At 51.9% G+C, this 55,575-nt stretch carries 60 protein-coding genes and 1 tRNA gene (1 of these 61 cut by a window edge); 43 read left to right on the forward strand and 18 right to left on the reverse strand.

Annotated elements, in window-relative coordinates:
- Window position 1: 1 nt before the first annotated feature.
- The 3 genes from QWI17_RS14040 (at window position 2) to QWI17_RS14050 (ending at window position 2,223) form a co-directional block, all read left to right on the forward strand.
- Window positions 2-910 (forward strand): porin, encoded by a 909-nt coding sequence (locus QWI17_RS14040; RefSeq protein ID WP_302723150.1) that lies wholly within the window; start codon window positions 2-4, stop codon window positions 908-910.
- Window positions 910-1,344 (forward strand): hypothetical protein, encoded by a 435-nt coding sequence (locus QWI17_RS14045; protein WP_302723151.1) that lies wholly within the window; start codon window positions 910-912, stop codon window positions 1,342-1,344. Before QWI17_RS14040 ends, QWI17_RS14045 begins: the two co-directional genes overlap by 1 nt.
- Before the next feature lie 165 nt (window positions 1,345-1,509).
- Window positions 1,510-2,223 carry an MlaA family lipoprotein gene (locus tag QWI17_RS14050; protein ID WP_302723152.1) on the forward strand — a complete coding sequence of 238 codons (714 nt, stop codon included), beginning with the start codon at window positions 1,510-1,512 and terminating at the stop codon, window positions 2,221-2,223.
- A 54-nt stretch (window positions 2,224-2,277) separates the two neighbouring features.
- On the opposite strand, the gene QWI17_RS14055 is transcribed toward QWI17_RS14050, so the two are convergent.
- Complete coding sequence (locus QWI17_RS14055; protein WP_302723153.1) at window positions 2,278-2,583, reverse strand: PilZ domain-containing protein; 306 nt, start codon at window positions 2,581-2,583, stop codon at window positions 2,278-2,280.
- 466 nt (window positions 2,584-3,049) lie between these two features.
- On the opposite strand from QWI17_RS14055, the gene QWI17_RS14060 reads away from it, so the two are divergent.
- Complete coding sequence (locus QWI17_RS14060; protein ID WP_302723154.1) at window positions 3,050-4,225, forward strand: SpoIIE family protein phosphatase; 1,176 nt, start codon at window positions 3,050-3,052, stop codon at window positions 4,223-4,225.
- 1 nt (window position 4,226) lies between these two features.
- Window positions 4,227-4,721 (forward strand): STAS domain-containing protein, encoded by a 495-nt coding sequence (locus QWI17_RS14065; RefSeq protein WP_302723155.1) that lies wholly within the window; start codon window positions 4,227-4,229, stop codon window positions 4,719-4,721.
- Between the two features lie 41 nt (window positions 4,722-4,762).
- Here QWI17_RS14065 and QWI17_RS14070 read toward each other — a convergent pair whose 3' ends face one another.
- From QWI17_RS14070 to dusA, 3 genes are all read right to left on the reverse strand, one after another.
- On the reverse strand, window positions 4,763-5,218 hold the full coding sequence (locus QWI17_RS14070) for a tellurite resistance TerB family protein (protein WP_302723156.1): 456 nt from the start codon (window positions 5,216-5,218) through the stop codon (window positions 4,763-4,765).
- Window positions 5,211-6,170, reverse strand: a complete 960-nt coding sequence (tal, locus tag QWI17_RS14075) for a transaldolase (RefSeq protein WP_302723157.1) — start codon at window positions 6,168-6,170, stop codon at window positions 5,211-5,213. Before tal ends, QWI17_RS14070 begins: the two co-directional genes overlap by 8 nt.
- A 250-nt stretch (window positions 6,171-6,420) precedes the next feature.
- A complete protein-coding gene (dusA, locus tag QWI17_RS14080) occupies window positions 6,421-7,413 on the reverse strand; it encodes a tRNA dihydrouridine(20/20a) synthase DusA (protein ID WP_302723158.1) in 993 nt (330 codons plus the stop codon).
- Window positions 7,414-7,595: 182 nt separating this feature from the next.
- Between dusA and QWI17_RS14085 the strand changes: the two genes are divergently transcribed.
- Window positions 7,596-8,378, forward strand: coding sequence for a DUF481 domain-containing protein (locus QWI17_RS14085; RefSeq protein ID WP_302723159.1), 783 nt, complete (start codon window positions 7,596-7,598; stop codon window positions 8,376-8,378).
- A gap of 48 nt (window positions 8,379-8,426) precedes the next feature.
- Here the strand turns inward: QWI17_RS14085 and QWI17_RS14090 are convergent, their stop codons facing one another.
- Window positions 8,427-9,101, reverse strand: a complete 675-nt coding sequence (locus QWI17_RS14090) for a glutathione S-transferase N-terminal domain-containing protein (RefSeq protein WP_302723160.1) — start codon at window positions 9,099-9,101, stop codon at window positions 8,427-8,429.
- 104 nt (window positions 9,102-9,205) lie between these two features.
- Here QWI17_RS14090 and moaC point away from each other — a divergent pair, with 104 nt between their 5' ends.
- Genes moaC through QWI17_RS14105 form a run of 3 tightly spaced genes read left to right on the forward strand, consistent with a single transcriptional unit; the run spans window position 9,206 to window position 10,395 of the window.
- Window positions 9,206-9,691, forward strand: coding sequence for a cyclic pyranopterin monophosphate synthase MoaC (gene moaC, locus QWI17_RS14095; RefSeq protein ID WP_302723161.1), 486 nt, complete (start codon window positions 9,206-9,208; stop codon window positions 9,689-9,691).
- On the forward strand, window positions 9,691-9,939 hold the full coding sequence (locus QWI17_RS14100) for a MoaD/ThiS family protein (protein ID WP_302723162.1): 249 nt from the start codon (window positions 9,691-9,693) through the stop codon (window positions 9,937-9,939). Before moaC ends, QWI17_RS14100 begins: the two co-directional genes overlap by 1 nt.
- Window positions 9,940-10,395 carry a molybdenum cofactor biosynthesis protein MoaE gene (locus QWI17_RS14105; RefSeq protein ID WP_302723163.1) on the forward strand — a complete coding sequence of 152 codons (456 nt, stop codon included), beginning with the start codon at window positions 9,940-9,942 and terminating at the stop codon, window positions 10,393-10,395. It begins immediately after the preceding gene.
- A 25-nt stretch (window positions 10,396-10,420) separates the two neighbouring features.
- Here QWI17_RS14105 and QWI17_RS14110 read toward each other — a convergent pair whose 3' ends face one another.
- Window positions 10,421-10,729: a hypothetical protein gene (locus QWI17_RS14110; RefSeq protein ID WP_302723164.1), complete on the reverse strand. Its 309-nt coding sequence runs from the start codon at window positions 10,727-10,729 to the stop codon at window positions 10,421-10,423.
- 177 nt (window positions 10,730-10,906) lie between these two features.
- Between QWI17_RS14110 and QWI17_RS14115 the strand changes: the two genes are divergently transcribed.
- Window positions 10,907-11,107 carry a DUF2788 domain-containing protein gene (locus QWI17_RS14115; protein WP_302723165.1) on the forward strand — a complete coding sequence of 67 codons (201 nt, stop codon included), beginning with the start codon at window positions 10,907-10,909 and terminating at the stop codon, window positions 11,105-11,107.
- A 27-nt stretch (window positions 11,108-11,134) separates the two neighbouring features.
- Window positions 11,135-13,372 (forward strand): response regulator, encoded by a 2,238-nt coding sequence (locus QWI17_RS14120; protein WP_302723166.1) that lies wholly within the window; start codon window positions 11,135-11,137, stop codon window positions 13,370-13,372.
- A gap of 8 nt (window positions 13,373-13,380) precedes the next feature.
- Here the strand turns inward: QWI17_RS14120 and xthA are convergent, their stop codons facing one another.
- From xthA to QWI17_RS14145, 5 genes are all read right to left on the reverse strand, one after another.
- Window positions 13,381-14,196 (reverse strand): exodeoxyribonuclease III, encoded by an 816-nt coding sequence (xthA, locus tag QWI17_RS14125; protein ID WP_302723167.1) that lies wholly within the window; start codon window positions 14,194-14,196, stop codon window positions 13,381-13,383.
- Between the two features lie 53 nt (window positions 14,197-14,249).
- Window positions 14,250-16,397: a carboxy terminal-processing peptidase gene (locus QWI17_RS14130; RefSeq protein ID WP_302723168.1), complete on the reverse strand. Its 2,148-nt coding sequence runs from the start codon at window positions 16,395-16,397 to the stop codon at window positions 14,250-14,252.
- A 133-nt stretch (window positions 16,398-16,530) separates the two neighbouring features.
- Window positions 16,531-16,758, reverse strand: a complete 228-nt coding sequence (locus tag QWI17_RS14135) for a zf-HC2 domain-containing protein (protein ID WP_302723169.1) — start codon at window positions 16,756-16,758, stop codon at window positions 16,531-16,533.
- Window positions 16,752-17,462 (reverse strand): RNA polymerase sigma factor, encoded by a 711-nt coding sequence (locus tag QWI17_RS14140; RefSeq protein ID WP_302723170.1) that lies wholly within the window; start codon window positions 17,460-17,462, stop codon window positions 16,752-16,754. The genes QWI17_RS14135 and QWI17_RS14140 overlap by 7 nt, the downstream gene beginning before the upstream one ends.
- Window positions 17,463-17,472: 10 nt before the next feature.
- A complete protein-coding gene (locus QWI17_RS14145; protein ID WP_302723171.1) occupies window positions 17,473-18,093 on the reverse strand; it encodes an HvfX family Cu-binding RiPP maturation protein in 621 nt (206 codons plus the stop codon).
- A gap of 166 nt (window positions 18,094-18,259) precedes the next feature.
- On the opposite strand from QWI17_RS14145, the gene thrS reads away from it, so the two are divergent.
- The 10 genes from thrS to QWI17_RS14195 all read left to right on the forward strand — a co-directional run bounded on the left by thrS (window position 18,260) and on the right by QWI17_RS14195 (window position 26,832).
- Window positions 18,260-20,200 (forward strand): threonine--tRNA ligase, encoded by a 1,941-nt coding sequence (thrS, locus tag QWI17_RS14150; protein ID WP_302723172.1) that lies wholly within the window; start codon window positions 18,260-18,262, stop codon window positions 20,198-20,200.
- Between the two features lie 20 nt (window positions 20,201-20,220).
- The gene (infC, locus tag QWI17_RS14155) at window positions 20,221-20,760 is read left to right on the forward strand and encodes a translation initiation factor IF-3 (RefSeq protein ID WP_302723298.1); all 540 of its coding nucleotides are present in this window, start codon (window positions 20,221-20,223) and stop codon (window positions 20,758-20,760) included.
- Between the two features lie 61 nt (window positions 20,761-20,821).
- The gene (gene rpmI, locus QWI17_RS14160; protein WP_302723173.1) at window positions 20,822-21,019 is read left to right on the forward strand and encodes a 50S ribosomal protein L35; all 198 of its coding nucleotides are present in this window, start codon (window positions 20,822-20,824) and stop codon (window positions 21,017-21,019) included.
- Window positions 21,020-21,053: 34 nt separating this feature from the next.
- Window positions 21,054-21,413: a 50S ribosomal protein L20 gene (gene rplT / locus QWI17_RS14165; RefSeq protein WP_302723174.1), complete on the forward strand. Its 360-nt coding sequence runs from the start codon at window positions 21,054-21,056 to the stop codon at window positions 21,411-21,413.
- 113 nt (window positions 21,414-21,526) lie between these two features.
- A complete protein-coding gene (pheS, locus tag QWI17_RS14170; protein ID WP_302723175.1) occupies window positions 21,527-22,564 on the forward strand; it encodes a phenylalanine--tRNA ligase subunit alpha in 1,038 nt (345 codons plus the stop codon).
- Between the two features lie 61 nt (window positions 22,565-22,625).
- Entirely contained in the window at window positions 22,626-25,004 is a 2,379-nt protein-coding gene (pheT, locus tag QWI17_RS14175; protein WP_302723176.1) for a phenylalanine--tRNA ligase subunit beta, read from the forward strand.
- Window positions 25,005-25,016: 12 nt separating this feature from the next.
- Window positions 25,017-25,325: an integration host factor subunit alpha gene (ihfA, locus tag QWI17_RS14180; protein WP_302723177.1), complete on the forward strand. Its 309-nt coding sequence runs from the start codon at window positions 25,017-25,019 to the stop codon at window positions 25,323-25,325.
- Window positions 25,306-25,674: a MerR family transcriptional regulator gene (locus tag QWI17_RS14185; RefSeq protein WP_302723178.1), complete on the forward strand. Its 369-nt coding sequence runs from the start codon at window positions 25,306-25,308 to the stop codon at window positions 25,672-25,674. Before ihfA ends, QWI17_RS14185 begins: the two co-directional genes overlap by 20 nt.
- A gap of 116 nt (window positions 25,675-25,790) precedes the next feature.
- Window positions 25,791-25,867 (forward strand) — tRNA-Pro (locus QWI17_RS14190).
- Window positions 25,868-26,079: 212 nt separating this feature from the next.
- Window positions 26,080-26,832, forward strand: coding sequence for a SapC family protein (locus tag QWI17_RS14195; RefSeq protein ID WP_370661380.1), 753 nt, complete (start codon window positions 26,080-26,082; stop codon window positions 26,830-26,832).
- Window positions 26,833-26,895: 63 nt separating this feature from the next.
- Here the strand turns inward: QWI17_RS14195 and QWI17_RS14200 are convergent, their stop codons facing one another.
- A complete protein-coding gene (locus QWI17_RS14200) occupies window positions 26,896-27,327 on the reverse strand; it encodes a universal stress protein (protein WP_302723180.1) in 432 nt (143 codons plus the stop codon).
- A 110-nt stretch (window positions 27,328-27,437) separates the two neighbouring features.
- Here QWI17_RS14200 and QWI17_RS14205 point away from each other — a divergent pair, with 110 nt between their 5' ends.
- The 3 genes from QWI17_RS14205 (at window position 27,438) to QWI17_RS14215 (ending at window position 29,692) form a co-directional block, all read left to right on the forward strand.
- Window positions 27,438-28,364, forward strand: coding sequence for a TIGR01777 family oxidoreductase (locus QWI17_RS14205; RefSeq protein WP_302723181.1), 927 nt, complete (start codon window positions 27,438-27,440; stop codon window positions 28,362-28,364).
- Between the two features lie 138 nt (window positions 28,365-28,502).
- Window positions 28,503-28,982, forward strand: a complete 480-nt coding sequence (locus QWI17_RS14210; protein WP_302723182.1) for an Hsp20 family protein — start codon at window positions 28,503-28,505, stop codon at window positions 28,980-28,982.
- A 59-nt stretch (window positions 28,983-29,041) separates the two neighbouring features.
- Entirely contained in the window at window positions 29,042-29,692 is a 651-nt protein-coding gene (locus QWI17_RS14215; RefSeq protein WP_302723183.1) for a class I SAM-dependent methyltransferase, read from the forward strand.
- Here QWI17_RS14215 and QWI17_RS14220 read toward each other — a convergent pair whose 3' ends face one another.
- Window positions 29,693-30,694 carry a GlxA family transcriptional regulator gene (locus QWI17_RS14220; RefSeq protein ID WP_302723184.1) on the reverse strand — a complete coding sequence of 334 codons (1,002 nt, stop codon included), beginning with the start codon at window positions 30,692-30,694 and terminating at the stop codon, window positions 29,693-29,695. It lies immediately after the preceding gene.
- A 143-nt stretch (window positions 30,695-30,837) separates the two neighbouring features.
- Between QWI17_RS14220 and QWI17_RS14225 the strand changes: the two genes are divergently transcribed.
- The 10 genes from QWI17_RS14225 to recJ all read left to right on the forward strand — a co-directional run bounded on the left by QWI17_RS14225 (window position 30,838) and on the right by recJ (window position 41,569).
- Window positions 30,838-32,736: a beta-ketoacyl synthase gene (locus tag QWI17_RS14225; RefSeq protein ID WP_302723185.1), complete on the forward strand. Its 1,899-nt coding sequence runs from the start codon at window positions 30,838-30,840 to the stop codon at window positions 32,734-32,736.
- A 232-nt stretch (window positions 32,737-32,968) separates the two neighbouring features.
- Window positions 32,969-33,208, forward strand: a complete 240-nt coding sequence (gene rpsP, locus QWI17_RS14230) for a 30S ribosomal protein S16 (RefSeq protein ID WP_302723186.1) — start codon at window positions 32,969-32,971, stop codon at window positions 33,206-33,208.
- Between the two features lie 14 nt (window positions 33,209-33,222).
- Window positions 33,223-33,762: a ribosome maturation factor RimM gene (rimM, locus tag QWI17_RS14235; protein ID WP_302723187.1), complete on the forward strand. Its 540-nt coding sequence runs from the start codon at window positions 33,223-33,225 to the stop codon at window positions 33,760-33,762.
- Between the two features lie 39 nt (window positions 33,763-33,801).
- A complete protein-coding gene (trmD, locus tag QWI17_RS14240) occupies window positions 33,802-34,551 on the forward strand; it encodes a tRNA (guanosine(37)-N1)-methyltransferase TrmD (RefSeq protein ID WP_302723299.1) in 750 nt (249 codons plus the stop codon).
- A gap of 32 nt (window positions 34,552-34,583) precedes the next feature.
- Window positions 34,584-34,937 (forward strand): 50S ribosomal protein L19, encoded by a 354-nt coding sequence (rplS, locus tag QWI17_RS14245; protein ID WP_302723188.1) that lies wholly within the window; start codon window positions 34,584-34,586, stop codon window positions 34,935-34,937.
- Window positions 34,938-35,093: 156 nt separating this feature from the next.
- Window positions 35,094-36,005 (forward strand): site-specific tyrosine recombinase XerD, encoded by a 912-nt coding sequence (gene xerD, locus QWI17_RS14250; protein ID WP_302723300.1) that lies wholly within the window; start codon window positions 35,094-35,096, stop codon window positions 36,003-36,005.
- An 83-nt stretch (window positions 36,006-36,088) separates the two neighbouring features.
- Window positions 36,089-36,874 carry a thioredoxin fold domain-containing protein gene (locus tag QWI17_RS14255; RefSeq protein ID WP_302723189.1) on the forward strand — a complete coding sequence of 262 codons (786 nt, stop codon included), beginning with the start codon at window positions 36,089-36,091 and terminating at the stop codon, window positions 36,872-36,874.
- A gap of 94 nt (window positions 36,875-36,968) precedes the next feature.
- A complete protein-coding gene (locus QWI17_RS14260; protein ID WP_302723190.1) occupies window positions 36,969-38,279 on the forward strand; it encodes a homoserine dehydrogenase in 1,311 nt (436 codons plus the stop codon).
- Window positions 38,280-38,320: 41 nt separating this feature from the next.
- Window positions 38,321-39,718: a threonine synthase gene (gene thrC, locus QWI17_RS14265; protein WP_302723191.1), complete on the forward strand. Its 1,398-nt coding sequence runs from the start codon at window positions 38,321-38,323 to the stop codon at window positions 39,716-39,718.
- Between the two features lie 120 nt (window positions 39,719-39,838).
- Window positions 39,839-41,569 (forward strand): single-stranded-DNA-specific exonuclease RecJ, encoded by a 1,731-nt coding sequence (recJ, locus tag QWI17_RS14270; RefSeq protein ID WP_302723192.1) that lies wholly within the window; start codon window positions 39,839-39,841, stop codon window positions 41,567-41,569.
- 24 nt (window positions 41,570-41,593) lie between these two features.
- On the opposite strand, the gene QWI17_RS14275 is transcribed toward recJ, so the two are convergent.
- Window positions 41,594-42,220 carry an arylesterase gene (locus tag QWI17_RS14275; RefSeq protein ID WP_302723193.1) on the reverse strand — a complete coding sequence of 209 codons (627 nt, stop codon included), beginning with the start codon at window positions 42,218-42,220 and terminating at the stop codon, window positions 41,594-41,596.
- 69 nt (window positions 42,221-42,289) lie between these two features.
- Between QWI17_RS14275 and QWI17_RS14280 the strand changes: the two genes are divergently transcribed.
- The 3 genes from QWI17_RS14280 to QWI17_RS14290 all read left to right on the forward strand — a co-directional run bounded on the left by QWI17_RS14280 (window position 42,290) and on the right by QWI17_RS14290 (window position 46,893).
- A complete protein-coding gene (locus tag QWI17_RS14280; protein WP_441294592.1) occupies window positions 42,290-42,970 on the forward strand; it encodes an ABC transporter ATP-binding protein in 681 nt (226 codons plus the stop codon).
- A gap of 9 nt (window positions 42,971-42,979) precedes the next feature.
- Window positions 42,980-45,448 (forward strand): ABC transporter permease, encoded by a 2,469-nt coding sequence (locus QWI17_RS14285; RefSeq protein WP_302723195.1) that lies wholly within the window; start codon window positions 42,980-42,982, stop codon window positions 45,446-45,448.
- A gap of 119 nt (window positions 45,449-45,567) precedes the next feature.
- The gene (locus QWI17_RS14290; protein ID WP_302723196.1) at window positions 45,568-46,893 is read left to right on the forward strand and encodes a rhomboid family intramembrane serine protease; all 1,326 of its coding nucleotides are present in this window, start codon (window positions 45,568-45,570) and stop codon (window positions 46,891-46,893) included.
- Window positions 46,894-46,913: 20 nt separating this feature from the next.
- Here QWI17_RS14290 and QWI17_RS14295 read toward each other — a convergent pair whose 3' ends face one another.
- From QWI17_RS14295 to QWI17_RS14305, 3 genes are all read right to left on the reverse strand, one after another.
- Entirely contained in the window at window positions 46,914-48,356 is a 1,443-nt protein-coding gene (locus tag QWI17_RS14295; protein ID WP_302723197.1) for a DUF4013 domain-containing protein, read from the reverse strand.
- Window positions 48,357-48,526: 170 nt separating this feature from the next.
- Complete coding sequence (locus QWI17_RS14300; RefSeq protein WP_302723198.1) at window positions 48,527-49,483, reverse strand: glycosyltransferase family 2 protein; 957 nt, start codon at window positions 49,481-49,483, stop codon at window positions 48,527-48,529.
- A gap of 4 nt (window positions 49,484-49,487) precedes the next feature.
- A complete protein-coding gene (locus QWI17_RS14305; RefSeq protein ID WP_302723199.1) occupies window positions 49,488-49,913 on the reverse strand; it encodes a GtrA family protein in 426 nt (141 codons plus the stop codon).
- 116 nt (window positions 49,914-50,029) lie between these two features.
- Between QWI17_RS14305 and QWI17_RS14310 the strand changes: the two genes are divergently transcribed.
- Entirely contained in the window at window positions 50,030-50,284 is a 255-nt protein-coding gene (locus tag QWI17_RS14310) for a DUF4404 family protein (RefSeq protein WP_302723200.1), read from the forward strand.
- Window positions 50,285-50,298: 14 nt separating this feature from the next.
- Here QWI17_RS14310 and QWI17_RS14315 read toward each other — a convergent pair whose 3' ends face one another.
- Window positions 50,299-50,538 (reverse strand): 4-diphosphocytidyl-2C-methyl-D-erythritol kinase, encoded by a 240-nt coding sequence (locus tag QWI17_RS14315; protein WP_302723201.1) that lies wholly within the window; start codon window positions 50,536-50,538, stop codon window positions 50,299-50,301.
- Window positions 50,539-50,825: 287 nt separating this feature from the next.
- On the opposite strand from QWI17_RS14315, the gene cueR reads away from it, so the two are divergent.
- From cueR to QWI17_RS14340, 5 genes are all read left to right on the forward strand, one after another.
- The gene (gene cueR, locus QWI17_RS14320) at window positions 50,826-51,254 is read left to right on the forward strand and encodes a Cu(I)-responsive transcriptional regulator (RefSeq protein ID WP_302723202.1); all 429 of its coding nucleotides are present in this window, start codon (window positions 50,826-50,828) and stop codon (window positions 51,252-51,254) included.
- Window positions 51,247-52,341 (forward strand): permease, encoded by a 1,095-nt coding sequence (locus tag QWI17_RS14325; protein ID WP_302723203.1) that lies wholly within the window; start codon window positions 51,247-51,249, stop codon window positions 52,339-52,341. The genes cueR and QWI17_RS14325 overlap by 8 nt, the downstream gene beginning before the upstream one ends.
- A 121-nt stretch (window positions 52,342-52,462) precedes the next feature.
- Window positions 52,463-53,558 (forward strand): peptide chain release factor 2 gene (gene prfB, locus QWI17_RS14330; RefSeq protein ID WP_302723204.1). Its coding sequence is split into 2 segments (ribosomal slippage): window positions 52,463-52,534 and window positions 52,536-53,558, totalling 1,095 coding nucleotides; the frame shifts between segments, so codons are not numbered across the junction.
- Window positions 53,559-53,575: 17 nt separating this feature from the next.
- The gene (lysS, locus tag QWI17_RS14335; RefSeq protein WP_302723205.1) at window positions 53,576-55,060 is read left to right on the forward strand and encodes a lysine--tRNA ligase; all 1,485 of its coding nucleotides are present in this window, start codon (window positions 53,576-53,578) and stop codon (window positions 55,058-55,060) included.
- Window positions 55,061-55,063: 3 nt separating this feature from the next.
- Window positions 55,064-55,575: the 5' portion of a YaeQ family protein gene (locus QWI17_RS14340; protein WP_302723206.1), read on the forward strand. It continues 25 nt past the right edge of the window; the window shows 512 of its 537 coding nt (coding positions 1-512); its start codon is at window positions 55,064-55,066; the stop codon falls past the right edge of the window.

A 55,575-nucleotide genomic window follows, 5' to 3' on the forward strand; every position in this document is an offset into this window, starting at 1 on the left:
TATGAAACGTCAATTGTTAGGTCTTAGTGTGTTGGCTGCGGTTATGGCGCAGCCAGTGTCTGCGGTAACGCTATACGGTAAAGCGAATGTTTCCTTGCAGCATGCGGATGAGGCGGGTAACCGTGAAATTGAATTGCAAAGTAACTCTTCGCGAATTGGTTTGATGGGGAGCGAGAGCATTTCCGACTCATTTGAGGTTGTTTATCGCCTCGAATACGAAACCAGTGTTGACGATGGCGACAAAGATGGTCAAACCCTTACTCAGCGAAATATCTATCTGGGGTTGCAAACAGACTACGGGACTGTGCTTGGCGGTGTTTTCGATACGCCACTCAAGACATCGGCATCTGGCATTGACCTGTTTAACGACTTAGAGGGTGACATTAAGAACATTTTTGCTGGCGAAATTCGCTCCAAAAACATCGTACAGTATGTCACTCCTAAGTCGTTTGGGCCGGTAACAGCTAAAGTCGCCTACATCACCAAGGAAATTGATGGTATCGACGGCGTTTCGAGTTCTGTTGCCTATAAGACCGAAGATTTGTATCTGGCTCTGGCTTTCGATAACGATGTAGAAGAAAGTGGTTCCAATACAGATACTTATCGAATTATAGGTGCTTTTAATATTGGCCCGGTTCAACTTGGCGGCGCCTATGAATCCTATGAGCGCGAGGCCGATGATGGCGATGGTTACTTCGGCTCAGTAAAGTGGAAGATAACCGATAAGTGGATATTCAAGACCCAATATGGCCAGAGCGACATCAAGGTCAACGGTCGAGAAAGTTTCAGTATTGGCGGTGATTATAAGTTCAGCAAGATCACCAAGGCTTACGCCTACTTTACTCAAAACGATGATGACGCTGGCCGCGATGATGATTACTTGGGCGTTGGCATGGAGATTAAGTTCTAATGTGGCGCAATGCCTCACTACTGTTTGTCTTAGGCCTGCTTGCCGTACCCCCTGCCTGGGCGCAGGGGGACGATGACTGTGAGCCCGCGGTGGATATGATTGAATCTAATGATGCTATTAATCGAATTAGTGAATGCGATTACAGTGATCAGGGCTTGAGCGGGTGGCTGTCGGGTGTTGGCCGCTCGCAAAGCGACGCTGCCGAAAGCCCAGCGATGGATGTCAAGCCCGTGGCAGCCCCTGAACCTCAACTTTCCCTTTCTGTTAAGGGTATTGGCGATGGTTTGCAGTATGTGCAGCAGCGCTTCACCTTGTTGCAGGAAGCGGCGCAACGCTGTGCGCCACAACAAGCGTTAATAGCGCGGGAACTTGTGAGTCAGCAGGGTGAGTCGTTGACGTTGTATTTGCAGTTTTCGTGTTATTCATCCCCGTAAAGTTCGAATACTGTGCCGCGTAGTCTTAGGGGGCGTTTTACTGGCTTTACTTTACCGGCTATGGACACTTTCGCACTGAATTCGCTAGAATGTGAATAATCGTTCAATTGGCAGGACGGCCAATTTTCTATTCAGCTTTTTACTGCGGATCTAAAGGATCAACCCGTGAAATCTCTTCGATTACTGTCGGCTTGGCTGGTGCTTATGATTACTGCGCCCATCGCTCTGGCTTCCGATGCAAAAGACCCTTGGGAAGGCTTCAATCGAGCCGTGTTCGCATTTAACGACGCGGCCGATACCTACGTTATTCGCCCGGTGGCGGTTGGCTACCAAAAAGTGACACCCGGGCCGCTGCGCAGGGGAGTTAGCAATGTCTTTGCTAACTTGTTGGAGGTGCCCAACGCCTTTAATGACATTTTGCAGGGTAAGTTCGGTGAGGCAGGCAAAGATACGGGTCGTTTTGTTATTAATTCGACGCTGGGTGTCGTCGGCTTATTCGATGTCGCTTCTCACATGGGGTTGGAGCGCAGCGATGGGGAAGATTTTGGCCAGACTCTGGCGAGCTGGGGCGTGCCCGACGGGCCCTATCTGGTGTTGCCCGTGTTAGGCCCTCGCACTTTGCGTGATGCAGCCGGTATGCCGGTTGATTGGGTGACAGACCCCAAGACGTATATAGGTCATGCCAGAACCAGCTACGAGGTGAAAGCCCTCGATTTGCTGGACCAACGCGAAGGCCTACTTTCTTTGGAGCAAAATATAGGTTCGGATAAATATACGCTTTACAGGGATATTTATTTGCAGCGTAGAGAGTTTTTAATCAACGACGGCGAAGTCGAAGACGACTTTGGCGGTGATCTCGACGACTTCGACGATTTTTAGAGTCGAGATATTCCGCCGAACGCTGGCTGGGCGTCTGTCAGGCGCCCGCCGCTACTAATCTAAAACGCTGAGAATCTGTAGGCCAATGGCGTATTGATCCCCCTCCGGCAGAACTCTAACAACCTGCACCCTCGCTCGTAATTGTGGGCTGTGGCCATGGTTGGATACAACATTGAGCTCCCATTCACTATCTTCAGGCAAGGCGGCGTCCATCAGCACCTGCACGCCACCGCCGCTTAGCTCGCGGCATACACCCGCGTGACTAGCCGACTCACCCGATAGGGTTGCATCGAGTGGAGCTTCGATTTTCATCCTTATAAAATCTCGTTTTTCGTCGAAGATCTTGTTGGTTAAACTCATACTAATTTCCTCTGGGGTGCAACAGGAGAATTATTATATTGGTGCGCGAATGCAAGGCCTCCCAAGTGGTGATTGTAGGCTCTACCAAGTACCGGGCTTGCGTCCGACACTGAGAGCGCATTCATTGTGCACCTGCCAAGATTAACAGCGAATCTCACGCAAAACCATAGTCGAAAGGGGGGCATGAATCGGTTATTTCCAAAGAGCCTAAGATTACGTCAAGTCCCTACTTATGGGTATAAAGATAGCACTTGCCACAACATGTAGTAGTTGCGACCATATTGATCATTAAGCAAGGCCGAAGTATCGCTGTGCAAGCAAGCAAGCTTGTTTGTCGACTCCTGTCGGGGTGATGTTCAGATCCGGCCGCCGGGCTTTAGCTTGCGCGGGCAAGGCGAACGGAGTAGTGTTATGCGCCTTTGCCCGAGCCACCGAAACTACAACTAACGAACAGTCTATCTATCCTATGCGAAAGCTTTTGATCATCGACGACGAAAAGCCTGTTAGGCAAAGTATTGCGACCTTTTTAGAGGACAGCGGTTACAGTGTCGTCGAGGCTGAAAATGGCCCGCATGGCCTATCCCGTTTCGGCAAGGGCGATATAGATCTCGTTATTACCGATTTACGTATGCCCGGGATGGATGGCGTTAGCGTGTTGCGCAATCTGCGTGAAAGCTCGACAGATACCCCCGTTATTGTCATTTCTGGCGCCGGTGTCATGAGTGATGTGGTGACTGCGCTGCGCTTAGGCGCCAGTGATTACCTTATTAAGCCTATTGTGGATATGGAAGTATTGGAGCATTCGATCGAAAAGGCTCTGGAGCGCAAAGACTTGGTTGCGCAGAATAAAAAGTATCGCGACAAGCTTGAAAGTGCGAACAAAGGGTTACGGGAAAATTTGCGCGTACTTGAGCGCGATCAAGTGGCCGGGCGTCAGGTCCAGCGGCGTTTGTTGCCTCACCCGCAAACGACAGCGGAAGGTTATAGCGTGGCGCACCACATTGCCCCCTCGCTGTATCTAAGTGGCGACTTTGTCGATTACGCTCATATTAGTAAGCGCTATTTAGCTTTTTATCTGGCCGATGTTTCGGGCCACGGAGCCTCGTCGGCGTTTGTAACAATATGGCTGAAACATTTGGTCAGTCGTATGGTCCGGGAAGAGGGGTTATTTGCCGACCATGAGTCGTTTGAGCATGGCACCAATAATATGCTCGAATACGTTAATCATGAGCTCAATGAGATCAGTCTCAATCATCACCTGACATTTTTCGTGGGGGTTATAGATACTCATACCCACGATATGCGTTACGTAGTGGCCGGCCATTTACCTATGCCCATACTCGTTAAGGACGGAAAGGCTGAATACTTGTCTGGCCAGGGAAAACCCGTCGGTATTTTTAAGGATGTAAGCTGGCAGGTGCATTCTATGCAGCTACCTGAGCAGTTTTCGTTAGTATGTTTCTCCGATGGCGTGCTTGAAATACTTCCGGATGGGGCGCTACAGAAAAAAGAAGCGCATTTACTGGAATTAATGACGCAAAAGGCTCAGAATCTAGAGACAGTGTGCGATGCGCTTGCCATCAAGGACGTAAGCGAAACACCGGATGACATCGCGATATTGACCATTACCCGAGGTTTTTGAGATGCGACCTGGTCAAATATTGGTTGCCGATCACAATGGCGTTTATGTAATTAAGATGGTGGGTGATGTTCGCCTTACTCTATGCATGTCATTCGATCAATTTATCGACAACATGTTTGCCGATAAGGCCTTTTGTGAGGTGCTTTTTGATCTGTCAGAAGCCGAGGCGATCGACAGTACAACCTTAGGCCTTATGGCGAAAATATCCATTCTTGGTGAAGAGAGAGTAGGGGCTCGCCCGTTGATCTTCTCCCCCAATGAAAGTATCAATCGGATTCTCGATACCATGGGGTTCGCTGATATTTTTATTATTGTGAATGAGTTGGAAAAGCCTATTGGCGTCACACAGGCACTGGCGAGTGCGGGTGAGCAGGCGGTCGACGAGGCGCAGGTCAAAACTAAGGTAATAGAGGCCCATAAAATGCTTATGTGCCTAAATAAGGACAACGAAAAAATCTTTACCGACCTCGTTAACATGCTTGAGGCCGAGCAATAGTTCGGGAGCCGCTGGATACTTAATCAGAGGTCCCTTAGGTTTTATTCGCCCCGTGCCGCATTGCGAGCGACTAAAAAATCAGTGTGTGATAGGTAAATAAGCTCCGCAACCCGACGAATAATGTGCTCTTCGTATTTGTCGAGCTCGCCGTCGGCCAAGGCTACTTGCCACATGGATTTAATCAAATTGAACTTTTCTTCGCGCGAGCACTGATCGTTTACTACCTGCGTAAACTGGTAAAGTGATGTCGCATTTTCCTGACGTGATCCAGCCCGTGCCTGAAGTTCATCAACTTCTTGCGCGCTGAGCTTGTAAACATTTTGCAGTTCTTGCTTAAAAGCACCTAGTTCGGCCGGTTCAAAAACCGAATCGGCCGCTGCCACCTCCATTAGGAGCGCAGCGGCGGCCAATTGCTTATCGTCTTCCGATAGACTGCTGGTCGAGCCGTCATCTTTATTCAGACGGCTCTCCAGAAAACGGGCAACCCTACTAAGCATTCGCCACGTCTTTTAGCAGGTTTTCCAGTTTCACCTGATCTGCGGCGAAGTTACGAATACCTTCGGCAAGCTTCTCGGTGGCCATAGCATCATCGTTCATGCCAAAGCGGAAAGAGCTTTCGGTATCGATTAACTTGTCGATAGACTCGCCCGTGTTGGCTGGAGAAAGTACACGCTCCAGGGAACCGGTGTCTTCATCCAGTTCTTTCAGCAGCTGTGGGCTAATGGTCAGGCGGTCACAGCCAGCCAGAGCTTCGATTTCACCGGTGTTACGGAAGCTAGCACCCATTACCACTGTCTCGTAGTTGTGCTGCTTGTAGTAGTTGTAGATGCGACGCACAGACAGTACGCCTGGATCCGTTTCAGCGGTGTAGTCTTCGCCGGTGGATTTTTTGTACCAGTCCAGAATACGGCCTACGAAAGGTGAAATCAGAAAAACGCCGGCGTCTGCACAGGCCGCGGCTTGATTGAAGCCAAACAGCAGTGTCAGATTACAGTTGATGCCTTCTTTTTCAAGCGTTTCTGCGGCGCGAATACCTTCCCAGGTGGACGCAAGCTTGATCAGGACGCGTGATTTTTCGATGCCATTTTGCTGATACAAATCAATCAAATGATGTGCTTTGTCGATGCTGGCGTTGGTGTCAAAGCTCAGGCGGGCATCCACCTCGGTAGATATGCGGCCAGGCACCAGTTTCAGGATTTCACAGCCAATGGCCACCGCCAGGTGGTCGCAGGCTGACTTAATCTGTTGGTCGTTGCTGCCGCCTTCTTGTTGGGCTGCGGCAATACACTTATCAAGCAGAGGCTTGTAAGCTGGAATTTGTGCGGCTTTCAGCAGCAAAGAAGGGTTGGTGGTGGCATCTTGGGGCTTGTAGAGCTTGATGGCCTCAATGTCGCCGGTATCGGCAACCACGTCTGTCATCTGCTTCAGCTGTTCGAGTTTGGTACTCACAATTTGGCTCCTAAACGTATAGTAAATATGCGATTTTTGACGCTAGCGGCACCCCGGCTGCTCTCTGGTCGGAGCTTTTTGATATACGCCCACAGGTAAGGCTGTGGGCCAGTACAGGGTGCGTGAGCGACCGGTGAAATAAGCGGTCTCTCTCCTTTCTACCCGGTGGACGTTAGTGGCCACTGGGCGGTAAACCTCAGGCCCGCTATTGTAAACGCTAAAGGCAGTGGGGCAAAGCGTTGCCGTCGGTTTAGACTCCGCTTTCTACCTCTTGCAGTGCCTGCCAGATCACATCGACTCCGGCACCTGACTTGTGTGCATTCTCACTAATGACGCGGCGAAAGCGTCGGGCTCCGGGGAGACCTTGATACAGCCCCAGCGTGTGTCGCGTCATACTGCTAAGCTTCACTCCCTTGGACAGCTCTTCCTCGCAGTAATTCACAAACTCGCGCATTACCTCTAATCGGCTCGGTGGCGGCGTCGTAGCACCGTAAATAATTTTATCCACGTCAGCCATTAAGTAGGGGTTGGCATAGATTTCGCGGCCCAGCATTACGCCATCGAGGCCGGTCAGTAGCTCCTGACATTGGTTTAAAGTCTTAATGCCGCCGTTAACAATGATCTCCAGGTTTGGCCGCTCTTGTTTTAGACGGGCGACGAGCTCGTAATCCAGCGGCGGAATATCGCGATTCTCCTTGGGGCTAAGCCCTTGCAGCCAGGCTTTGCGCGCGTGCACAATAAAGGTGGTACAGCCGCTGCGGGCGACGGTGTCCACGAAATTGAGTAGCCCCGCGTAATCTTCCATATCGTCAATACCGATACGGTGCTTAATGCTAACGGGGATGCCCACTCGCTCCATCATCGCGCTCATGCATTCACGCACGAGCTCGGGCTCGGCCATAAGGCAGGCGCCGATGCGCCCACTTTGTACCCGGTCAGAGGGGCAGCCGCAATTTAAGTTAACCTCACTGTAGCCCCATTGTTCGGCATAGGCTGCGCATTGCGCCAGTGCCTCGGGGTCTGAGCCGCCCAGTTGCAATGCTACCGGCGCCTCCTCGGCGTTAAACCGCAAAAACCGCTCCCGGTCACCGTAAATCAGCGCTCCGGTTGTGACCATTTCGGTGTAGAGAACCGCGTGTTTGCTTAAGAGGCGCCAAAAATAACGACAGTGTCGGTCACTCCAGTCCATCATCGGGGCGCAGGTGAAACGTCGGTTAATTGTGGGCGTTGTGTTGCTTGGCACGGGGAAGGCGGATCTCGTGGGTTATCGAAGGGGGCATTTTACCCCTTTTGGCGTTCGTTCGACAAAACTTGGTGATTTTCATTTTCCCGAACTTTACGATTCGTGGCAGCATAGGGCCTTATATCGGGGTTTAGCCCATGTATAATGTCGTTATTTAAAGAATTATCTCTCAAGGAGTTGTTATGAAGGGTTGTGTGGCTGGTGTGGCTGGTGTTGCTGTGGCAGCGCTGATGGGCAGTTCAGTATTTGTCATCGCGGAAGAGGCCGAAGCGCCTCCCGAGTGGGAAGTGTCTGCCGAGTTGGGCGCACTCAATACGACGGGTAATACCGAGACAATGTCATTAAATGGAAAGATTGATGTGACGCAAAATTTAGAGCATTGGCGCAATAATTTTATTGCCAGTGCTCTGTACAAAGAAGATGTTCCTGACGATGATGACAGTGCAACCGATGAGCGGGAAAAAACGGCAGAAAAGTATTTTGTCTCGGCCAAAAGCGCCTATTTGCTAATGGGTGAGCACGGTAACCTGTTTGGTTATTTGTCTCATACTCACGATGAGTTTGGTTCCTATCGCAAGTACTCAACCGCTGCCATTGGTTATGGTAACCGGCTCATTCATACCGATAGTGTAACACTCGATGCAGAGGTAGGCCCTGGCCACTATTGGGGCGATAAAGTCGTCGATGAAGATAATAATATCATCGTTAAGGAAGATGGTTTTATGGTGCGGGTGGCGGGAGACCTCAAATGGGTTATCTCGGAAAACGCCACTTTTACTCAAGAGCTGTCAGGTGAATTTGGCGACGAGAATACACGGTATCAAAGCGACACGGCGATCAGTACGAAGATAAACGGCAGTTTACAGATGAAGGCGGGCTACACTGTGAGCCATGATACCGAAGTTGCCGATGATAAAGAAAAGACAGATACCACTACCTATATTAATTTAGTGTACAGTTTTTAACTGCGCGGGGGCTGACTGTCGCGCCTAATATTGAAGGCGCACGCGGTATTACGGGCACACCCGGCTGGCGCGAGAGAACGCCGGGCGTTGGCTGACAGTGCGTCGCCAGCGCTCCAGGGCGCTGAAGTCTTGTGTTTTGCAGGGGGCATATTCTTGCCCAGTGGCCAAATGTGCCACCCAGGGGGCTATGGCCATATCGGCAATGCTGTAACTTTCCCCCAGCATATAAGTGTGACGAGACAAGTGTTGATCGAGTACCGATAACCCGCGTTTAATTTCTGCGAGTAAGTCGGTCAGCATGTCACTGGCTGGGTCGAGGTGTTGGCACCTGCTGTAGAGGTGGCAGCACGGCGCAATATGAGCGCTTTGAAAGAATAGCCACTGGTCACATGCACTTTTCCCCGCGCGATCGAAAGGAATAAATTCACCGGTTTTATCCGCCAAATAGCGCAGTATTGCCCCTGACTCCATTAGGCTAATAATGTGTCCATCGGGGCCGTCGGGGTCAATCAGGGCGGGTATCCGGCCGTTGGGGTTGATAATATGAAATGCGTCGCTGTGTTGGTCTCCGGCTTGTAAATCAATTGCGTGCGCTTCATAGCTCAGGTGCATCTCCTCTAAAGCCAAGGCCACCTTGATACCGTTTGGGGTGTTTTTGGAGTAGAGTTGAATTAGGCTCGGGTGCTGCGCGGGCCAGCGTTGCATTACCTGATGCAGGTGCATATGCGCCTCCTGAAGCGACGCTGAGGCCGTGAATGGCTCAGCGCGTTTGGGGTGATACCTTTTAGATAATAGTAGAGTAATTGCAATAATTTTAGAGAATTTCTATGGCATTGACACACTGCGACTCCACAGGCAAGGCCAGTATGGTGGATGTTTCCGACAAATCGTCCACTCAGCGTGAGGCTCGCGCGCAAGCTTATGTCAATATGAGCGCTGATACTTTGCTGGCGGTGACGGATAACCGTATGAAAAAAGGTGATGTGCTTGCAACGGCGCGTATTGCCGGCATTCAGGCGGCCAAAAAGTGCAGCGACCTGATTCCGCTTTGTCACCCTCTGGCTTTGAGCAAGGTCGATGTAAACTTTGAGCTGCAATCAGAGCAGCAGCGTATTTATGTAGAAAGCTACTGCAAGCTGGTAGGGCAGACCGGTGTCGAAATGGAAGCTCTGACCGCCGCAAGTGTTGCTGCCCTTACCATTGTCGATATGTGTAAGGCTATGGATATGGCCATGGTGGTGACGGATGTGTGTGTTCTGGAGAAATCTGGTGGACGCCGCGGTCACTACACGCGTGCTAGTGAGAAAACCTGATGATTCGCGTTCTGTTTTTTGCCAGTTTGCGCGAGCGCCTGGGCTGCGATGCTTTGGAGCTGGCATGTTCACCGGGTATGTGCGTCAGTGACGCTATTGTCGAGCTTGAGAGTCGGGGGCCGCAGTGGCGGGAAGTTTTTGCCGAAACTCAATGTTTGGCCGCCGCGAATCAAACAATGGTGCCGCTAAGTCATCCGCTTAACGATGGCGACGAGCTGGCACTCTTTCCGCCAGTTACAGGTGGCTAAATGAACAAGGTTAGGGTGCAGCATAAGGCGTTTTGCGCTGCCCAGGAGTACCAAGCTGTAGTTGATGATGGCGGTGCTAATGGTGCGATAGTGATGTTTACCGGGCGTGTTCGCGCCGACGGTGCTAGCAATCCCGTCACCGCACTTGAGCTCGAACACTATCCGGGTATGACCGAGCAGGTTCTTGAGCGGTTGGTGCTTGAGGCCCGCGCCCGCTGGCAAATTACTGAGGTTCGGCTAATTCACCGAGTGGGTAAAATTGCCGTTGGCGAGGATATTGTATTGGTGCTGGTGAGCTCTGCGCATCGCCAACAGGCTTTTTCTGCCGCTGAGTTTTTAATGGATAAGTTGAAAACCACAGCCACCTTCTGGAAAAAAGAGCATCGACTGGATGGCAGCAGTAAATGGGTTGAGGCTAAGACATCGGATGACGCGGCCGCCAGTCGTTGGGACTGAGGGGCAGCCCGTTGGCCACAGCTATTTACTCAAGCGCTTTCTCGGCGCGATCGAGGGCTTCCTCGCTCGCTTTGGCCGCTTCATCAGTCAACTCTTTCGCGCTTTCAACCCCTTCACGCCCTGCGCTGAGCGCAGCGTCCGCCATTGCCCCGGCTTTTGTTTTCAGATCCTCAGCCTTAGCTCGGGCCTGCTCGGCCGCGATTTTGGCTGTTTCTGTGGCGCTTTCGAGCGTTTGCTTGGCCGAAATGGCTAATTCACTATCTTGCTCTTTAGGGCTGCAGGCAATTAGCCCTACAACAGCCAGAACGAGCATTGCTTTGGCACGGCCTGTCATGTGGTTACCTATTTCTATTTTTCGGGATCGTTAGTGTATGAGTGATTGGCATGCGGCGGCAAGTGCAAGGGTGCGAGTGGGTGTTAACTTAGTTACAATAGTCGTATAGTCCGGGTGCTGACTAATTTATCACCGCCTGCGACGCCCGCTGAATCTGATTTTCCGTAAAGTGACAAAATGAATTTTGAACAGTTTGAAACCTGGTCTCTATACATAGGTATAGGTGGCCTCATAGGGTTTATGATGTTTATTGTTTGGGATCTTGCCAAAGAGTCCAAGGCGGGAAAATTTGGTACCTTTATATTGTTTCTCGCACTTGGGCTGGGTCTTTTAGGCTTTGTAATAAAGACAGTACTGGTAGAAATCATTGATAAATAGTAACGCTGTACCAGCAAGGTAAGGTCTATGTTCGAATTATTTACACCAAGCTGTAAAGTGCAAAAAGATCGTCAGGTTATTCACGACACCGACGCCCGCGTGGCGAAGTACAGTCGTCGCGGTCTGATTCTTAATTTCCTTGTTTTCGCACTAAGCTTGGTGTTTGGTGGTTTTTTTGCGCGCGAGACCAATTTGGCTGTTGTCTTGGTGACGGGCCTGCTTTTGGTAACGCTGCTTCGAAGTTACTACCTATTTCGGTTTGAAATCCTATATTCCCGAGCTCCCAGACGCTGGCGTACGCAGTATTTTCTCGCGTCCTTTTTAGGGGCAATTTGGTGGAGTGTCATTCTGGTTAGTTTGACATGGGTTCTCGGTATGCGTGATGAGGCCCTAATTATGTGGCTTTATACCGTAGTGTTTTACTCATCGGTCGCCAACGTATTCTCTCCCTATATTCGTTTTCTGAAAATTTACCTGTTTATCGGTATGATTCCGGCCGCTGTTACGGCGCTAATGCTAGCGACAGTTGAGGGAGCTTTGTACGCATCTATCATGGTGATGTTTTATGTCATGCTGGTGCATCAGGCCAAGGTTACCGGCAGTGGGTATTGGGAGCGGCTAGAGGTAAATTTCATATTAGATGAGCGCGCTCGCGGACTTGAAAATGAACAGAAGAGTTCCCGGGCAGCCATTGATTTAAAAAATGAGTTCTTAGTTAATTTGGGGCATGAGTTTCGCGTGTCCCTCAATGATATTCTTGGCACCTTGTCTTTGGTCGATAATGCAGATCTTTCTGATCGTCAGCGTGATTTGCTCAGCATGGCGACCAAAGCTGGCGAGCGGCAGTTAGATTTGGTGAATAATGTGGTGGATTTTTCCAAAATCACAACCAAGTCATTAGAGCTGGATGAGTCTGTGTTCGATTTGCGTCGACTTGTGTCGAAGCTGGTGCGGGATTTCTCGCTCGAGGCTCACCAGCAAGGCGTCGAGCTGAACTATTTATTGGACGCCGAGCTGCCTGCCCGGGTCAAGGGCGATGCCGCCAGACTTAGGCAAATTACCGGTAGCTTGCTGAGCCACGCATTAAAGTTTTCGGTCACTGGCAATGTATTTGTGGAGGTGACCTTCGATAGCGCCGATGAAAATAAAGGCGAATTGCAGATTGTTATTAGCGACAGTCACTATCATCGCACTGACGAGGCCAAGGCTGAGGTGGATGAGTCGCGCCTGCAGGAGGCCGAGCAAACCGGTCGGGTTGGCATTGGTCTCGCTATCAGTAAAGGGTTGGCCGAGTGCATGGACGGCAGCGTCCACTTGCTGAAAACGCCTTCGGGTGGCAACCGAATTTTGATTAACGTAAACCTTGAGGCCATCAGCCATCAGGGCAAAACCCTGGGCGCCGATCAGCGTTTGCGGGGCAAGCGCTTACTGTTGGTGGATTTGCCCGACCGCGTTGCCATGGACCTGCTGGATGAACTCAGCAACTGGGGTGTCGAAGGGCAAACCGTTTACGGTTATGAGCAAGCCGTTGCAAAAGTTCAGACGTGCCGCAGTGACGGTGAGCCAATAGATTGTGTGATTATTTACAACCGGCTCAACAGCTTCAATGCGTTGGCGCTTTCTCGTGAGCTCGCTAAAGATGAGTCTACCGCTGCACTCAAGCAAATCATTGCAATGAGTGTTTTGCAGCGAGACACTGATGAAGTGCAGGAGCATCTGCAGGCACACAGGCAGGTTAGTTGTTTAGAAAAACCGATCATTTATAAGCAGCTCTATGAAGCATTGAGCCAGCGTCTGGTCTTGCAGGAAGAGCCAGAATCAGACTCTCCGGAACCTGTCGCGCCTATTGTTCCTGTCGCCGATGAGCCGGGCATTAAGCGGGTGTTAGTGGTAGAGGATCACCGGGTCAACCAAATGGTTGCGTCGGGCATGTTGAAGAAACTCGGCTGCTATGTGCAGCTGGTGAACAGTGGCCCCGAGGCTGTCGCCATTCTGGAGAAAGAGCGTTTTGACATGGTGCTGCTTGATAGCGAGTTGCCTGAGGATTCTGGCTTATCGGCCGTTATTAAGATTCGGGAGCAGGAAAAGACCAACAACAGCCGACGTCGTATTCCGGTGATTGCCATGATTCCGGACCTGAGCGAAGAGCAAATCAGTGAATTATTTTCAGCCGGGTTTGATGATCAGATTAACAAACCACTTCGTTATGAAGCTCTTGAGGGGCGAGTACAGCGCTGGCTCAATATAGACTCAGCCAGCGTGTAAGCTTTCTGCTACTCGGTGAAGGTTGCCCAAATTGGGCAGTGGTCCGAGGGTTTTTCCATCGCGCGAATATCGTAGTCAATACCCGCATCGGCGCAGCGTTTTGCCAGTGCTGCTGATGCTAAAATCAGATCGATACGCAAGCCACGCTTGGGGTCGCGCTCAAAACCGCGCGAGCGATAATCGAACCAGCTGTACAGTTCCTCGCTGGTGGGGAAGTGTTGGCGGTAAGTGTCAATCAGGCCCCAGCTTACTAAACGATCCAGCCATTCGCGCTCTTCAGGTAAAAAGCTGCACTTGCCGGTGCGCAGCCAGCGCTTGCGATTGTCTTCACCAATACCAATATCGATATCTTGATGCGATACATTCATATCGCCCATTAGAAGAATAGAATCTTCCGGCGAATGCCGGGTTTCCAGTAGCTGCTGTAAATCTGCGTAATATTTCTGCTTGGCGGGGAATTTGAGTGGGTGTTCTCGGCTTTCCCCTTGCGGGAAGTATCCGTTGTAAACGTGCACCAGTCCCAACTTGGGTACATCAAAACTACCGCCTACAAATCGGCGCTGTGAATCTTCGGTGTCATCCACAAACCCTTTGGTTGTAGTGGCAAAGGGGTGGCGTGACATGAGTGCGACGCCATAGTGGGCCTTTTGGCCGTGGAATGCGATGTGATACCCCATGGCCTCCACTTCGGCGAGCGGAAATTGTTCGTCTGCAACCTTAGTCTCTTGCAAGCCGATAAAGTCAGGTTGATGTGAGTCAATAATAGCTTGCAGTTGGTGTAAGCGTGAACGAATACTGTTGATATTAAATGAGATTGCTTTCATGGGGGCTGTAAACAAAAGGGCGACCAAATAACGGCCGCCGTCGTTGAAGGAAGTTAGAAGTTGGCGACTTTAGGTGAATCTTGGCTGCCACTGGCCTTAATAAAGTCGAGCAAGATATATCCCGCCTCCTTTAAGAAGGGGTCTTTTTCCGGGTCAATTTTATCGGGGCCCGCATCCAGTGCTTGTTGTTCTGGGTCGACTTCGTCATCAGTTGCGGGGCCGCTAATGTCTTCGTAGGTTTTATAGAGCTCAAGTCCCTTCGCTTTGCGTCGGGTATTTTCCAGCGCGAGCAACTGTTCTTCAAACTCTACTTTTTCTGCGAGGCGCGTTTTTTCTCGCAGTGATATGCGGTCCCGGTTGGCCATTTTGTCCACGACTTTTAACTCTTCGGTTAAAAAGACAAAGTCGGGATCGGTTTTGGTGCGCTTGCCGTGGTCTTGGATGATTTGCGGTAGCGCAGAATTTATATCGAAGTAACGGTCGTGTTTGACCGCGTGAATGCTGTCCCAGGGCAGGGCGTATTCGTAACTGCTTTCGCCGACCAGCTCCGGGTCTATCAAGGTAGGCAGTTCGATATCCGGTAGTACACCACGGTGTTGGGTGCTGTCACCGGATACCCGGTAAAATTTAGATTCCGTCACTTTGAGCTGCCCATACTTCAGCGGTTGTAAAGACTGTACTGAGCCCTTGCCAAATGACTGACTGCCCACGATGATGCCGCGGCCATAGTCTTGAATGGCGCCGGCAAAAATTTCCGAGGCCGATGCACTCAAACGGTTAATTAATACAACTATCGGCCCGCGATACATCGCTTTGGAATGCGAGCGGTAGTTGCGGGAAATCAGTTGGTTGGTTTGGCGGATCTGCACAACCGGGCCCTGATCAATAAATAGATCGGTCAGGGAAGTGGCTTCGTGTAAGGAGCCACCGCCGTTATTGCGTAGGTCGATAACAACCCCGTCAACATCCTTTGCCGCCAAATCGCTCAGCAGTTTAAATACGTCGCGTGTTGTGCTGCGATAATTAGGGTCGCGCTTGCGGTAAGCCTCAAAGTCCATGTAAAAGGTCGGAATATCGATTACGCCTACTTTATAGCTCTTTCCGCTCTCATCACTGAGCTCGAAAACCTCACTTTGCGCCGCTTGCTCTTCTAGCTTTACCTTGTCGCGTTTTATTTTAATGGTGTGGGTGCTGCTGCCGGCTGCGGCCTTGGCGGGCAGTATTTCCAGCCGAACGATACTGTCTTTTTTGCCGCGAATAAGATCGACGACCTCATCTAAACGCCAGCCGATAACGTCTACCATTTCACCCGCGGCGTCTTGCCCTACGGCGACAATTCGGTCTGCAGGCTTGAGCTGCCCTTGCTTATCGGCAGGGCCTGCAGGAATCAAGCGGACGACCTTGGTATACTCGTCTTCACTTTGCAGCATCGCGCCTATGCCTTCGAGAGACAGAGACATATTAATATTGAAGTTCTCCAGTGTGCGCGGTGAGAAGTAGTTGGTATGAGGGTCATACAGCATGGTAAAGGCGTTAATGACTGAGTTGAACGCATCCTCACCGGTTTGCTGGCTGATGCGTCGCATCTGGTTGGAGTAACGTTTTACAAGTACCTCGCGCGCCTCGGTAATCTCTTTGCCCGCCAACTTTAAATTCAGCATATCGGCCTTTATCCGCTTGCGCCAAAGCTCGTCAGCCGCAGCGGCGTCAGCAGGCCAGTTCGCCTGGTCCCTGTCCACCAGCAGTGATTCTTCCGCTTCAAAATCGAACTGATATTGTTCGTCTTCTAATAGCGCGATAGTCGTTTCAGAGCGTGCAATAAAACGTTGCAAGAACGTGCTGTAAATCTCAACCGCAGTGGTTAGTTCACCCTCTTTGAAGTCGTCATCGAACTTAGATTTATGTTTCATAAAACGATCGACGTCAGACTTTAGCAAGTAGCTTTTTCCGGGGTCGAGATTTTTTAAGTAGTTTTGCAAAAAGCGCTCGGATAATTCGTCATTAAGCGTTTGATCCCGATAGTGGTATTCGTGCAGGGAGCGAACGATTTCGGCGGTCGTTTTCTCTTGCTCGGCGGTGATCTCTAGCTTTTCGGGAGTTAGAGCCCAAGAATATCCGCTGCTCAGCAGGCTGGCGGCTAAGAAAATGGCACTGATGGCGCCTTTATGGAATACACGGCGTAGGGGCATTTTGTCTTGCATATACTTGATGGGACTCCAGGTGGAACTACTTCTTTAGCCCACAAGTGCGTGACAATAGGGCTGTGGCTCTTTCGTTCATTGTAGACAGCAACATAGCATTATTTGTTCACAGAGCCCAGTAAATAGGCCCTCTTCACGATTTGTTACGCAATTTTTGCACAATTTTACGACTCTGGGATTGCGAGCAGGATTCAACGTCCCCGACTTTCGAGGCCAGGTCACGGGTTAGTGCAAGGTGGCGCACAAACCGTCTGCAGTTGCTGCACATGGCCAAATGAAGGCGCATTTGCCATTTAAGCGGGCGGTCTGCGCCGTCCAGGTACTCGCTGGCACGTTGAGAGACGTCTTTGCATTTCAGCATTGGCCCGTCTCCTGATAGTGATCAATGACATCCAGCAGGGTGAGTCGGGCGCGGTGGACAAGAACGCGGGCATTGGCCGCTGAAACGCCCAGCCACTGACTGATGTCCTCAAATGTGGCTTGTTCAATATCGCGCAAACGAAACGCTGCCCTTTGTTGAGGTGGCAGTAACAATAGGGTTTTATTGATGCAGCGGTGCAGATCCACCTCTTCCATTAGCGCGTCGGGAGTGTCCAGGTGCCACTGGGACGGCTTTCGTGCCCAGTGGCCATTGCCAGAAAATCGTTCATCGTCGAGGTAACTCGAATCGCTCGGTGAGCAATCGAGTGCAATATGCCGGGACTCGCGTTTAGCGCGAGTGATGGCTTCATTGCTCACGATGCGCAACAGCCAGGTTTTGAGGCTCGCTCTGCGCTCGAACTTTGTGAGTGCCCGATGTGCTGAGAACCAGGCGTCTTGCGCGACATCTTCGGCCAATGAAGGCCCGACAATTGCGGCTGCGACAGCGACCATAAGCGAATGGTAGCGCTCCACCATGATTGTGTAGGCCTCATCACTGCCGGCAATAGCGGCATCTAGTAATGCGTGTTCATCTGCATTCAAAAGTGTTGAGGCGCTCAAATTAAAGCCTTTTTTAGTCGCTGCCCATCCGCTGACGGTGGCTAAGCCGGGCGAGGCGAAAGCATTGAGTGCGTAATATAGCATTTTTGCCAGATTATTCTCGCAGCGCTTTGCTCGCGTGTTTGCGCACAGCCATGGCCAGATAATAGTCGAGGCTGAAGTAGCGCCCCGGGCCCCATGCGAGCAGTGCCAGCAGCATTATTAAATACGTGGCGGCGAATTCGATACCGTTGTTGAGTACCACAAACTTGCCGCTCGAGGTGAGCCACTCGTAGTGGCCGTGCTCACGTAAAATACTATTAGCGCGTTCAAGTTTAGCGGCCGCCTCGGTAACCCTGTCGGTGGCAAACGGGGCGTTGACGTCAGCAATGGCTTGCCAGCCGTAATCCCAGTGTACGGTCACTATGGCCACGACCATGGTGACAATAAGCGGTACAGCGATGAGGCGGGTAAAAAGTCCGAGCGCCAACAGCACCGCGCCCACCAGCTCAGTCGCAGTGGCGAGAAATGCCATCAGCCAGGGGAGCGGCAGTCCAAGCCCCCAGTCTGGGTTGCCAAACCAGGCGACGGTGTCATTAAAGTGGGCGAGCTTGCTGGTGCCAGCCATCCAGAAAATGGGAGCCAGATAAAGCCTGAGTGCGAGTCCGGCGAGAGAGTCGACTTTGCTGATGCTGTTGACTAAGGACAGGTGCCACCTTGCTGCAGTATCGATCATTAACATTATCCTCAAAACAGAAGTTGTATGCACTGTAGACGAGTGTTTTTCGTATTCGTTACAAACCGGCGGTAGCAGTTGGCCGTCGCTTTTACTATACTGGCCGGCTTTTAAAATTCACAAGTGGCCTTTGGTAGGGGTCACCACTGACCAGTAAGGAATGAACATGCCTGTAATTACTCTCCCCGACGGTTCCAAACGCGAATTCGATCAGCCGGTAACTCTGATGCAAGTGGCCGAAGACATAGGCCCGGGTCTGGCTAAGGCCACCGTGTGCGGTACTATTAACGGCGACCTGGTCGACGCCTGTGAGCTGATTGAGGAGGACGCCGAGATTACCTTGATTACCGGCCGGGATGAAGATGGCATTGAGGTCATTCGTCACTCGTTTGCGCATTTGATTGGCCACGCCATCAAACAGCTTTACCCAGAGGCGAAAATGGCCATTGGTCCGGTGATTGACGATGGTTTCTACTACGACATCGAATACGAGCGCCCGCTGACCCCGGAAGATTTGGATGCTATCGAGCAGCGTATCAAGGAGCTGGTTAAGAAAGATTACGACGTTGTGAAGGAAATGACGCCGATCGACAAGGCGCGTGATGTGTTTGCCGGTCGCGGTGAGGACTATAAAGTCGAGCTGGTGGATGGATTGATCGCGGCGGGCGAGCAAGCGGTAGGGCTCTATCACCACGAAGAGTATGTTGATATGTGTCGTGGTCCGCACGTGCCCAATACACGTGTTATGCGCTACTTCAAGCTGATGCGCGTCTCCGGTGCTTACTGGCGCGGCGACGCCAACAACACGCAGTTGCAGCGCATTTACGGTACGGCCTGGAACGATAAAAAGGCGTTGAAGGCCTACTTGCATCGCCTGGAGGAGGCCGAAAAACGAGATCACCGTAAGCTGGCCAAAAAATACAACCTTTTCCATATGCAGGAAGAGGCGCCGGGCATGGTGTTTTGGCACCCCAAAGGTTGGTCCGTCTATACCGAGATTGAGCAGTATATGCGCCGTGTGCAACGCGATAACGGTTATCAGGAAATCAAAACCCCTCAGGTGGTTGATTTAAGCTTGTGGAAGAAGTCTGGCCACGCCGATAAATTTGGCGACGATATGTTTATGCTTAAATCTGAAGATCGTGAGTTTGCGGTCAAGCCCATGAACTGCCCCTGCCACGTGCAGGTCTTTAACCAAGGGCTGCGCAGCTACCGCGACTTGCCCCTGCGTCTGGCGGAGTTTGGCTCCTGTCATCGCAACGAAGCGTCAGGTTCACTGCACGGCATCATGCGGGTGCGCGGCTTCACGCAGGACGATGCGCATATTTTTTGCAGCGAGGACGCCATTCAGGATGAAGTGTCGGCCTTTACCGACTTGTTGTACCAGGTATACGCGGATTTTGGGTTTAATGAGGTCATTATTCGTCTGTCGACACGCCCTGAGCAGCGTGTGGGGGATGATGACGTGTGGGATAAGGCTGAAAAAGCTCTGGCCGATGCGCTCGACGCCAAAGGTTTAGACTACAAATTGCTACCCGGTGAAGGCGCTTTTTACGGGCCGAAGATTGAATTCTCTTTGAAGGACTGCTTGGGGCGAATCTGGCAGTGCGGTACTATCCAGGTCGATTTTTCGATGCCGGGGCGTCTTGATGCACAATATGTCGCGGAAGATGGCTCGCGTCAGGTGCCGGTGATGTTGCACCGGGCAATTCTGGGGTCATTTGAACGTTTTATCGGTATTTTGATCGAAAATTACGAGGGTGCTTTCCCAACTTGGTTGGCACCTGAGCAGGTTGTGGTAGCCAATATTACCGACAATCAGGCCGAATATGTGCAAAAAGTCGAAAAAACCTTGGCTGATAAGGGATTTAGGGCCATATCAGACTTGAGAAACGAGAAGATCGGCTTTAAAATCCGCGAGCACACTATTCAGCGGGTTCCCTATCTCCTTGTCGCGGGGGATAAAGAAGTGGAATCTGGCCAGGTGGCCGTACGCACACGCGACGGTAAAGATCTGGGAGTAATGAGTTTGGACGCGTTTACCGACCTGTTGGCAGCGGATGTTGCTAACCGTAGTCGGGTTTCGTCGTCTGGCTCGGAAGATTAATCGAACAGGAGATAGACACTATCAAAAGAGATAACGCTAAAGGCAAGTCCAAGAAAGCCCGTATTAACGATCAAATCGAAGCCACAGAAGTACGCTTGATTGGAGCCGATGGGGAACAAGTGGGTGTCGTCCCATTGCCCGAGGCCTTGCGAGTCGCCCAGGAAGCCGATTTGGACCTGGTTGAAATAGCGCCCGATAGTACGCCGATAGTTTGTAAAGTTATGGACTACGGCAAACATCTGTTCGAGATTAAGAAAACCAAAGCCGCTGCTAAGAAGAAACAAAAGCAGCAGCAAGTGAAAGAAATGAAGTTTCGCCCAGGGACGGAAGATGGAGATTATCAGGTCAAGCTACGCAACCTGATACGTTTCCTCGAAAACGGGGACAAGGCCAAGGTATCATTGCGCTACCGCGGTCGTGAAATGGCTCACCAGGAGCTTGGGATGGAAATGATGCAACGCATCGAGATCGATCTCGAGGAACTGGCAACAGTGGAGCAACGGCCTAAAATGGAAGGTCGCCAACTGATTATGGTCATGGCCCCGAAAAAGAGAAAGTAGTCGGGCTTTTAGCTGCCTAGGTTACTTATATATTAATCATTGCAAATGCGGAGTTTTTCTCATGGCATCAAAAGCTAAAGTACATTCAGGCGCCGCCAAGCGCTTTAAAAAGACGGCCTCTGGTTATAAGCACAAGCACGCTAACAAGAGCCACATCCTCACCAAGATGACCACTAAGCGTAAGCGTCAGCTGCGCGGCACTGAGCAGCTGAACGCTGCTGATAAGCCGTTAGTAGATCGCATGCTTCGCGCTAATTAATTGGTTCATTTGAGAATTTAAGAGGAGATTAACTATGGCTCGTGTAAAACGTGGTGTAGAGGCGCGTCGTCGTCACAAGAAAGTTTTAAAAGCTGCAAAAGGTTATTACGGCGCTCGTTCGCGCGTATTTCGTGTTGCTAAGCAAGCTGTTATCAAAGCTGGCCAATACGCGTACCGCGACCGTCGTGTCAACAAGCGCAACTTCCGCGCTTTGTGGATTACCCGTATTAACGCTCAGTCTCGTGCTGAAGGCATGACTTACAGCCAGCTTATCGCTGGTTTGAAGAAAGCTAACATCGTACTTGACCGTCGCGTACTGGCCGATCTGGCCGTTCACGACAAAGCGGCCTTTGCTGCCGTTGTTGCCGAGGCAAAAACAGCTCTGGCTGCTTAATCGCCGCAATGACGCAGACGGGTATTGCGCCCGTGCACTGACGCGATAAAGGGGAGGGCTGGTACTGGCCTCCCCTTTTTTATTGCTAACGAAAATATAAATTGGATACAGCGATGGAAAATCTCGCCGCGCTCACCGATGAGGCGCTCGCATTAGTTGATCAAGCCGAAGACCTGGCGGCTTTGGATAAAGTACGGGTGGAATACCTGGGCAAAAAAGGCCAAATCAGCGCACAGGCTAAAATGTTGGGCAAGTTGTCTGCCGAAGAGCGGCCGGCTGCCGGAGCCAAAATTAATCAGGCTAAGCAGCAGGTGCAGGTGCGTATTGAGGAGGTGAAGACTCGTCTCGAGCGCGCCGCGATTGAGGCCAAGCTGGCGCAAGAGACCATTGATGTTACTTTGCCGGGCCGCGCTCGCGACATCGGTGGGTTGCATCCGGTGACCCGTACCCTTGATCGTATTGCAGAAATCTTCGCGCAGGTGGGCTACGAAGTGGCCGAAGGCCCTGAAATTGAAGACGATCAGCATAACTTTGAAGCGCTCAATATCCCGGCCCATCATCCGGCCCGCGCCATGCACGATACTTTTTACGTGGAAGATAAGCACTTTAAAACCAGCGGTGGCAGTTATGTCTTGCGCACCCACACCTCGCCGGTACAGGTGCGGGTAATGGAATCATCCGAGCCGCCTTTGCGCATTATTTGCCCCGGCCGCGTTTACCGCTGCGACTCCGATCTGACCCATACGCCGATGTTTCATCAGGTGGAAGGTTTAGTGGTGGATAAGGACATTAGCTTTGCGGATCTTAAGGGTACGGTTGATCAGTTTCTAAAAGCGTTTTTTGAGGTGGATGCGCCCGTGCGCTTTCGCCCTTCGTACTTCCCGTTTACCGAGCCTTCCGCTGAGGTAGATATCGGGTGTACGCAATGTCACGGCAAAGGTTGCCGCGTCTGTAAAAATACCGGTTGGATCGAAATTATGGGCTGTGGCATGGTGCACCCCAATGTGTTCCGCGCATCAAACATAGATCCTGACAAGTACACCGGCTTTGCCTTTGGTATCGGTGTAGAGCGCATGGCCATGCTGCGTTATGGCGTGAACGATTTACGCTTATTCTTCGAAAACGATTTGAAGTTTTTACAGCAGTTCTAACGGTCGCAAGCCGCATTCTAAATCCAGTAATGAAGCCGCAAAGGCAAAAAGAGATAGGAATATGAAAGTTAGCGAATCCTGGTTGCGCGAGTGGACCAACCCAGATATCGATACACAGGCTGTGGTTGATCAGCTGACCATGGCAGGCATTGAAGTGGATGCAACCGAGCCGGTCGCCGGTGCATTTTCTGGCGTAGTCGTGGGTGAAATTGTCAGCATCGAACAGCACCCGGACGCCGACAAGTTGCGCGTCTGTCAGGTTGCAGGCCATCCCGATGGTGGTCAAATGCAAGTCGTGTGCGGTGCGCCCAATGCGCGCGCTGGGTTAAAAATCCCATTCGCCACCGTGGGCGCAAAACTGCCCGGCGATTTCAAAATTAAGAAAGCAAAGCTGCGCGGTGTCGAGTCGCTCGGCATGTTGTGTGGCCAAACTGAGCTCGAAGCCGGGGATGACGATGAAGGCTTGTGGGAACTGGCCGCTGACGCCCCGGTCGGCGCGGACTTGCGCGATTACTTGAACCTGAACGATACCATTATCGAAGTGGATATCACGCCGAACCGCGGTGATTGCCTGAGCGTTCGTGGTTTGGCCCGCGAGTTAGGTGTGATAAATCGCCATCCGGTCTCAGAGGTCGCCGCGGAGCCTGTAGCGGCGACAATCGACGACTCTCTGTCGGTTGTTATTGAGGCCGGCGAGGCCTGCCCGCGCTACTTGGGCCGCGTTATACGTGGTGTTAATGTTGCGGCGCCAAGCCCGCTTTGGATGCAGGAAAAACTGCGCCGTGCCGGGTTGCGCCCTATTGATGCCATCGTAGATGTTACCAACTATGTATTGCTGGAGTTGGGTCAACCGATGCACGCGTTTGACTTAGCTAAGCTGGACGGCGGCATTGTCGTTCGCGAGGCGAACGCCGGCGAAACGTTGACCTTGCTTGATGAGCAGGAAATCGAGCTGAAAGAAGGCACTCTGCTGATAGCGGATAACGCCAAGCCCCTGGCGATGGCTGGAATTATGGGTGGCCTGGATAGCTCGGTAACAAAATCCACGCAGGATATTTTCCTCGAAAGCGCTTTTTTCAACCCAATTGCTATTGCCGGCCGCGCTCGCAGCTACGGGTTGCACACTGACTCATCCCATCGCTTTGAGCGTGGTGTCGATTATGAATTGGCACGCCAAGCGATGGAGCGTGCAACTGAGTTGCTCATCAGTATTGTTGGCGGTAAGCCGGGACCTGTAAACGAGCAAACCTCCGACGCAATGCCGCAGGCGGGCAGTGTTGGATTGCGTAAAGCCCGTATCGTCAGTGGTCTCAGCATCGAAATGGACGATGCTACGGTTACCGATATTGTTACCCGTTTGGGGTTCGGGGTAGAGGCTTCCAGCGCCGAGGGGTGGCAGGTGCGCGTTCCCAGTTGGCGTTTTGATGTTTCGATTGAAGCCGATCTGCTCGAAGAGCTTGCCCGTATCTATGGTTACAACCGCCTGCCGACCAAGGTGCCGGATCAGAGCATGGCGATTAAGCCGCACACAGAGTCGCGACAAAAATTGGCGAGACTGCGCAGTCACCTGATCGGCCGCCGTTATCAAGAAGTGGTGACCTACAGCTTTATCGATCCCAAATTAGCCGCTCAGTTTGAGCCGGAAATTGACCCGGTGGCACTACAGAACCCAATCAGTACCGATATGGGCGTTATGCGTACCAGTTTGTTGCCAGGTCTGGTGAGTGCGTTGCGCCATAACATCAACCGTCAGCAAGCGCGTGTGCGCCTGTTTGAGTCGGGGCAGAAGTTTGTGCCGAATGCTGATGGGGTGGCGCAAACCCCAACGCTGGCAGGTTTGCTCTATGGGCCGGCTGCTGCCGAGAATTGGGCGGACGCTGACAGCAAAGTAGACTTCTTTGATTTGAAAGGGGATGTGGAGTCTTTGCTTTCGGTAGGCGGTAATGGAGACAATTTTGAATTCAAGGCCGACACCCATCCGGCACTGCACCCCGGGCAGACGGCCGGGATATTCTGTAAAGGCGCAAAGATTGGTGTTTTAGGCGCCATTCACCCCGCTTTGCAGGATGAGCTCGACCTGCCGGATGGCGTGTTTGTGTTTGAAGTAGCGCTCGACCCTTTACTCGACGCCCGGGTGCCGGCTTTCTCGCCACTGTCGAAATTCCCCGCCGTGCGGCGCGACCTGGCACTGCTGGTGGATCGCGAATTGCCGGTTGATGACCTACTCAAAGCGATCACTGACACCGCCGGCGAGCACTTGTATGACTTAAAGGTGTTTGACCTTTATATGGGCAAAGGCATTGATCCGCATAGAAAAAGTGTGGCATTGGGCTTGACCTTTCAGCATCCTTCCCGCACTCTTAACGATGAAGAAATTAATGGGTTTGTCGATGCTGTGGTAAGCCACGTTACTGGGGCATATGGCGCAACCTTGAGATAGGCAGGAAAACCTATGTCCAATAATGCGCTGACAAAAGCGGATTTGGCAGAAAAATTATACGAAGAGCTGGGCCTTAACAAGCGCGAGGCCAAGGAGCTGGTAGAGCTATTTTTTGAAGAAATACGCCACTCCCTGGAATGTAACGAGCAGGTTAAGTTGTCTGGCTTCGGTAATTTCGATCTGCGCGATAAAAGTCAGCGCCCAGGGCGCAACCCAAAAACCGGGGAAGAAATCCCTATCAGTGCGCGTCGCGTGGTCACTTTCAGACCCGGGCAAAAGCTTAAGGCTCGAGTAGAAACCTATGCTGGAACCAAGTCATAACGACGAACTGCCGGTAATACCCGGCAAGCGGTACTTCACCATTGGTGAGGTCAGCGACTTATGTGCGGTAAAGCCGCACGTGCTGCGCTATTGGGAGCAGGAATTCCCCCAGCTGAAGCCTGTTAAGCGTCGGGGTAACCGTCGCTACTATCAGCGTCAGGACGTGCTGACCATTCGACAAATCCGCTCTTTGCTGTACGACCAAGGCTTTACCATTGGCGGGGCGCGCCAACAAATGAGCGGGGAAACGGCCCAGCAAGATGCCACCCAGTTTAGCCAGTTGGTTAGCCAAATGATTTCGGAGCTAGAGCACCTGCTGGAAGTGCTAAAGCCAGATTCTCGTCAATAACCTAAGCCTGCCTAAGTCGCTGAAAAATAAGGACTGGGGCAGTTGCAATCTCTGATATTTAAGGTATTATGCCCAGCTTCTCAGGACGCCCAGCTGATCTGAGAGCCCGCCTGTTTCGGAACGTAGCGCAGCCTGGTAGCGCACCACACTGGGGGTGTGGTGGTCGTGGGTTCGAATCCCGCCGTTCCGACCATTTTTCTTTACCTTTCAATATCTTACCGTTAACAGCTAACTTCTTCGTTACTGCACAAGATAACAGGCATGACGCCGGGCGCTTATCTCACTGTTTTACAGCCGGTTTTTGGGGTGGCACACGTCAGAGAAGATGCTACTATGTGCACCTATTTTGGATCCAGGTGTGGGCGCATTAGCCGAATTTCTGTGCCCGACAATAACAATTGAGGTATGTACGTGACTAAGCAGTTAATGATTTATGAAGACATTCAGCCGGTAACTAACGATCAGCACCGCAACGCGGCGATTAAAGTGACTGACCACTCATTCGCCAGTGAGCTGACTTCTATTCCGTTGCTGGCTACTGAAATTACCATGGCCGCTGCCGAGTATCCGGTTATTTTCTCTGCGCCTAACGAGCAGGGTGAACACACTCCTCTGGCTATTGTCGGTGTCGAGCAGGGTGAAAACCTGATGTTGAACAGCAAGCAGGCTTTTGATGCGCGCTACGTTCCGGCATTTATCCGCCGTTATCCGTTTGTATTCGCTGGCGCCGAGGGTGGTGAGAAGCTGACCTTGTGTGTTGATGCCGCGAGCAAAGCACTGATCGCAGATGGCTCTGAAGGTAACCGTTTGTTTGATGACAACGGCGAGCAATCAGAATTTTTGAAAGAGATCCTCAAGTTTTTGCAGGATTACCAGTACCGCGCTGAAATGACCAAGGTGTTCTGCAAGCAGTTGAAAGATCTTGATTTGCTGGAGCCAATGCAGGCCAATATCGAGTTCCGCAACAATGAAGATAAGAATATGAGCATTAAAGGTTTCTACACGGTTAAGCGTGAGAAGCTGAAAGCTTTGACCGACGAACAAGCGTTGGATCTGTTCAAGCGCGACGGTTTGGAGCTGATTTTTGCTCACCTGCAGTCGCTGGACAACCTGAATTTACTGATTGAGCGCAAGCACGAGAAACTGGCGGCCGCGTAATGTGCCACTAGCTTTGGCGTGATAAAACCGGCCCAGTGGCCGGTTTTTTTATGGCTGCAGCTTTTACGGCAGCCGAATGACTAACGTGTCTGTAGCTGCTTCATTGACGATGTCACGGGCCGTGGTGTGAAAAAGCGAGGTAAATCTGGATTCGTTGTGGTGACCTATAATCAACAAGTCGCAGCCGAGTTTTTGCACGGTGGCGTGTATTTCTATGGCAGGGTCGCCAAAGGCGATGTGCAAGTTGTCGAGCGGAATTTGGTTGTGTGAGGCGAGAGCGCTTAAGTCTGGAAATATCTGTTGGCGAATGTGAGCCTCGTTTGCAGCGTGGTTACGACCAGTCATGTCACCCAGCCCCGTGACAGGGTGCTCTTCAATATGGACTATGTGAATATTTTGGGCGGGCACAAGTTCGAGCGCTTTTTTCAAAAGCAATGCCCCGTGATCGTCTTTCCCTAAGCTGAGGGCGACTAAGATTTTTTGATGGCCTGCCATTGCTCGTCCTGTTTTTCGTCGTGCTCGTTGTGAATTTGTAGCTGTGAACTAAACTGCGCCGTCTGCGTACGTTATATTAATTATTCATACTTTAGTGCGAGAAAGTGGTTATGTCGACTCTTCAAACCGATACCTTGCGCGGACAATCTGTACTGGTAACCGGCGGCTCAGGTTTTATTGGTGCTGAGCTGGTGCGGCAGCTTGTGGAGCTGGGTGCCCTGGTTACCGTACAAACCCGCTACCCCAAGCTCACCCGCGGCAAGTTGCCTGCCAGCGTTGTCGTGCTGGAAGATTTATTGAGGTTAAATCCGTCCGGCTACGATGCGGTGGTCAATCTCGCCGGCGCCCCAATCATGGATGAGCGGTGGAGTAAAAAGCGCCAAGCGGAATTACTTGCCAGTCGGGTAGACACGACAGAGCTGCTGTTGGAGCATTTACGTAATTTGAATAAGTTTCCTGAGGTCGTGGTCAGTGGCAGTGCTATTGGATTCTATGGTGATACGGGTAATTCAGCCGCCGATGAGACGGCAGCGGGTGGTGAAGGCTTCGCGGCGCAATTGTGTCGGTCATGGGAGGCCTCTGCGCAAGGCTTTGCGGCGGAAGGCGCCAGGTTATGCCTACTGCGCACGGGTGTGGTGTTGGCTAACGGGGGAGGGGCATTACAGCGCATGCTGACGCCCTTTAAGCTTGGGCTGGGTGGTCCAATCGGTAGCGGCAAGCAATGGATGAGTTGGATTCATCGCAACGATTTGGTGCGCATGATTCTTTGGCTGTTGGTCGATGGTGAGGTGAGGGGTCCCGTTAATGCTGTTGCTCCAGAGCCGGTAACGAATAAGATGTTCACGCGCACTCTGGCCGAGGTACTGAACCGTCCGTGCTTTTTTCCTATGCCGGCTGCAGCCGTGCGGCTACTGTTTGGTCAAGCTGGGCAGGAGTTGTTGTTGGCCAGCAACCGTGTCAACCCAAGCGTCGCTTTATCGCGTCAATTTTCTTACCAATTTTCGGTCCTGGATGAAGCCTTAATCGCGAGTGTGTGAATTTTTTTATAAATTGCGCTTGAAAAACTTTTGCTTGCCCTTAGATAAGGGGTGTACCCGCTCGAATGAGGGGACATGAACAGCCTGATCTACAGGATAGGCTAAACCATTATATTGCTCTGAATTGAGGATATTATTATGCGTAATTTTGATTTATCTCCACTGTACCGTTCTTCTATTGGCTTTGACCGTATGGCCAGCTTGCTTGACACGATTTCACGTTCCGAGCAGAGCCAGCCCAGCTACCCGCCGTACAATATTGAATTGACCGGCGAAGACCACTATCGAATTTCTATGGCGGTTGCCGGTTTTGATCGCGAAGAGTTAACCATCGAAGTGAATCAAAACAATTTAACCGTTGCCGGCCAAAAGGCGGAAGATGACGACTCGCGCACATTCTTACACCGCGGTATTGCAGCGCGCAATTTTGAGCGTCGTTTCCAATTGGCAGATCATGTTCGCGTGCATGGTGCGAATATTGAAAATGGTTTACTGCATATCGATTTGGTGCGAGAAGTACCAGAGGCAATAAAACCACGCACCATTGAAATATCGACCACAGCTGAGCAACCTCGTGTAGAGAAGGCTCGCGAGGCGGACGCATCAGCCGCGGCTTAAAGTGCCACTCCTCATTATTTTAACCCCTAACTTGTGCCGGTTCCGCCGGCACTTTTTTTATGCCTGCGCATAATTGCCCGCTTTGCCGGTGTTTAACCGATACTGAATTCTGCCGCGATCGGCGCCGAACTTATTGGCAGTGCCCGCAGTGCGAGCTGGTCTTTGCTGAAAAAAGTTTCTGGCTCTGCGCCGCTGACGAAAAAGCTGAGTATGACTTGCACGAAAACAGTGTTGTTGATGTGCGGTACCGGCAATTTTTAAATCGTTTGGCTGCGCCACTAATGCAGCGAATTAGCGTTCCTGCGCGGGGGCTCGATTTTGGTTGTGGCCCCGGCCCGGCATTGCAGGCCATGCTGCAAGAGGTGGGCTTTGAGGTTGATGTGTACGATATTTTTTATGCGCCTGATCCTGGTGTGTTCAAGTGCGGCTACGATTTTATTACTGCCACCGAGGTGGTCGAGCATTTACACGACCCCAAGTTCGAATTGAATCGTCTCTGGTCAATGCTACACCCTGGAGGCTATTTGGCGATCATGACCAAGCGCGTGCAAGGCCAGGCAGCGTTCGCCAATTGGCACTACAAAAATGACCCCACGCATGTCTGTTTTTTCAGTGAGACGACTTTTTATTGGCTGGCAGACAGCTGGCAGGCGTCTGTCGAATTTCCCGCGAGCGATGTGGTTTTGCTGCAAAAGCCAGCGCGAACTTAGTCAGCTGGTACTGAATAATTTGGCGCGCACGGTGGCGCGGTAATCACTGGGGTTGGTGTCGAGGTGCTGTTTAAACAGTTCCGCAAAATAGGCAGTGTCTTGATAGCCGCAGCGCTCGGCAATTTCCGCGATGGTTAAGTTACTGGTTTTAAGTAAGTCGCGCGCAACCACCATGCGGGCATTGGTGAGGTAGGTGTGCGGTGTTGTACCTGTAGCACTTTTGAAGCGCCGGTTTAAGGTTCGGGTGCTCATATCAAAGCGCTTGGCTAAATCGGCAATGTTACTGAAGCGTGCGTAATTATCCCGCAGCCACATTTGAACTTGCACTACCTGCTCGTCTGGATGGGGGTGGTCATCATTTTCGTAATAGGCGGAGCTTTCGTAGGAGCGACGGATTTCATGCGAAAAATGTCGCTCCACGTGCCCGGCAATGGAGCGGTCAAACAAGCGACTGATAAAGTGCACCGTCAGATCGGCCAGTGAGTTGACACTGGCTGCGCAGTAGCGGCGTCCCGCCTGGGTAATAAAGTGTTGCCGCTTTAATTTTACTTTCGGGTAATCTCGTTGGAACTGATCAAAATAGTGCCAGTGGGTGGTGGCCGCCTGATCGTCCAATAGGCCAGCTTCTGCCATAAAACAGCAGCCGGTACCCACGGCGCATATGGCGGAGCCATTTTCATGGCTTGCGCGCAGCCAGTCTATGAGCTCGCCAGAGCGCTTTAGGGTGGGGCGCGGGTTCCGCCAAAGGGCGGGTAAATAAATAATATCTGGGCTGCCGGCGGTATCCAGGGTTGAGTCCGGCGTCCACATCATTCCGGCGGGTGCTTGCAGCCTGGCGTCAGCTTGGGCGGTTGTGCAAATTTCAATGTTGCGAATATTGATTGCATCGCTGGAGTTGTGAGCCAGTTGCGCGGTGCGCAACATTTCCATCGGCAATACGGTACCCGTAGCGAGCATATTCTCCGTTAATACGAAGGTGATTCGGCTGTTTTCGGTGCTCATAGCTTTGCTGCTCGGTGTTTATATGATGTTTGGCCAATATGCCATACTTTGTGGCCATTATCACCCTGTCGGCTTGGGCGGCAAGGCCATACACTGCTGCGATCCGTAATTCCCAGTCTATTGTTGTTTGTTAGGAGAGAGTCATGTCCCGATTACCCGTTATTGTTGGCTTTGGCGGTTTCAATGCGGCGGGCCGTAGTTCGGGGCATCACGGGTTTCGCCGTATGATCCTGGAAAGTCTCCCGGATCAGGAGCGGCAGGAAACGCTTGCAGGGCTGGGCGTTATGATGGGGCTGCTGCGCTGCCAAGATGGTGAATGGTGCGATAGCGACGGTAATCCATTAACCCTACCGCAAATCGAATCTCAGTTTGGCGATGCCATTCGTGCCGGCAGTTTGATTCGCCGGATAGATAGCTCTTTCTTTGATGTAGATTCCGTTTACTGGCAAAAATCGGCCAAACTCGACGTTGAGGAAGGTACGCAAAGCTTTGTCCTGAAAGCCCGGGATTTGCCCGAGCCGGTTCCCGAGAATTGGGCCGTCACTGAACTTGAAGGCCGCAAAGTACGTGTCGAAATATCGGGAACTCTGGAGGTAAAACTCGACAGTTACCGCGAAATCCCGGTTAAATCCGCAGGCCAGTTACCTCGCGGCTTTAACCCGGAAAACCTTTATAACGCTCGCTTTCATCCCCGCGCGCTGCAATTAGCCGTGATAGGCGCCTCCGATGCGGTTCGCTCAGTAGGTGTTGAATGGGGACATATAGCGGCAGCCGTGCAGCCCGATGAAGTGGGGGTTTACGCCAGCAATGTCATGAGCCAGATGGATGACAATGGTTTTGGCGGCTTATTGCAATCGCGCCTGCGCGGCGGCCGGGTTACCACCAAACAATGCCCGCTCGGACTGAACAGCATGCCCGCCGACTTTGTTAACGCCTACATTCTCGGCAGTGTAGGCCATACCGGCGCCATTGCCGGTGCTTGTGCTTCCTTTTTATATAACTTGCGCGCTGCCGTTGAAGATATTACCTCGGGCCGCTGTCGGGTGGCGGTGGTGGGCAATGCCGAGGCCCCTATCACATCGGAAATTATTGACGGCTATGCCACCATGGGCGCTTTGGCGACCGAAGAAAAGCTGATGAAAATCGACGCGGCTGAGTCGACCGACCCGGCCCGCAGCAGCCGTCCGTTTGGGGATAATTGTGGATTTACCATCGCTGAGTCCTCCCAGTACATAGTGTTAATGGACGATGCGCTTGCGCTTGAGTTGGGGGCGGATATTCACGGCGCCGTAAACGATGTATTTATCAATGCCGATGGCTACAAGAAGTCGATCTCCGCTCCCGGCCCGGGCAATCATATTACCTTTGCCAAGGCGGTGGCATCGGCGCGTGCCATCTTGGGGGACGAGGTTGTGCGCACACGCTCTATGGTGCATGCACATGGCTCCAGCACCCCGCAAAATCGCGTTACCGAGTCCCAGATTTTTGACCAGGTGGCGGAGTATTTCGGCGTCACGCAGTGGCCTGTCGCGGCTATTAAGGCATTTGTGGGGCACTCGCTGTCTCCCGCCAGTGGCGATCAACTCATCGCGAGCCTGGGAACGTTTAAATACGGCATTGTGCCCGGTATTAAGACCATCGATAAGGTGGCCGACGATGTGTACGCCGAGCGCTTGAACCTTCCGGTAAGCGATTTTACTCCAGCTGGCGGTATTGACGTCGCCTTTCTCAACTCCAAGGGTTTTGGAGGCAACAACGCCACGGCCAGTATCCTGTCGCCTAAAGTGGTGGATCAGATGCTGGAAAAGCGTTATGGTGCCGCGCGCTTTGCCGACTATAAAGAGCAGCGTGAAGTCACACGGGCGCAGGCCTCGGTCTACGACCGAGCCGCTTTGCGCGGTAACTTCGACACAATCTACCAGTTCGGTGAGGGTTTGATTGACGAGTCGAAAATCGTTTTTGAGGGCGGGGAAATACGCTTGCCCGGGTTCGACAAGCCCGTCAATTTAGATCTGCCCAATCGATTCGGCGATATGGTGTAAGCCAACAACCGCCCCCGAGCTGAGCGATCTGTTGCCCAATGGCGACCACTGGGGTCGTTGTGAGCCCAGCTGTCGGCGAATTTTTGTGCAGTTGGCGCTTGATAGTGCTATACAAAGCCGTATCTTTACCTTAGAATACGGCGCCTTTCGCAATCGGACCATAGTTCGTTTGTGTGAACCAGTTTAACTATGATGGGCGAGACCCGTCTGATACAACTACAGGAAAGCATCAATGGTAACTATTCGTCTGTCACGTGGTGGCTCCAAAAAGCGTCCTTTTTACCACCTGACCGTAAGCGACAGCCGCAGTGCGCGTAACGGCCGTTTCATCGAGCGCGTTGGTTTCTTTAACCCAATCGCCCGCGGTCAAGAAGAGGCCTTGCGCATCGACCAGGAACGTATCGATTACTGGGTAAGCCAAGGCGCCCAGGTGAGCGAGCGCGTTGCCAAGCTGATTAAAACTGCCGCTTAATCGCTGTTAGCCCGATGACGACAGGGTCTTCTAATCTGGTCGATGTCGGGCGTATTACCGCTGTTTTCGGTATTCAGGGGTGGGTAAAGATCCACTCCGGAACCGAACCTGCGGAAAACCTGTTTGAGTATGACCCCTGGTGGCTGAAAACAGCCCACGGAGTCAAAGCGGTCGAAATCGACGCTGTACGTCCCCATGGTAAGGGCTTTGTAGCTCATATCAAAGGTGTGGATGACCGCGATCAGGCCGCTTCTTATACCGGTACAACCATTGCTGTTGAAAGAAATCAGCTGCCGGAGTTGGCCATTGGCGAATTCTATTGGCATCAGCTGCAGGGATTGAGTGTGATCTCCCGCTTTGGCGATACAGAAACTCGATTGGGTTGTGTAAGCCGGATGCTGGAAACCGGCGCAAATGATGTGCTCGTGATCCAGGCTGACGAAACCAGCGTGGATGACCGGGAACGCTTAGTGCCTTATATTCCCGAGCAATATGTGCTCGATGTGAATTTGGAAGCTGGAACCATTACTGTTGATTGGGATCCGGATTTCTAACAAGGGGGCGCAGTGACCAGTAAAGCGGAGCCAGAGCCAATGAAATTGGCCGTGATTACGCTTTTTCCGGACATGTTTGCGGCCCTGACTGAAAGTGGTATAACCGCGCGGGCGGTGAAAGATGCAAGGGTCGCCATCAAATGCTGGAACCCCCGTGACTTCACCTTCGATAAGCACCGCACGGTAGATGATCGCCCATACGGCGGCGGCCCTGGCATGTTGATGAAAGTTCAGCCGCTGGCCGACGCAGTGGAGGCTGCCAGAGCCTGGACCGGTGTGGCGAAAGTTGTGTACATGTCCCCGCAAGGGCAGACATTTACGCAGCAGGCGGCGCAGTCGATGGCGAGTCAAGAAGGCAATTTAATATTAATTGCCGGACGCTACGAAGGCATTGACGAGCGCTTGATAGAGTCTGTGGTTGACGAGGAATGGTCGATCGGGGATTACGTACTGTCCGGTGGCGAGCTGCCGGCGATGGTGCTGATGGATGCACTGATCCGTCTGTTGCCCGGAGCACTCGGGGATAAACAGTCTGCTGTAGAGGACTCCTTTAGCGATGGGCTTTTGGATCACCCTCATTACACGCGCCCTGAAGTGCTAAAGGGGGCAAAGGTGCCGGAGGTTTTACTCTCTGGTGACCACCAAAAAATTCGGCGCTGGCGCTTACAACAAGCGTTGGGGCGAACCTGGCTGAGAAGGCCAGACTTGTTGCAACAAAAAGACTTAACCGAGGAGCAGCAAACGCTGTTGACGGACTTTCGTCGGGACCTTGAAAACGACTCACTCTAGCTGTGAAGCTACAGAATCTCAGGAGATTAGAGATGACCAACAAAATTATTCAAGAGCTCGAAAACGAACAGCTCAAGCAAGACGTACCAGAATTCGCTCCGGGTGATACCGTTGTGGTTCAGGTAAAAGTAACCGAAGGTAACCGCGAGCGTCTGCAGGCCTACGAAGGTGTTGTTATCGCTAAGCGTAACCGTGGTTTGCACTCTGCGTTCACCGTTCGTAAAATTTCTTACGGTGTTGGTGTAGAGCGTACTTTCCAAACTCACAGCCGCCAGGTTGACAGCATTAAAGTTAAGCGTCGCGGTGACGTGCGTCAGGCCAAGTTGTATTACTTGCGCGATCTGACTGGTAAGGCTGCACGTATTAAAGAAAAGCTGGGCGCCTAATTGGTGCGGCTGCTGTTTGCGGCGGTCTCCATTTAGGACTCAAAAAAGCCGGCGTCGAGCCGGCTTTTTTTATGCCTGGTATTTAGCCTTGGTGTGGGGTTGGTGTTTTAGTGCGGGCGCGGGATAATGCAGCAAAGCACTGTGCTTGGGGATGACATGGTAAAAAAAGTATCCGCTCGTGTGTCAACCGCTATTGATCAGTATCTCGACAGTCTATGGTTGGAGCGAGGTCTATCGGTAAACACCCAGCAAAGCTATCGCCGGGATCTGGTGCACTTTGGAGCCTGGCTCGGTGAGCAGGCAATTGCCGATTTAAGCAGCGCGAATACGCGCCATATTCTGGCCTACCTTGCCTGGCGCCACGGGCAAAACTACTCAAGTCGCTCTACGGCACGACTGCTGTCTTGTTTGCGGGGTTTTTACCGCTACCAAATTCGCGAGGGTGATCTTACTGAAGATCCGCTGGCGGGCATCGATAATCCCAAATTGCCTCGGTCACTGCCTAAACTTCTGACCGAAAAAGATGTCGAAGCTTTACTGGCCGCTCCCGATTTAGAAGATAGTGTCGGGGTGCGTGACAAAGCCATGCTGGAGCTGCTGTACGCTTGTGGGCTGCGGGTGTCAGAATTAACGGGTTTGACCTTGCCCATGGTGAACTTGCGTCAAGGCGTGGTGAGAGTGCTGGGTAAGGGTAGTAAAGAGCGCTTGGTGCCTATGGGGGAGGAGGCGGCTTACTGGTTGGATCGCTTTATACGTCAGGGACGTCCAGAATTGGTAGGACGCCAGCCAATAGAGACGGTATTTCCCAGTATCAGGGGGCGCGAAATGACCCGGCAAACCTTTTGGCATCGTATTAAATATTGGGCCAAAGTGGCGGGCATAGAAAAGCCGTTGTCCCCGCACACCTTGCGCCATGCATTTGCCACTCACCTCATTAATCATGGAGCGGATTTACGAGTGGTTCAGTTGTTGTTGGGGCACAGTGATTTGTCAACGACTCAAATATATACCCATGTGGCACAGGCGCGAATGCAGAGTTTACACAAGACGCACCACCCGCGCGGATAATCCCCGAGGCGTTGCCCTGGCAAGGGTTTGAGCGAGGTTGGAGTGTGTTACACTGCCACACACAAAGAGACAGAGATTTAGTTATGTGGATTAAGCGTTTACGTTTCAGTTTTATGGCCTGTGCGCTGGCGTCAGTAGCGACTATCGCTCAGGCTCAGGAGGCGACCGAGTCGACTCCCGAAGAGGCGATTTCAGCGGCTCTGAAGCAAATTGTTGGTGATGCACAGCTGGGGCCGATTCGTCCATCTGTTGTTGATGGTTTGTATACCGTGCAGGTAGTCGGCGGGCCGACTTTGATGGTAACCCCGGACGGCAAATACGCTGTGATGGGTGACACCTACGAAATTACCCCCGGTGGTTTGGCCGCAGTACAAGACCCCTATTTGCAAAACGCTCGCAAGGAATTTCTGGCTAATCTAGAGGTTACAGAATCGATCAACTTCGCTCCTGAAGAGGGTGCCAAGCACGTCGCCTATGTATTTACTGATGTCGACTGCGGTTATTGTCGGCGGTTACACAGCCAGTTGCATGAGTATCGGGAACGCGGTGAACTAAAACCCGGGTACAACGATTTGGGTATCGAGATTCGCTACCTGGCATATCCTCGCGCCGGAGCGAACAGCCCGTCTGCTGCCAAGCTTGAAAGTGCCTGGTGTGCCGATAATCAGCAAGAAGCTCTCGACAAGCTAAAAAGCTTGCAGGAAGTGGAGCCCAAATCTTGTGAGGCCTCTCCCGTTGCCCGTCAATATGTTAAAGGTGGTGAGTTGGGGGTGAATGCAACGCCTGCTATTTTACTGCCCGATGGCCGCTTCTTTTTGGGGTACTTACCTCCCGAGCGTCTGTTAAACACTATTACCGAAGGCGAGTAATTCCGCGCCACCCCAACCCATTTGTTGGATAATTGACAGCAACCAATGCTCTGAGTATGGTTGCTGTCTTTTCTTTGCCCCCCATTAAGAGGATATGAAATTGAAACCGGTCAGATTAGGCATCTGCGGTCTAGGCACCGTAGGCAGTGGCACCATCAATGTACTGGCGCGCAATCAGCACGTCATCAATGCCCGTGCCGGTAGCGAAATTATTATCGAGCAGGTGGGTGCCCGACGCGATAATGTTCATGTGGATATGTCTGCACTGAATGTCACTCGCGATATTTTCGATGTTGCTGTTAACCCCAATGTCGATGTGCTGGTCGAGCTGATTGGCGGCACCACGGTTGCCCGTGAGCTGGTGATGCAAGCGATAGACAACGGCAAGCACGTCGTTACCGCCAATAAAGCGCTGATCGCCGAGCACGGCAATGAAATTTTCGCCGCCGCGGAAGCGAAGGGCGTCACTGTCGCCTTTGAAGCGGCCGTAGCCGGTGGTATCCCTATTATTAAGTCGATTCGCGAAGGCTTGTCGGCAAACCGCATTGAGTGGTTGGCCGGTATTATTAACGGCACTGGCAACTTTATTTTGACAGAAATGCGCGATAAGGGCCGCGACTTCGCTGATGTCCTTCAGGAGGCTCAGGAGCTGGGCTACGCCGAAGCCGATCCTACGTTTGATGTCGAAGGTATTGATGCCGCCCATAAATTAGTCATTTTAGCGTCCATGTGTTTCGGTATACCGCTGCAGTTTGAAAAAGTTTTTACCGAAGGCATCAGTAAGATTGAGCCGGTAGATGTGGCCTATGCTGATGAGCTAGGCTATCGTATTAAGCACTTGGGTATTGCCCGTCGCGTCAATGATGGCATTGAGCTGCGCGTGCACCCAACGCTGATTCCTGAGCGCCAGCAGCTGGCTAACGTCGATGGCGTGATGAACGCTATTATGGTGAAGGGTGATGCTGTCGGTCCAACCATGTATTACGGCGCCGGCGCCGGTGCTGAGCCTACAGCTTCCTCTGTGATCGCGGATATTGTCGATGTGGCGCGTACCTTAACCGCCGACCCGGAACACCGGGTGCCTTATCTGGGTTTCCACCAGAGCAGCTTGGCTGACGACGCGATCATGCCGATAGACGAGGTGGATACCGCCTACTACTTGCGCATGTCGGCCCTTGATAAGCCAGGTGTGCTGTCGCAAGTAGCCACTATCTTGAGTGACTCGGGCATCAGTATTGAGGCGCTTATCCAGAAAGAGGCGGACGATGATGAAGAGATTGTTCCCCTGATTCTTTTGACCAACCGTGCCGTTGAGAAAGATTTGGCGACAGCGATCAGTAAAATTGAAGCTTTGAGCTCAATTACCGGTCCGATTACCCGAATTCGCCTGGAACCGTTAAAATAAGCACTATTCAAGACAACAACAGAATTACTCAGGTTAATAACGTGAAATACATTAGCACTCGCGGCCAAGCGCCGTCGCTTTCTTTTGAAGAGGTAGTACTGACTGGCCTCGCGTCCGACGGCGGCTTGTACGTGCCGGAAACTTTGCCAAACTTCAGCAAGGAAGAAATTGCCAGTTGGGCAGGTCTTTCCTATCAAGAGCTGGCCTTTAATATTATGAAGCCATTTGTCGCCGGCGAAGTTCCCGATGACGACCTGAAAGCTCTGATTGAAAAGGCTTACGCAAGCTTTCGTCACGACGCCATTGCACCACTGGTGCAAACTGGCCATAACGAATGGATTTTAGAATTGTTCCAGGGGCCGACTCTGGCGTTTAAAGATTTTGCATTGCAGTTTCTCGGCCATTTGCTTGATTACATTCTGAAAAAGCGCGATCAAAAAGTTGTCGTGATGGGGGCCACCTCGGGTGACACCGGCTCGGCGGCGATTGAAGGTTGTCGGCGCTGTGAGAATATCGATATTTTTATTCTGCACCCACATAACCGGGTGTCGAATGTCCAGCGCCGTCAGATGACAACCGTGCTGGAAGATAACGTGCACAATATTGCGCTAGACGGTAATTTTGACGACTGCCAGAACATGGTTAAGGCGAGTTTTGCCGATCAGTCTTTCTTGCCTGAAGGGCGCCAGTTGGTGGCGGTTAACTCCATTAATTGGGCGCGCATTATGGCGCAGATCGTCTACTACTTTTACGCTTCTCTGGCGTTGGGTGGGCCGCACCGTCCAGTGTCATTCTCGGTTCCGACCGGTAACTTTGGTGATATTTTTGCCGGGTATCTGGCCAAACGCATGGGACTGCCTATCGATCAGTTGATCATTGCCACCAACAGCAACGATATTTTGCATCGCTGTATCAGTGCCAACGATCATAGCAAGCAAGAGTTGCATCATACTCTGTCGCCCAGTATGGACATTATGGTGTCCAGTAATTTTGAGCGAATGCTGTTTGAGTTGTATGACCGCGACGGCGCCGCCATAGCGACATTGATGGAAGACTTTAAGTCCGGAGCAATGCATCTGAGTGAGACGGCTCTGTCTGGCGCGCGCGAGCTATTTGCCAGCTATAAAGTTGACGACACAAGGATGCTGGATGTTATTCGCGATGTATTTGAGCAAACCGAATACCTGCTCGATCCGCACACGGCGATTGGCGTCGAAGCGGCGCGCGCAACACGCCGTAACCAAGACGTACCTATGGTGTGTTTGGCAACGGCGCATCCGGCTAAATTCCCGGAAGCGGTGCAAAAAGCCGGTCAGGATGAAGAACCCAAACTGCCACACCATATGGCTGACTTGTTCCAGCGTGAAGAGCGCTATGAAGTACTGCCAAATGACGCCGAAACCGTCCATAAATTTATGACCGGTCATTTGGCTTGTTGATGAATAAGTCTGATGTCTGAGGCCAGACGTCAGACGCTTTCATTGATGGCGCAGTAGTAGCTTCAGTGAGTTGCTATTGCGTCCGACTTCCGACTTCAGTCATCCGACGAGTCTTTCTCCATGCAAAAACTAATCAAACGGCGCGCGGCGCCCAGCTCGCCACTGTCCGGCACCGGACTCCCCCCCTTGCTAGAACGCTTGTACGCGGTGCGTGGCGTCTCTCAGGTGCAGGAGTTAGATCTCACGCTTAAACGATTGTTTAAACCTACGATGAAGGGATTGGAGGAGGCCGCTGCCATTTTGGCCGATGCTGTGGTGGCGGACGCGCGTTTATTGATTGTAGGGGATTTCGATGCCGATGGCGCAACCAGCTCGGCGCTGTCGGTATTGGCGTTACACGCTATGGGCGCTCGCCATGTAGATTTTCTTGTGCCTAACCGGTTTGAATACGGTTATGGTCTTACGCCTGAAATTGTCGAGGTGGCCGCCGGCTACCAGCCCGATGTCATTATTACGGTGGACAATGGCATTTCCAGTTTAGCGGGGGTGGCGGCGGCGCAACAATTGGGGATCGCGGTGGTCGTGACGGACCACCACCTGCCGGGTGCGCAACTGCCCCAGGCCGAAGCCATTGTTAACCCAAACCAACCCGGGTGTGAGTTTCCCAGTAAGAACCTAGCCGGTGTGGGCGTTATATTTTATGTGATGAATGCACTTAAAAATGAGTTAGTGAATATTGGCTGGTTTAAAGAGCTTGGCGTCGAGCCGCCCAATATGGCGAACTATCTCGATTTGGTGGCGTTGGGAACGGTTGCCGATGTCGTACCACTGGATAGTAACAATCGTATTTTGGTGGAGCAGGGCTTGCGCCGAATTCGCGCCGGTGTTGCGCGCCCGGGGATTCTCGCCTTGCTTGAGGTGGCGGGGCGCGCTAAAGAGCGTTTAGTGGCGAGTGATTTGGGGTTTGCCATTGGTCCACGCCTTAATGCCGCGGGTCGCCTGGATGATATGAGTATTGGTATTCAGTGCCTGCTCACTGACAATCCCGTGCAGGCGCGCGAACTGGCCGCCGAGTTGGACGGTTTTAACCGGGACCGCAAGGCTATTGAGTCTGGTATGCAGCGCGAAGCCTTTGCCATGTTGGACATATTGCAGGTCAATGATGACGAGGATATGCCCTGGGGTTTGTGTCTTTACGACGCCAGTTGGCATCAGGGGGTGATTGGAATTCTCGCCTCTCGCATCAAAGACCGTTTTCATCGGCCGGTGATTGTATTTGCCGATTCGGATGAGGGCGAAATTAAAGGTTCGGCGCGTTCTATTCCCGGATTACATATTCGCGATGCTCTCGATGCCGTGGCGGCGCGCCACCCTGAATTACTGCAAAAATTTGGTGGCCATGCCATGGCGGCGGGAATGAGCATTAAGGCTGATCACTACCAAGATTTTTGTCATGCATTTGACAGCGAGATAAAACGCCAGCTTTGTGCCGATGACTTACAGGCTGTTTTGTTAAGTGATGGCGAGCTTGAGCCCGCCGAATTTGCCCTTGATCTAGCGCATCAGTTGCGAGATGCCGGTCCTTGGGGGCAGCAATTTCCAGAGCCACTATTCGACGGCGATTTTTATGTTGTCGAGCAGCGTATCGTTGGTGAAAAACACCTGAAACTGTTACTGGCCGTGGATGAGGCTCGTCAGCAACTGATTGATGCTATTGCGTTTAACGTGGATACCGCCCTGTGGCCGAACAGTGGCGCCAGTAAGCTCAGGCTTGCCTACAAGCTCAATGTCAACGAGTACCGGGGTCGCGAATCGGTCCAGTTACTGGTCGATTATATCGAGGCCCTCTAGCCGGTTACTCGTTGACCGTGGGTTTTACAGTAACGGCTCCAGTACCGGCCAGACATTGCCCAGCATTAAGGGCTGAGCCTCGGCAACCGGGTGGATGCCATCGCTTTGCATTAACTCTGGGTTAAGCGCCACTCCCTCCAATAAAAATGGCACCAGGGCAATGTCGTGGGCCTGTGCCAGTGCTGGGAACATGTTGGCGAAAGCACCGGCGTAACGCGCACCGTAATTGGGTGGAATTTGTATGCCCACCAATACCACCTTCGCATTAATAGCCCGTGAGGCCTCAATCATCTGGCTCAAATTGCTGCGCATGATTTTAATGGGTTGGCCACGTAAGCCGTCGTTACCGCCGAGCTCCAGCAGTACCAATTCTGGCTTGTGTGTCTGCAGTAGTCTGGCCAGGCGAGCTGCACCGCCGGTGGTCGTTTCCCCACTGACACTGGCATTGATCACTGTGTAAGCGCGTTGCTCGCGGCTCAGCTTGTCTTGCAGTTGTTGGACCCAGCTTTGTTGGAGGTCGATACCGTAACCTGCACTCAGGCTATCGCCCATTACCAGTATGGTTTTATCGCTGGCTGCGACAATATGTGTAAATAGCAGCAGAGCAAAGCATCCATTTACCAAAATTAAACGTCTAAACCTTTTGAGCATAGTAGAATCCAAAAAAACTAATCGCATTGTGCCGGGTACCGGCGCTTTCTGGGAGACCTCATGGCGTATATGATTCAAGCCACTGAATTGGGCAAAACAGTCACCACCTCAGCCGGTGATCTTACCATTCTTAAAGACATTAATCTGCGCGTGGTAAAAGGTGAGAGTCTGGCCATTACCGGCGCCTCCGGCTCCGGTAAATCCACGTTACTTGGATTGCTTGCAGGCCTTGATGTTCCCTCGGCAGGCGGTGTCGAGTTGGCAGAAATCGCCTTGAACTCGCTGGACGAAGAGGGCAGAGCTAAGGTGCGCGCCGATCATGTGGGTTTTGTATTCCAATCTTTCCAGCTGCTACCCGGGCTCACTGCTCTGGAGAATGTCATGTTGCCGCTGGAGCTGCGTGGCGATCGCGACGCCCACGATCAAGCCTCTCAGTACTTGCAGCGAGTAGGGCTTGGAGAGCGGCTAAGCCACTATCCGCCGCAACTTTCGGGCGGCGAGCAGCAGCGTGTAGCCATAGCCCGCGCGTTTGCCTGTAAGCCCGACATTCTGTTTGCCGATGAGCCCACCGGGAACCTCGACAGTACCACCGGCCATACCATTAACGACTTATTGTTCGAACTCAATGCAGAAATGGGTACCACTTTGGTCTTGATTACCCATGAAGAGCGTTTGGCCAACCGCTGTGCCCGACAAGTGCAATTAGCCGCGGGCGAATTAATGATCAGCGGCTCAGCCGCCGTTGAATAGGGGGTTGCTGTGTTAGCTTGGCATTTACTTTGGCGCAATTGGCGCAGTGGTGAAATTAAATTACTGGCGGTAGCACTGGCGCTGGCGGTTACCGTCGTTAGCGCCATTGCGCTCTTTACCGATCGATTGGAAGGCACTTTGCTTGAGCAGAGCAACTCGTTACTTGGCGCCGACCGTTTAGTCAAAAGCAATCAAGCTCACAAAAAAGAGTGGGAGGTGCAGGCTGAGCGTGACGATGTTAGTTACTCGCGCGTCGCACACTTTTCATCCATGATCTTTGCTGGCGATGAAATGCATTTGGCCGCGGTTAAGGCGGTGGCCAATAACTATCCTTTGCGAGGTTACATTGACGTCAGTACAACGCCTTTCGCCACCGACCCTGCTTTGATTGAGCGCGCCCAAGGCGTTCCTGCGCCTGGAGAAATTTGGGTGGATTCCAGGTTGTTGCCCCTGCTGCATATCGAATTAGGCGAATCGCTGCAAGTCGGCGAGCATGAGCTTGTGGCGACTAAGGTGGTGGTGAGCGAGCCCGATGGAAGCGGCCCGTTTAGTATGATGGGAGCTCGCATCATCATGAACTGGGAGGATCTGGCAAAAACTCGCGTTATTCAACCAGGCAGTCGTGTTGAGTATCAATGGTTGCTGGCCGGCAGCTCATCCGATATGAACGCATTTATGAGTTGGCTCGAGCCGCAACTGTCCGATCACGACGAGGTAATGGACATTGAAAATGCTCAGCGCCGTTTGCAAGGGACCTTGCAAACCGGCCGCCGTTTTTTAGTACTGGCGGCTATCATGGGTGTTTTGTTGGCAGGTGTGGCTATTGCTTTGGCGGCGCGCCAGTTCGCCGAGCGCCATGTCAATCAGGTGGCTTTGTTGAAAAGTCTTGGCACATCCTCTCAGCGGATCAGACAGCTTTATCTGGTGCAACTGTTGCTGCTGGCGACTGTCGCGTCATTGCTCGGGCTAGCCGTTGGTGCAGGCTTACAGGCGTTAATCGCCCAGATTGTACACAATATCTATCAAGTAACCATGGCCAAAGCCACGATAACCCCGTTTATTTTGTCTTTGCTGAGTGGGCCGTTAGCATTAGTAGGGTTTGCGTTACCCAGCTTGTGGTTTTTGCCGAAGGTGCCACCTATTAAAGTTCTACGCCAGGAGTTAAGTGTCAGTAAAGGGGCTGTCGGTTGGCAAATAGCCATGGCGAGCTTGGTGCTGGTGATATTGGTTGGCGTGTTCGGACGCGATTTAACCTTAGGGGTTACCGTTCTGGCGGCCTTGGCGGTGGTGGGTGTGCTGACCGGAGGCATGGCCTTCGGGTTGCTTGCTGTGGGAAAAAAGGCGGGCGCGCAGGCGGGTAGTCGCTGGCGTTTAGCCTGGGCGAGCATACAGCGTCGTCGGGGTGCCAGCGTTTTGCAGGTGGTGGTTTTCGCGACCGCCATTATGTTGCTACTGACTCTGACTATCGTGCGCACTTCGTTGATTGAAGAGTGGCAGGTGAAGGTGCCAGAGAATGCGCCGAATCACTTTTTAATCAATGTTGCGCCGAGCGAGGTTGACGACTTTAAACAGCTGTTGGCCGATGACGAGCTAAAGGTAGAACCACTGTTTCCAATGGTGCGCGGTCGCTTAACGCATATTGATGGCGAGCCAAAGCCCGAAGACACCCTAAACCGAGAGGCGTCTTTAACCTGGACGGGTGAGTTGTCGGAGGACAACGAGGTGGTTGCCGGACAGTGGTGGGATACCTGGCAGCGCTCGCAGCTGCCAGGTGTTTCAGTTGAACACGAAGTGGCAGAGCGGTTGGGGATTGAGCTTGGCAGTCAACTTACCTTTTCGATTGGCGGCTTAATCGCACAGGCCGAAGTGGCGAGCTTTCGATCGCTACAGTGGGAATCACTAAGGCCCAACTTTTATTTTATTTTTGAGCCGGGCGCGTTAGATGATTACGCACCCATGTATATGACCAGTGTGTACTTGCCCCCTGAAAAAAAGCAGTTTATTAACACGCTGTTAACTCGCTACCCGACGATCGTGGTACTTGAGTTGGATCGTATTATCAATCAGATTCGCGACATTGTTGCACAGGTTAGCGATGGCGTGGGGCTGGTTTTATTGATGGTGCTGTTGGGCGGGTGTTTAGTATTGATCGCCGCAGTAACCGGTAGTATCGATGCCAGAAAGCAAGAGGCCGGCTTGCTTCGGGCCCTAGGCGCGCCGCGTCGCTTGCTGGTGGGGAGTATCTGGATTGAGTTTGCACTGTTGGGCTTTTGTGCGGGCTTTATCGCCGTCGTTGCTTCAGAGGCATTGTTGCTCGGCTTACAGGTATATGTGTTTCGGGTTCCTGTGCAACCACATTATTTTTACTGGTTGGCAACACCCATTGCGGGTGCCTTGTTTGTAAGCAGCTTGGGCGCCATTAGTTGTCGGCATTCGGTTACCACGCCGCCGGCGACGGTACTGCGCGAGGCGCTCTAGTCGAGCCAGTGAGCCAGCAAACAACGCTCTTTTCGATTGCAGGCACTACTGCTAGGATAGTGGGGCGAAATATTTAATGTTAAGGTGTCGTCGAGACGTCACCTGACACGGAAGTGCGTATGCTTATTGTCCCCATCCAAGGCCGGCCCGACTGGAGTCGCCCCCCTTTGATCACACTGGCATTGATTTGTGTCAATGTGCTCGTTTTTCTGCTTTATCAATCCCCGGACAATGACAAATTGGCTTTGGCTGGGGATGTTTATCAAGACTACCAGTTAGGTGTTGCTGAGCTCCCCCTCTATCGCGACTATCATGCCGAACAATTTCCGCTCGATGCTCCTGTTGATATAGAAGCGCAAGAGCTCGTCAATTATGTGCTCTTTGATCGAGCCTTCGATGCTTATTTGCAAGAGCGGTGGGAGCAGGGTGCTATTGATGTGCAGACCTTCCCGCAGTGGCGACAACATAGGCTAGAGTTTGAATCCTTGCGCAATCGGGCAAGCTCTATTGCGGCGGGGCTGACGCCCGCAGAATCTAAGCCGATTACGTTTTTAACCAGCATGTTTCTGCATGGTGGATGGGAACACCTGATTGGCAACATGGTGTTCTTATTTCTGTTTGGTTTTACGTTGGAGATGGCACTTCGTCCATGGGTTTTTCTGGGAATGTACTTAGTAAGTGGGGTGTCGGCTGACCTCCTGTTCATTGCCTTTAACTCTAACTCGTGGGTGCCATTAGTCGGTGCCTCAGGTGCTATCTCTGGTTTGATGGGGATGTATTTAGCGCTGTATCGATTGCGCACTATTCGCTTTTTTTATGCCATATTCTTTTATTTTGGAGAGTTCAAAGCGCCGGCACTGTGGGTCTTTCCGTTATGGATTGGAAAAGAGCTGTATGGCCATTTTTTTGTGGAATCCAATACGGCCTATTGGGCGCATGTCGGTGGGCTGTTAGCGGGGGCAGGATTAATGCTGCTTCTGCCTTCTGCTCGGCAAGAATTTTCTCAAAAAGAGGAGGAGGCTGAGCAAGGGGATGACTTGCAACGCAAGTTGGGTGAAGTTAAGGCCGCCCGGGCGCAGCTAGATTTTGATAAGGCGCGTCGGCGTGTGCGCCTTTTATGCCAGCAGTATCCAGATAGTCCTGAGCCTTGGATGCTAAATTTCCAGCTTTATAAGCTGCAGCCCGCACAGCGTGTTTTTCATGAGCAAACTTTGGCCTTTGTTCGTCGTTTTGTAGCGCAACCTTCACCGTCACAGGAGTGGGTAGAGCGGGCCGGCGAATTGTTGCATGAGTACAAACAGCTCTCACCCAAGACGCCGGCTTTGACCGCAAAGGCCTCATTAGCGATCGCCAATGCTTATAAGCGTGCTGGGCAAACCAGTGTGGCACGCCAGTGGCTCGATTTTGCCAACGCTAAAGGTCAAAATCCTCGCATGCTCACTTAAAGGGATTCTGGGTCCTCAGACTAAGTTGAAGAGATAAATTCAAGTAGGCTTTCAAATTGCTGCCGTTCTGAGCACTGGGGTTTTACTTTCAGTATGTAGCGGGCTATAGCGCACGCCTTCTCATCGTCGTTAAGATTCTCCGAGAACACCTTGGCAGTTAACAAATAGACGGCGGGAAGTAAGGGGTCATTCGGACTGTATTTGTGGTGGTTGTGAAAAAGCCTAATAGCATTGCGGAAATGCCCCTGTCGAACCAAATGTTGGGCGACTACCAGTGCTCTACGAGTGCTTTCCAATTTGAAAGTGGGGTGTCGGGATTGCACGTCAAGTACAATCGAAGTTGCCTTCGCCGGCGCTTGCTGTTCAAACATTAAATCGACAAGGTATTGACCATGGTTCACCAATGCTTGATCGTCGTTTAGCAGCATTAGCAGTTTGTGATACTGCAGATGCAGTTCAATGTCATCACGAACGTCCTCAAGAGCTTGGCGCAGAACTTTTCGGGCTTTTTCATGTTGCTGGTCGCTGATGAGTACCGCGGTGCTGCCTAGTGCTTTGGCTCGTAAAAATTGTTGCTCATCTAAATCACTCTCCTGGCGCGCTTTGCTGACAAAGCCCAGTTCACTTTGGTATTCATACAGTACATACCCAAGCATTGCGTATAACACCAGTGTGAAGTAGTTGGAAATACTATTGAGCAAAACGATGGCGATAAAAGATGGCTCCTCTGAAGCGGTTTCTACGCTGCCTTGCGGCGTCATAAATAAGTCTGCAATCACATAGGGACCGGCTGCTACCGCTTGTGAGCAAAACCAAAGCAACAGGTAGGGCCAGCCAATTGTCAGCATAAAATGCAGTAGATTGAAAGGGTTTATGGCGCGCCGGATGGACTTATCTACGGCCAGAACAACCACGCTGGCAGGTAAGGCGAATGCCATGAACGCTAAAATAAGTAACCCAAATAAGCTTGATATACCGCTGGCTATGAGCACCGCGAGGCCCATTAATACAAAAAGGCCTATTTGACGGAGAAAAAGGTGATGCTCGTCGCCTTGTAAAATTGAACTTATTGCGGGGGCCGCCGTTACACCTTCGCCGCGAGTTGTAATTATGGCCAAGCCGTACTTAATCACGGTGGCGAGGCAAAACAAACTGACCAGAAGTCCCAGAAGCCCGGACTGAATGATCATTGGTAAGAGAGTCACAAGCGCTATTAACAATAGGGATTGGGATTGAAAAGGATAAGCTAAAAAATGCGGCAGCCGTTGCCAGAAGGGTTTCGCATCGGTAGCAAGCCCCAAGTCATTCAGGGAGGCTTCACAGCGCACACATAAAGGGCCCTTGCGTCCCCAGTGGTGGCTGTCCCCTTCGGGAATGCATCGTTCACCATAATAAGTTTGACAGTCGGGGCAGTTCCAGCGCGCGGATGTCCCCGGGAAAAAGTCGCAGTCTAGTTTGGCCATAGCTTACACTCCCTGTACGGCAAAGCCTAGTTACGTAAGCTTTGATATCTAAAGTCACATATTTTGAGTTATTTTCCGCATTATATCAGAATGTTGAACGCCAGCAGAGAAAACGAGTGTTTCGCTGTTAACGTAAGGTCGCTATTGAAATGGCGAGAGCTTGCTAAGCGCTATTTTATAGAGCCGCGTTTCTCGCTAATGTGATAACGCGGCCTTTGTTTGATTTCGTTGTAGATTTTGGCCAAATACTCGCCTATTACTCCAAGGCTCAAAAGTTGAACACTACCGATAAAAAGTAGCGGGGCAAGAATTGATGCCCAGCCGGGAATGGCGGTGTCACCAATCAGACGAATTCCCAGTACCCATACAATCATCAGCATGGATAAGCCGCTGGCGCAAATTCCCAACACCGTAATGGCTCGCAATGGCGCGGTGGAGAAGCTGGATATGCCGCTCCAGGCGAGTGACAGCATTTTGCGTAATGGATATTTACTTTCACCGGCAACCCGCACTTGACGGTCATACTCGACAGTACTGGATGGAAAACCTACCTCCCGGACAATACCGCGTAAAAACAGTTGGCTCTCTCGGTATTCCAGCATTGCGTTTAGTGCGCGGCGAGACATTAGGCGAAAGTCGGCGTGATTAAAAACCAGGTCGACTCCCATGCGGCGCATTAAAGAGTAATACCCTTCGGCGGTGGCGCGCTTGAAAAAGGTGTCGGCATCACGTGCGGCGCGAACACCGTACACGACATCGTTGCCTTTGTGGTGCTCATCCACCATTTTCTCAATGTTACTCGGGTCATCCTGCAAGTCGGCATCGATACTCACGATGATGTCCCCAACGCAGTTTTCTAATCCTGCAATCAGTGCATACTGGTGGCCGCGATTGCGTGATAACTTGAATCCTACGACTTGCCCTTGATGATCACTGCAGGCCCGCTCAATTTGCTCCCAGGTATTGTCTGTACTGCCATCGTCCACTAAGTAGAGTTTGGAGTCGGCGCTTATCTTGTTGCGCGCTACTAAGTCATTCAAAGTGGCCAGCAATACAGGTAAACTGCTTGGCAGCATTTCTTCTTCGTTGTAGCACGGCACGACAATGGCCAAAGAGGTGTTTTCCATGATGTTATCGATAGGTCCAATGTTTATGCAATAGATAGTTGCTGCTTAGGGTAACGCCGGTGGCGACAATTTGCGAGAATATATAGTGCGGGAATAGCTGTTGCGCCAGATAAAACGCTATTGTATTGAGGGCCAGACCTATGACAACGGTAGCGGCGAAGCGCGCACTGGCAGTGCTGTGATCGCCGGTTGCCTGAAAGGTGAAGTAATAGTTTGCCAAATAGTTGAATATGGCAGATCCAGCATAGCCCATTGCAGAGCAGTACACATGGGGTAGAGGCGTTAGTTCGGCGAACAGAATAAGTAGAATATATTGCAGCCCTGTAGCAGCGCCGCCTACGAGTAAAAACCGGCCAAAGCGCATTTGGTAAAGACGCTTAAGGTATGTTTTTATCACAGTTTTATTTGGCTCGGTCTGGTCGAAGTTCATCAAGATGCCATTTCCTGGTGGACGTTGGATTTGGTCTCTGGCTATAGTGAAAGAACGTTATATCACGCTGCGGGCAATAACTGTACGCAACGCAAGATAAATATGAGGAGTGGTGTATGGCACAGGAAAATCTTAACCAGTTGATCGGGCGCTTACATGAGCTTTTTGGTTCTGACGAAGAGAGCCCAGCTCAGCAGCGTTTAATGGCAGAGCTTACCCGGCACACTCACGCTGAAGGTACGCAGGAAGAACCCGACCCCAAGCCGTTAGATACACTGGAGTCTATGCTGGAAGAGTTTGAAGGAGAGCACCCGCAAGTTTCTGCGGTATTGGGCCAAATCATAACGACCCTGAAAAATATGGGAGTGTGACACGGGGCTGGGCGTTAAGCCCAGCCTACAGCGGCGCGAGCGCGCTCGATATACATATACTCGGTTTTTCCTGTAGCCGGGTGCAAAATGTGTTTGAGGTGATGATGGTCCATCGTCGAACCCATATATTCCCAGCAAAAGCCTTCGTTGATGCACAGGTGATCGCCATCGTTGAGCCGATAGCCTGCTAGCTCGTCCCACATTTTGGCCCACTCTGGGTGCGATACGTCCAGATATTCCATCACTTTCACCATTTACTTTTAGCGTTATCCTTACACTATTGTGTATATCTGAGAAAAATTGTCAAGAGTATATTCTAAGTATCTGATTAATATGAGGAATCGTCACGTTTAGTTTGCTGGCTTTTGGGCTTTTTCACGTTATTTTACACCGATTAATATCCATTTAACGTCGAATCGTTGGCAGTTTTACGTAAAATACGAGCTTGACCTTAACCTTACTGGAAGGTTTAGTATGATGACGGATGACGGATGACGGATGACGGATGACGGATGACGGATGACGGACGAGGGAATATGCAATGAAGATTGGTGAGGCTGCCCGAGCTACGGGGCTTAGTGCTAAATCGATACGCTATTATGAGTCGTTGGGCTTAGTGCAAAGTCTGCGTCGTGATAATGGATATCGCGAGTACGATTCTGCGGCGATACAAGAGCTAAATTTGCTCGCTCGCGCCAGACGAGTGGGGTTTTCTCTGGAGGAGTGTCGGTATTTGGTGTCGCTGCTCAACAATCAGTCGCGTCACAGTGCGGACGTAAAGCAGCAAGTACTACAGAAAGTGGCGCAATTAGATGAGCAGCTGGTACACCTGACCCAAATGCGCAATACCTTATTGGAATTGGCAGATCGCTGTCAGGGAGATGAAGGCCCAGAATGTGCGATATTACAAGATCTTTCCTCGGCCAACACCGGTATGCGATTTACTTTAGTGGAGGATGAAAATGGTTGATCATTGCCACAGCGAAAAGCCTGACACGCCCGCTGCTGCAGGTAGTTCCCACAGTTGTTGTGAGGCGGATGCTCAGTCCGGGAAATCGCAAGCCGATTTTTTATTGTGGGGCTCACTCAGTGCCTGCGCAGTACTTTATTTGCTTTACCTGTCTCCACTTGCTTTGCCGCAGTGGTTGATGCACCTTTCGCATGGCGTGTTTGAGCTGCTCAATACCATGTGGTGGGGTGTTGCGCTGGGCGTGATATTTGTGGGTCTGTTGCATTTTGTACCGCAATCGCTGGTAGCGTCACTGCTTGGGCGCGGAGGTACAGTAACGGGCATTTTGCGGGCGACGGCGGCCGGCGTGTTTCTCGATTTGTGCAGCCATGGCATTTTGATGGTGGGCATGAAACTCTACCAAAAGGGCGCAAGCCTTGGTCAGGTCATGGCTTTTTTGATTGCCAGCCCCTGGAACTCGCTGTCTTTGACTTTGGTGATGATTGCCTTGATCGGATTGCCGTGGACACTGGCGTTCATCGTATTGTCGATGGTCATCGCGGTTATTGCGGGGCTGATTTTTGATGCCTTGGTTGCCCGCAAACGGCTGGAGTGTAATGCAAATACCGAGGTGGGATCAGACGCCAATCCGATTGGGCCGCAGTTTAAGCAGTTGCTCCGCAGTATACAGGTGACGCCTCAGGCCTTCGCTGAGCTCGGCAGGCAAGGGCTGAAAGGGTCGCGCATGGTGTTGCGCTGGTTGCTGTTTGGTGTGTTATTAGCCTCTGTTATTCGGGCTTTTGTCCCCACAGAAATATTTGCCGAGTGGTTTGGACCAACCTTTGTGGGGTTGTTGCTAACAGCGGTCGCCGCAACCATCATCGAGGTGTGCTCCGAGGGGTCGACTCCCATAGCGGCTGACTTAATGAACCGGGCGCGGGCACCTGGCAACAGTTTCCTGTTTCTAATGGCCGGAGTGGCGACTGACTACACCGAAATCATGGTCATTAAAGACACCATGAAGTCGTGGAAAACAGCGCTTTTTTTACCCCTAGTGGTGTTACCGCAAGTCCTTGTGGTTGCCGTTGTCCTCAATCTCGCCGGGTAGGCTGCCAAAAGCGCGCCCGGCGCGGTGAGTGTAGGCCAGAACGCCTTGCAAACGGTAGTTTGCGAGGCGTTTCTACGTTAGAATGCGCCGCTTTTGTATTCAATTTTGACAGCGAGAATCCATGGAAATTAATCCGCAGTTAACGGCCCTAAAAGACCTTCAGGCGCGCACTGACGTGCTTAGGGGGTATCTTTGACTACGATACCAAGCAAGAACGCCTGACGGAGGTTGAGCTGGAGCTCGGTGAACCGGACGTTTGGAGTGAGCCGGAACGCGCCCAGGCGCTGGGTAAAGAACGCGCGTCGCTGGAGGCGGTTGTCAAAACCATTGATGATCTGGGTGCCGGTGTCAGCGATCTAACCGAATTGCTGGATATGGCCAAAGAAGAAAACGACGAGGATAGCCTGGCAGAGGTTATCGAAGAGATCGAAGCGCTCGACCAGCAGTTACAGAAGCTCGAGTTTCGCCGCATGTTTTCCGGAGAAATGGATGAAAACAGTGCTTATCTGGATATCCAATCGGGCTCCGGTGGCACCGAGGCGCAGGATTGGGCAGAAATGGTTTTGCGCATGTATCTGCGCTGGGGTGAAGCGAAAGGCTTTAAAACCAGTTTAGAGGAGGCCTCTGCTGGCGACGTGGCGGGTATCAAAAGTGCCACCATTCGCTTTGAAGGTGAGTACGCTTTTGGTTGGCTGCGCACGGAAACAGGCGTGCACCGCTTAGTGCGCAAATCACCGTTTGATTCTGGCAACCGTCGCCATACCTCATTTTGCTCGGTCTTTGTCTCGCCCGAAATTGACGACAATATCGAAATCGATATCGATCCTTCCGAAGTGCGTACCGATACTTATCGCGCGTCCGGAGCAGGCGGCCAGCACGTGAACAAAACTGACTCCGCGGTGCGTCTGACACACGAGCCAACTAATACCGTCGTGCAGTGTCAAAGTGAACGCTCGCAGCACTCCAACCGCGATAAGGCATGGAAAATGCTGCGTGCTAAATTATATGAATTGGAAATTCAAAAGCGCAACGCTGACAAGCAGGCCCTGGAAGATACTAAGTCGGATATCGGCTGGGGCAGTCAAATTCGCTCCTATGTATTGGATGACCAGCGTATCAAGGATCTGCGTACCAGCGTTCAAACCAGCAACTGTCAAACCGTTCTCGACGGTGGCCTGGACTTATTTATCGAAGCGAGCCTTAAGGCTGGACTCTAACCCAACAAGTGATGCCCATGACTGACGAAAAGCAAACTGCACAGGAAGAAAACAAACTGATTGCCGAGCGCCGCGCCAAACTTGCTGGCATTCGCGAGCGTGGCAACGCGTTCCCCAATGATTTCCGACGCACGGATGTCAGCCTTGACTTGCAGGCAGAGTTTGGCGAAAAGTCCAAGGAAGAACTGGAAACGCTGGATCATCAAGTGGCTGTGGCTGGTCGTATAATGGCCAAGCGAGGCCCGTTTATGCTGATTCAAGACAGTGAGGGCAGTATTCAGTTCTACGCCAGCAAAGACGTACAAAAAGCGATTAAAGAAAGTGATGGGCAGTGGGATATCGGTGATATTGTCGGCGGCTCAGGCCCCTTGCATAAGTCGGGCAAAGGAGACCTCTACGTCAACCTTAGCGAGTGGAAATTGCTGACCAAGTCGTTGCGACCGCTGCCAGAGAAATATCATGGTTTGGCGGATCAGGAATTGCGCTATCGCCAGCGCTATGTTGATTTGATCGTGAACCCAGAGGTGCGCGATACCTTTAAGCTGCGTTCAAAATGCATCAGCTATATTCGCAATTATCTGGATGGGCAAGGGTTCATGGAAGTTGAAACCCCAATGTTGCAGGTAATACCCGGCGGGGCGACTGCGCGGCCCTTTGTGACCCACCACAATGCGCTGGATATCGATATGTATCTGCGCATTGCGCCTGAACTGTACCTTAAGCGTCTCGTAGTCGGCGGCTTCGAGCGCGTGTATGAAATTAATCGCAACTTCCGCAATGAAGGCGTGTCTACCCGGCACAACCCAGAGTTCACGATGTTGGAGTTCTACCAGGCCTACGCCAACTACAAAGATTTAATGGATCACACTGAAACGATGTTGCGCGGCATGTGTGAACATGTGATGGGCACTACCACGATTAACTATCAGGGCAGTGATTATGACTTCGCCAAACCATTTAATCGCATCAGCGTGTTCGACTCTATCTTGCAGTTTAATCCTGACCTGACCGCCGCCGATATTTCCGATCTGGAATCGGCGCGCAAGGTCGCCGAGAAATTGCATGTGCCGCTGAAAGACGGTTACGGGTTGGGTAAAGTGCAAATCGAAATTTTTGAGGCGACAGTGGAAGATAGGCTGGATCAGCCGACGTTTATCACCGAATATCCGACGGAAGTGTCGCCATTGGCGCGTCGTATGGATGACAACCCCTTTGTCACCGAGCGGTTTGAGTTTTTTGTTGGCGGTCGTGAAGTGGCAAACGGATTTTCGGAGCTTAACGATGCCGAAGATCAGGCCGAACGTTTTAAGGCGCAAGTCGCTGAAAAAGATGCCGGTGATGACGAGGCCATGCATTACGATGCCGACTATATACGCGCACTTGAATACGGTCTGCCGCCCACCGCGGGCGAAGGTATTGGTATTGACCGATTGGTCATGCTGTTCGCCGATGCTTCAACCATTCGCGATGTGCTGCTGTTCCCGCACATGCGCCCGGAGTAACTTGTGGCGCTAGGGGCGAGTGTTTATAAAGTCACATTGAATTTATCGGATACCGATCGTCATGTGTATTTGGATACCAAGCTAACGCTTGCCTGCCACCCATCGGAAACCGAAGAGCGAATGATGGTGCGGTTACTGGCCTGGTGTTTTTGCGCTGACGAGGACCTGGTGTTTGGTAAGGGATTGTCTACCGACGATGAGCCAGACCTTTGGCAAATAGACCCAACCGGTGCCGTGGAAAATTGGATAGAAGTCGGCCAGCCCAGTGTCGATCGCATTAAAAAAGGTCGTTCGCGCTCGGCCAGGCAAACTCTGTTTACTTGTGGTCGCGGCCGCGATCAGTGGTGGCCGGGTGTGGCGAGCGAGCTTGCGCACTTTTCTCATTTGACAGTTAAGCATCTAGCCCCAGAGGAGACGCAGGCGCTTGGTTTACTCGCGCAAAAGAATATGACCATCAGTGTCTGCATAAGCGACGGTGCGGCCTACATCACCCAGGGCGATCAGAATGTAACGCT

Source organism: Gilvimarinus gilvus (assembly GCF_030518155.1).
GTDB lineage: Bacteria > Pseudomonadota > Gammaproteobacteria > Pseudomonadales > Cellvibrionaceae > Gilvimarinus > Gilvimarinus gilvus.

Bases quoted from the DNA above. Each gene is read 5' to 3' on its own strand.
- QWI17_RS14040 (WP_302723150.1), top strand. From the start codon at position 2: ATGAAACGTCAATTGTTAGGTCTTAGTGTGTTGGCTGCGGTTATGGCG.
- QWI17_RS14045 (WP_302723151.1), top strand. From the start codon at position 910: ATGTGGCGCAATGCCTCACTACTGTTTGTCTTAGGCCTGCTTGCCGTA.
- QWI17_RS14055 (WP_302723153.1), bottom strand. From the start codon at position 2,583: ATGAGTTTAACCAACAAGATCTTCGACGAAAAACGAGATTTTATAAGG.
- QWI17_RS14060 (WP_302723154.1), top strand. From the start codon at position 3,050: ATGCGAAAGCTTTTGATCATCGACGACGAAAAGCCTGTTAGGCAAAGT.
- QWI17_RS14065 (WP_302723155.1), top strand. From the start codon at position 4,227: ATGCGACCTGGTCAAATATTGGTTGCCGATCACAATGGCGTTTATGTA.
- QWI17_RS14070 (WP_302723156.1), bottom strand. From the start codon at position 5,218: ATGCTTAGTAGGGTTGCCCGTTTTCTGGAGAGCCGTCTGAATAAAGAT.
- QWI17_RS14085 (WP_302723159.1), top strand. From the start codon at position 7,596: ATGAAGGGTTGTGTGGCTGGTGTGGCTGGTGTTGCTGTGGCAGCGCTG.
- QWI17_RS14090 (WP_302723160.1), bottom strand. From the start codon at position 9,101: ATGCACCTGCATCAGGTAATGCAACGCTGGCCCGCGCAGCACCCGAGC.
- moaC (WP_302723161.1), top strand. From the start codon at position 9,206: ATGGCATTGACACACTGCGACTCCACAGGCAAGGCCAGTATGGTGGAT.
- QWI17_RS14100 (WP_302723162.1), top strand. From the start codon at position 9,691: ATGATTCGCGTTCTGTTTTTTGCCAGTTTGCGCGAGCGCCTGGGCTGC.
- QWI17_RS14105 (WP_302723163.1), top strand. From the start codon at position 9,940: ATGAACAAGGTTAGGGTGCAGCATAAGGCGTTTTGCGCTGCCCAGGAG.
- QWI17_RS14110 (WP_302723164.1), bottom strand. From the start codon at position 10,729: ATGACAGGCCGTGCCAAAGCAATGCTCGTTCTGGCTGTTGTAGGGCTA.
- QWI17_RS14115 (WP_302723165.1), top strand. From the start codon at position 10,907: ATGAATTTTGAACAGTTTGAAACCTGGTCTCTATACATAGGTATAGGT.
- QWI17_RS14120 (WP_302723166.1), top strand. From the start codon at position 11,135: ATGTTCGAATTATTTACACCAAGCTGTAAAGTGCAAAAAGATCGTCAG.
- xthA (WP_302723167.1), bottom strand. From the start codon at position 14,196: ATGAAAGCAATCTCATTTAATATCAACAGTATTCGTTCACGCTTACAC.
- QWI17_RS14130 (WP_302723168.1), bottom strand. From the start codon at position 16,397: ATGCAAGACAAAATGCCCCTACGCCGTGTATTCCATAAAGGCGCCATC.
- QWI17_RS14135 (WP_302723169.1), bottom strand. From the start codon at position 16,758: ATGCTGAAATGCAAAGACGTCTCTCAACGTGCCAGCGAGTACCTGGAC.
- QWI17_RS14140 (WP_302723170.1), bottom strand. From the start codon at position 17,462: ATGCTATATTACGCACTCAATGCTTTCGCCTCGCCCGGCTTAGCCACC.
- QWI17_RS14145 (WP_302723171.1), bottom strand. From the start codon at position 18,093: ATGATCGATACTGCAGCAAGGTGGCACCTGTCCTTAGTCAACAGCATC.
- thrS (WP_302723172.1), top strand. From the start codon at position 18,260: ATGCCTGTAATTACTCTCCCCGACGGTTCCAAACGCGAATTCGATCAG.
- rpmI (WP_302723173.1), top strand. From the start codon at position 20,822: ATGGCATCAAAAGCTAAAGTACATTCAGGCGCCGCCAAGCGCTTTAAA.
- rplT (WP_302723174.1), top strand. From the start codon at position 21,054: ATGGCTCGTGTAAAACGTGGTGTAGAGGCGCGTCGTCGTCACAAGAAA.
- pheS (WP_302723175.1), top strand. From the start codon at position 21,527: ATGGAAAATCTCGCCGCGCTCACCGATGAGGCGCTCGCATTAGTTGAT.
- pheT (WP_302723176.1), top strand. From the start codon at position 22,626: ATGAAAGTTAGCGAATCCTGGTTGCGCGAGTGGACCAACCCAGATATC.
- ihfA (WP_302723177.1), top strand. From the start codon at position 25,017: ATGTCCAATAATGCGCTGACAAAAGCGGATTTGGCAGAAAAATTATAC.
- QWI17_RS14185 (WP_302723178.1), top strand. From the start codon at position 25,306: ATGCTGGAACCAAGTCATAACGACGAACTGCCGGTAATACCCGGCAAG.
- QWI17_RS14195 (WP_370661380.1), top strand. From the start codon at position 26,080: ATGTACGTGACTAAGCAGTTAATGATTTATGAAGACATTCAGCCGGTA.
- QWI17_RS14200 (WP_302723180.1), bottom strand. From the start codon at position 27,327: ATGGCAGGCCATCAAAAAATCTTAGTCGCCCTCAGCTTAGGGAAAGAC.
- QWI17_RS14205 (WP_302723181.1), top strand. From the start codon at position 27,438: ATGTCGACTCTTCAAACCGATACCTTGCGCGGACAATCTGTACTGGTA.
- QWI17_RS14210 (WP_302723182.1), top strand. From the start codon at position 28,503: ATGCGTAATTTTGATTTATCTCCACTGTACCGTTCTTCTATTGGCTTT.
- QWI17_RS14215 (WP_302723183.1), top strand. From the start codon at position 29,042: ATGCCTGCGCATAATTGCCCGCTTTGCCGGTGTTTAACCGATACTGAA.
- QWI17_RS14220 (WP_302723184.1), bottom strand. From the start codon at position 30,694: ATGAGCACCGAAAACAGCCGAATCACCTTCGTATTAACGGAGAATATG.
- QWI17_RS14225 (WP_302723185.1), top strand. From the start codon at position 30,838: ATGTCCCGATTACCCGTTATTGTTGGCTTTGGCGGTTTCAATGCGGCG.
- rpsP (WP_302723186.1), top strand. From the start codon at position 32,969: ATGGTAACTATTCGTCTGTCACGTGGTGGCTCCAAAAAGCGTCCTTTT.
- rimM (WP_302723187.1), top strand. From the start codon at position 33,223: ATGACGACAGGGTCTTCTAATCTGGTCGATGTCGGGCGTATTACCGCT.
- trmD (WP_302723299.1), top strand. From the start codon at position 33,802: ATGAAATTGGCCGTGATTACGCTTTTTCCGGACATGTTTGCGGCCCTG.
- rplS (WP_302723188.1), top strand. From the start codon at position 34,584: ATGACCAACAAAATTATTCAAGAGCTCGAAAACGAACAGCTCAAGCAA.
- xerD (WP_302723300.1), top strand. From the start codon at position 35,094: ATGGTAAAAAAAGTATCCGCTCGTGTGTCAACCGCTATTGATCAGTAT.
- QWI17_RS14255 (WP_302723189.1), top strand. From the start codon at position 36,089: ATGTGGATTAAGCGTTTACGTTTCAGTTTTATGGCCTGTGCGCTGGCG.
- QWI17_RS14260 (WP_302723190.1), top strand. From the start codon at position 36,969: ATGAAATTGAAACCGGTCAGATTAGGCATCTGCGGTCTAGGCACCGTA.
- recJ (WP_302723192.1), top strand. From the start codon at position 39,839: ATGCAAAAACTAATCAAACGGCGCGCGGCGCCCAGCTCGCCACTGTCC.
- QWI17_RS14275 (WP_302723193.1), bottom strand. From the start codon at position 42,220: ATGCTCAAAAGGTTTAGACGTTTAATTTTGGTAAATGGATGCTTTGCT.
- QWI17_RS14280 (WP_441294592.1), top strand. From the start codon at position 42,290: ATGATTCAAGCCACTGAATTGGGCAAAACAGTCACCACCTCAGCCGGT.
- QWI17_RS14290 (WP_302723196.1), top strand. From the start codon at position 45,568: ATGCTTATTGTCCCCATCCAAGGCCGGCCCGACTGGAGTCGCCCCCCT.
- QWI17_RS14295 (WP_302723197.1), bottom strand. From the start codon at position 48,356: ATGGCCAAACTAGACTGCGACTTTTTCCCGGGGACATCCGCGCGCTGG.
- QWI17_RS14300 (WP_302723198.1), bottom strand. From the start codon at position 49,483: ATGGAAAACACCTCTTTGGCCATTGTCGTGCCGTGCTACAACGAAGAA.
- QWI17_RS14305 (WP_302723199.1), bottom strand. From the start codon at position 49,913: ATGAACTTCGACCAGACCGAGCCAAATAAAACTGTGATAAAAACATAC.
- QWI17_RS14310 (WP_302723200.1), top strand. From the start codon at position 50,030: ATGGCACAGGAAAATCTTAACCAGTTGATCGGGCGCTTACATGAGCTT.
- QWI17_RS14315 (WP_302723201.1), bottom strand. From the start codon at position 50,538: ATGGTGAAAGTGATGGAATATCTGGACGTATCGCACCCAGAGTGGGCC.
- cueR (WP_302723202.1), top strand. From the start codon at position 50,826: ATGAAGATTGGTGAGGCTGCCCGAGCTACGGGGCTTAGTGCTAAATCG.
- QWI17_RS14325 (WP_302723203.1), top strand. From the start codon at position 51,247: ATGGTTGATCATTGCCACAGCGAAAAGCCTGACACGCCCGCTGCTGCA.
- lysS (WP_302723205.1), top strand. From the start codon at position 53,576: ATGACTGACGAAAAGCAAACTGCACAGGAAGAAAACAAACTGATTGCC.